Below are 42,077 nucleotides of genomic sequence, written 5' to 3'. Positions count from 1 at the left end.
CCGCAGGCCGAAGCTTGCTCGAGAACGGAAGATGGACCTGATCGATCGATCATAGACACGAGGCAAAACTCCGCGGGACCCTATGGTGCTCGACACCGCCTTCCTGTTTGGAACTCGTGCTGTGTACCCCATCTTGGCAGCGGTCATGTGCGACCGCATCAAAGACCGGACATATGGCCGCAATCGCTTCGATCACAACCAGCATTCCGCCTCTTGCCAGCAGGGGGCCGTCCACATATGGGTCCCGGCTCTGCGCGGCAGCGTAAGGACGCTGCAGCGCGTCCGGGACACATGAGGAACGATCGCAGCCGAATGAACTCACAAATAGCGCGACAGCTCGGTCTTGAACTGCCCATACACCGCGTCCTCGATCTGGCTGCGCGTGATGCCGATGTCGCGCAGGGCGCGGTCGTCGAGTTCGTTCAGCGTCTTGACGGCGGAGCGGCGCTCGAGGCGGTTGAACAGCGCCGAAGCGCCATGGGCGAGCGCGCTGAAAAATCCGCTCATTGAGGATGGGCGTGAACTCCGCCCGGCAGTTTGCGAGATCGTGGTCATTCTTCTTCTCCGGCCTGTCGTCCCGCGCGGCGAAGCAGATGCCGTTGGCGCGGACGCTTGTGGGCGCCTGCACCTCATTTGCCGTCGGATTGCTCTCGCTCCCCTCGGCTCAATCGCGGACCTTGATGGAACCTAAATGCTCCAGTACACTGCTCGGAGCAAGCAAAACATTGCTCTCGGTGCAATAATGTCCAAGTTCGAGTACGTGAAGCTTGCCGATGCCATTGCGGCCGATATCACTAACGGCACGTTAAGGCCCGGCGACCGGCTGCCGCCGCAGCGCAATTTTGCCTATGACCGCGGCATTGCGGTCTCGACCGCGAGCCGGGTTTATACGGAATTGCTCCGTCGCGGGCTCGTGGTCGGCGAGGTCGGGCGCGGCACCTTCATCTCCGGCGACGTCAGGCGTGACGTCGAGACGATCAGCGAGCCGGCCGACGCGCGCATCAATCTCGAGGTCAATTATCCGCTATTGCCGCAGCAATGGGCGATGATCGCCAAGAGCCTTGCGGGGCTCGAGCGCATCGACGCGCTCGAATCCGCGCTGCGCGTGTCGACCAGCACCGGCACCAAGAGTGCGCGCGTAGCGGCCGCCGGCTATCTCGCGCGCAAGGATTTTGCGCCTCAGGCCGAGCAGATCTTCTTCACCGCCAACGGCAAGCAATCGCTCGCGGCCGCGCTTGCGGCGCTCGTTCCGACTGGTGGTCGCTGCGGTGTCGAGGCGCTGACCTATCCTTACGTCAAGAGCATCGCCGCGCGGCTCGGTGTGACGCTGGTCCCGATTCCGATGGACGAATTCGGCGCGCGTCCCGACGCCATCCAGAAGGCGCATCGCGAGGCCCATTTGTCGGCGCTGTACCTGCAGCCCATCATCCAGAATCCGCTCGGCGTCACCATGAACGCGGCGCGGCGCGCCGACATCATGCGCGTTGCCGAGAAGCTGGATCTCACCATCATCGAGGACGCCGTCTACGGCTTCCTTGCCGACGACACGCCGCTGGCCGCACTCGGGCCCGACCGCTGTATCGTGATCGACAGCCTGTCCAAGAAGGTCGCGCCGGGCCTTGCGCTCGGCATCCTCGTCGCACCGCCCCACTTACGCGAAAGCGTGATGAGCGCGGTCCGCACCGGTGGCTGGATCGCCTCCGGCCACGCGCTGGCAGCCGGACAGCGGCTGATGGCCGACGGCACCGTCGCCGAGCTGACGCGCCTGAAGCGCATCGACGCGGCGCGCCGCCAGCAGACCGCCGCGAGGCTCTTGGCCGGCTACCAGCTCGCCGCCGATCCGCGCTCCTATCATCTCTGGCTGACGCTGCCGCCGCACTGGCGCTCGCAAACTTTCGTCGCCGCAGCCGCAAGGCGCGGCATCGCGCTGACGCCGTCCTCGACCTTCGCGATCGCGCATGGTCATGCACCGAACGCGGTGCGGCTCGCGCTCGCCCCGCCCTCGGCCGAGCAGCTCGATTCCGGCCTGCGCACGATCGTCTCGCTGCTCGGCACCAAGGAAGAGGATTTCGACTCGACGGAGTAGCGCTCGGTCTATGGCAGCAAGGACCGGGGCAATTGATCGAAGCTGTAGCTCCGCGGCTGGTTGCGCCGGACGAACCCACCGACCTGCCAGGCGAACAGCGCGGCAAAGCCGAGGATGAACAGCACGCCGGCGAATTCGCCGATCAGAAGCGCGCGGATCAACAGCCCCGCCATTGCCACCGTCAGCAGCGCGAGCAATGCCAGCACCGCCGCATAGGTCTTGCGGCCGAGGCCTGCGGTCAATTCGGCGCGGCTGCCCGCTTTCGCCATCCGCGCATGCAGTTCGATGAGAAAATCGCGAAAGCCGTTGTCCTGCGGCGCCATCAGAGCCGCGGTCTGCCAGCTCGTCGACAGGATCGCGATGCGGCCGCCGCCAGCGCGGCTGACATCGGCGCGAAAGCGGTGCTGCTGCATCGATACGGGGCGGAACGACAGCCGGATCGCCGAGATCTCGTCGTAGCGCCACAGCGAGGAGCGTCCGCCGATGTGCCAGGACAGTCCCTCCTCGGTCAGCTCGAAGCGATGCGCCGAGCCGATCAGCGAGGCCTTGTAGGCGTAGCTCGTGGCCGAACCAGCTTCAGCTCCCCGCATATCGATCATTGATCCCGTTCGCGATCGGCTTGCGCGATCGCCCTCGCCCATCCTACAAGCGAGGCATGGCTGAGACGACCTATTTTCCGCGCCGCCTGATTCTCGGCGCCGCAATGATCTCCGGCGTGCTGCTGGCGCTCGCGGTGCATATGCTGGGCGCGCGCTACGGTCTTGACCTCGGTGGCCTCTGGCGCTCCGACCCGCATGAGTTCATTCCGGCCGGCGCGGCGATTGCCTGGTGGCTGATTGCGACGGTCGGCTTCTCCGGCGGCTATTTCACGGCGAGCTTGATGCAGAGCGCCGTCTCCGGACAGATCCCGCAGCGGATGCGGCAGTTCCTGATCGCGGTCGGCGTGCTCCTGCTTGCCGGCGCGGGCCAAGCGGCCTCGGCGCCGAGCCCGATTCCGACCGTCTCGGGCGTGCTGGCCGGGCTCGCCGCCCTGTGCCTCGGCGCCGTGATGGCGTTCTGCGGCGCGCATTTCGCGCTGCGCCGCGGCTGAGCATGATCCGGAAAAGTGCGAAGCGGTTTTCCGATTAGACCATGCTCAAATAATAGCGTCCTTCAGGCCGACGCGCGCAGCCGCGGCCGGTCCAGCATCATCGCCACGTCGGACGCCGGCCGCGGCTTGCTGAACAGATAGCCCTGCGCCTGGGTGCAGCCCTCGCGCCGGAGCAGCTCGAGCTGCGCATCGTTCTCCACGCCTTCCGCAGTGGTGACGATGCCGAGGCTGCGACCGAGGCCGGTCACCGCACGGATAATCGCCATGGAATCCTCGCGCGTCGTCAGCTCCGACACGAACGAGCGGTCGATCTTGATCTTGTCGAAGGGGAAGCTGCGCAGATAGCTCAGCGACGAATAGCCGGTGCCGAAATCGTCGAGCGAGATCCGCACACCCATGGCACGCAACTCGTGGAGCGTGGTCAACGTCGCTTCGCTGTTCTGGAGCAGCACGGATTCGGTGATCTCGAGCTCGAGGCGGTGCGCCTCAAGTCCCGAGGCGGCCAACGCTTCGGTCACCGACGCGATCAGGATCGGACTCTTGAACTGCACCGGCGACAAATTGACGGCGACGTCGACGTCGTCGGGCCAGGTGGCTGCGTCGGTGCAGGCGGAGCGCAGCACAAACTCACCGAGCGGAACGATGAGCCCGGTCTCCTCGGCGAGCCGAATGAAGCTGATCGGTGCGATCAGCCCGCGCTGCGGATGGTTCCAGCGCAACAGCGCCTCGAAGGCAACGACGCGACCGCTGGCGACGTCACGAATCGGCTGATAGTAGACCTGAAACTCGTCACGCTGCAGCGCCGCGCGCAGATCCATTTCCAACAGGCGCCGTGCTTGAGCGCGCGCATCCATGCCGGTCTCGAAGAAGCGATACGTGCCGCGGCCGTCCGCCTTGGCGCGGTAGAGCGCAAGATCGGCGTTCTTCAACAGCTCGTCCGGATTGCTGCCGTCCTGCGGCGACAGTGAGATGCCGATCGAGACGCCGATCACGATCTGATGGTCATCGATCTCGTAAGGCGCCGAGATCACCTCGACGAGGCGTCCGGCAAGGGACCTCGCAGCGGTCTCATCGGAACGTCCGATCTGGACCACCGCGAACTCGTCGCCACCGAGCCGCGCCACGGTGTCGTTCTCGCCGACGGTCGCCTTCAACCTGCGGCCAACCTCCTTGAGCAGCGCATCGCCGATGGGATGGCCGAGCGAGTCGTTGATGTCCTTGAAGTGATCGAGATCGAGACAAAGCACAGCAAGCTGGTCGCCCGACTTGGTCCGACGCAGCCCCTGCTCCAGCTCTTCGTGGAACAGCACTCGGTTCGGCAGGCCGGTCAGCGCATCATGGCGGGCCATGTGCGAGATCTTGGCCTGCGCCTCCAGCCATTCGGTGATGTCCTCGAAGGTGGCCACCCAGCCGCCGCCCTGCATCGGCTGGTTGACGACCCGGATGGAGCGGCCGAACCGGTTGACGAGGTCGGTCGTGGTGCGGCCCTCGCCTGCGTCGGCGATGAGGCGCGCGAAGAATTCATCGGCGTCGCCCTGCCACTGGCCTTTGGCCTGCTCTTCCCTGAGCACGTCGACCAGTAGCCGGCCGGTGAGCAGGATGTCGGTACGACCGAGCATCGCGGCATAGCGCTCGTTGAACAGGATGATCTTGCCGTCCGCGTCGAACATGCAAAGCCCCTGCGACATATTCTCGAGCGCGCTGTCCAATACGATCTGCTGGCGGCCCAATTCGCCCTTGGCGCGACGGTCGAGCAGCGCGGCGATCAATGCGATCACGATGATCGCAACTGCAGCACTCGCGGTCAAAACCGACAGCGATGTGGGAGGGATCGAGAGTCCACTGATCGCCAATGTCGGATCTGGCGTCAACTGCACGGCGCCCATAGCGGTGAAATGATGCGAGACGATGGCTACCGTCAGCAGCACCGCGGCGCCGAGCGCGCCGGACAAGCTGTCGCGCCGTCCAGCGACATGGAGTGCGAGTGCACCGAAGACCAGCCCAAGCAGGATCGACACGGCCACGGTGCCGGCGGCCCAGCTGACGCGCGCAGGGATCTCGAGGGCCATCATGCCGGTATAGTGCATCGCCGCCACCCCGCCTCCGACAATCGCCCCGCCGAGGGCGACGAGGCTGGGTTGGATGGCCGAGACCGCAACACTCAAGCCGACAAACGTGACGGCGATGGCGAAGATCAGCGATAGCAGCGTCACCGGCACGTTATAGGCGCCGGCCGCGCCTGGCCCGTACGCCAGCATGGCGATGAAATGCGTCGCCCAAATGCCGCAGCCGGCAACGACTGCGTCGAGCGCTAACCATACTAGGCGGCCCGATCCTTGCGTTGCGCGCGCCCGGTGAAACAGGCTGATCGCGGCTGTGCTGGCGAGCAGGCACACCGCGCCGCCAAGCGCGACCAACCGCCAGTCATGTTCGTCAGTCAGACAGTAAAGGACCTGATACATGAGCATTCCCCAAGCCTGCCATCAGCAGTGCGGGGAAGTGGTGGATTTTGAGTAACGGAGGATGAGTGCCGTTCCGGATGGTGAACAGGAGCTTCCAAAATCAACCGATCGTTGCGGGTCAAAAAGCGTTCGCTCCCCTTTTTTCAACGCCGGAGGAGCCATGCCATTCCAATCAACCTTGCCGCGCGCGCATGTCAGCCGCGCCGGCTGCACAAGGAACGTGCATGGTTGCTTCGAGTTGGCTGCCGGGACCTACATCCAGGGGTTAGGTATGGCAACGAAGCACTACTCTACTGCCTCACACAGCAGGTCGGAGTTCGGCAAGCCGACGACTCTTGCAATCGTCGCCGGTCTGATCGGCGTGCTGTTCGCAGGCAGCACCGTGGTGACGCCGCTCTATGTGATCTACGAGCGACAGTTCGGCTTCTCGCAGATCACGCTGACGCTCATCTACGCGGCCTATGTGATCGGCAATCTGGCTGCGCTGCTGATATTCGGGCGCATCTCCGACCAGATCGGCCGCCGCCGGACAGCCCTAACCGCAATGGTCATCGCCATCATCGGCGCACTGGTGTTCCTGTTCGCGCACGGCATCGCCGCGCTCTATGTCGGCCGCGTGCTGAGCGGGCTAGCGATCGGCACCGGCGCCGCAACTGGCACGGCCTGGCTTTCGGAGCTGATCGCAGAGACTGACAAATCCCGCGCCACTGTCGTTGCGACGGCTGCAAATTTCGCGGGCCTCGGTATCGGCGCGCTGATCGCGGGGCTGCTCGCCGACTACGCGCCACATCCGCTGCGGATGCCCTTCATCGTCTATCTGGCGGCGCTCCTGCTCACTGCCATCCTTCTTGCCTTTGCCAGCGAGACGGTTCCGCGACCACTCGATGCGCTGATGCGGATTTCGGTCCGTCCGCGCGCGGCGGTACCTCCCGCCATTCGCGCCGCATTCGTCGCGCCGGCGGTGACGGGCTTCGGCGCGATGGCGCTGGTGGCGTTCTTTGCCGCGCTGGTGCCGAGCGTGCTCGCCAACGAGCTGCACGAGACCAGCCACGCCATCGCAGGGGCAGTTTTCCTTGAACTCGCCGCAGTGGTGGCCATCGTCATCGCGCTGACGCGCTCGCTCTCGAGCCGCACGGCCATGCTCTGCTCCCTCGGCCTCATGCTGCCGAGCTTGGCATTGATCGTCGCCGGACAATTTCAAGCCTCGATGGCGCTGATGATCGCGGCAACCGCGCTGTGCGGCGTCGCGGTGGGACTGGGTTATCGCGGCAGCCTGCAGGTGGTGAACCAGATCGCGCCGGAGGATCGTCGCGCGGAAGTCGTCTCGGCCTATTTCATCTGCGGCTTTCTCGGCAACGCCTGCGTGTGATCGGCATCGGCGTGATTCTCGACGCTGGCAAACCCGCGTCTTGCGAGCCTTGTCTTCGCCGTGATGATCGCGGCCTTTGCCGTGATCGCGCTCGGCTTCGGCCTCAAATATTCGGACCGCTGACCGTCGAACGCCGCGCTGACGGCGCGGCGTTCTCGATATCGCCCCGGTACATGCGCCTCAGCTCGCCGCGCGCAGATTCACCTTGCTCTCCGCAAGCGCCGTCAGCTTCTTGTCGGTCGCCTTTTCTTCCTCGAGCGTCTTGGCGAGCACCGCCGCGCAATCGTTGCGGCCGAGCTGCTTGGCCCAGGCGATCAGGCTGCCGTAGCGCACGATCTCGTAATGCTCGGCGGCCTGCGCCGCATTGATCAGGGCCGCATCGAGCACCGCCTTGTCGGCAACCTCGCCGGCGGTCTCGTCGGCTTCCTCGATGATGCCGTCGATGGCCGGGCAATCGACCGCCTTCACGGCGACGCCGTGCATCTTGAAGACTTCCTCGAGCCGCGTGATGTGCTGATTGGTTTCCTCAAGGTGCGTCAAAAAGCCCTGTTTCAGCTGCGGATCGGTGGCCCTGCTTGCCATCTTCGGCAGCGCCTTGGTGAGCTGCTGCTCCGCATAATAGATGTCCTGGAGCTGATGCACGAACAGGTCGTTCATGGTCTTGATGTCCTTTGTGAACAGTCCCATCGTTCCGGTCCTCTCGATTTTGGGAACACGGAGGCGCCGGCCTGCACGAAAAGCCGCATATTCCGCCATGTTCGATTGCTGATCGAGCCTAACGAGCACGCGGCATCGACGTTCCAAAAAGGCCGATGACCGCTTGCGCTGGAACAATGCGGACGGCGGCACACCAAGCGCGCGAGCGAAGCCGGTTTCACGACTCATATGCTTAACGTGCATCCGATGTGAACCGCGTATGACAAAGGTGGCCGGTCCAACGCAGAACCTATTGTTGTCAAGGGCTGCACAAGCCGCTGTTTTTGCCTTAAATGAGCTGGATCATGCCCTAGCGATCGACGCCTGCCCTTTGGCCGTCATCGTACCCGATTGGCCAATGCCTGGCTGGATCGGTCTTGCCCCCCGCCGGGAGGATGAATGCACGGACTGCTGCCCGCGCTGAAACGCGGCTTCAAGAGATGGATCGGCTGGCGACGGCTCGGAATTGCCGCGAGCGTCTTCATCATCGCCTTCGCGATCACAACGCTGGTGCGGACCCTCAAGGGCATCGATACCGGGGTCATCCTGACCGCATTGACCGAGATTCCCCGCGGCAGTATCGGGCTGGCGGCAATCTGCGTCTTCTTTGCGTTCTGTACGCTGACCTTCTACGACTTTTTTGCACTGCGAACGATCGGCAAGAAGCACGTTCCCTATCGCATCGCGGCGCTCTCCAGCTTCACGTCCTATTCGATCGGCCACAACATCGGCGCCACCGTCTTTACCGGCGGTGCGATCCGTTTCCGGATCTATTCGGACTACGGGCTGAACGCGATCGACGTCGCGAAGATCTGCTTCCTGTCGGGCCTGACCTTCTGGCTCGGTAACATCTTCGTGCTCTCGATCGGCATGGCCATCCACCCGGATGCCGCCTCCGCGATGGACCAGCTGCCCGCATCGCTCAACCGTCTGATCGCGCTCGGCGGCCTCGCCTCGATCGGCGCATATCTGGTCTGGCTCTGCATGGGCGAGAAGCGGCGCGAGCTCGGCCAGAAAGGCTGGAAGGTGGTGCTGCCATCGGCACCGCTGACATTGGTGCAGATCCTGATCGGCGTGGTCGATCTCGGCTTCTGCGCCACGGCCATGTACCTCCTGATGCCGGCCAACCCGCCGATCGACTTCATGTCGCTCGCCGTCGTGTTCATTCTGGCGACCTTGATCGGCTTTGCCAGCCACGCGCCCGGCTCGATTGGCGTGTTCGATGCCGCCATGCTGGTGGCGCTGCCGGAATTCGGCCGCGAACAGCTGCTGGCGACGCTGCTGGTGTTCCGTCTTCTCTATTTCGTGATCCCGTTCGCCCTTGCCATCTCCATCATGGGCGCGCGCGAGCTCTGGATGAACGTGGTCGAGCCCTGGCAGGAGCGGCGGCGGCTGGCGGAGGCTTGCGCGCAGGCCAACCTGCCCAAAGAGGTGACGCCGATGGAGCGCGAGCGGTTGCTGCGGCAGGCCAGTAAGCGCTAGGGCGGCTGGCCCAGACAAAGGTTTCGGGCGGCGGAGCAATGCTCTCTTATTTCCGCCTCAACTTTGCCGTTGAAGAGCCGGGCCATGTTCCGATCATCGCTTAAATCCTTCTCCGCAGGCACCCTGCTGCTTGTCGCGCTGTTGACGTCCTTTCCAGCCAAGCCCGCTGCCGCGCAGGACGGCGCCCTGCAGATTAGTTGGGAGGTGCGCAACCGCTTCCGGCTGTTCCGTGAGGAGCGCGACTTCCTGCTCCATGTCGAGAACGCGCGTAACCGCAGCATCCTTGCCGCCGAACAATCGCTGGAGCTCCAGAGCGAGGGCCGCGGCTGGGCCCGCAACATGGTCAACCGCCTGTGCATCGATCTCCAGGGCCGGGTCAACCAGCCCTGCACCCGCGACAACGTCAAAGAGAACTACATTACACCGATCGACCATCCGGTGACGGTACGCCTGACCGGCGCGGTGCCGGTCGGCGCCACCTGCGCCTGGTCGTTCGATGACGGCGACGGACCGCAAGCCTCGACCTTCGACTGCGCCGAGCCGATCAATTTGCGCGTCCGCTATGGCAAGCAGACGGTTGCGACCGTCGACGTCTCCGCCGGCGCCGATCCGACCCAGCGCGTTCAGACCGAGATCCAGGTGCGCGACATCTTCATCGCCGGACTCGGGGACAGCATCGCTTCCGGCGAAGGCAATCCGGACCGGCCGCTGGCACTGGCGGACGAAGGATTTTGCTTCCGCTCCTATCTCGGCACTGCCGGCGCGCAGTATTACCGGCCGAGCCGCCACGGCTTCAAGGGCGGCCGCGCCTGCGAGGCGCCGGATACACTCGCCAACTGGCAACGCTACAGCGCGCTCTGGTTCAACGCGCCCTGCCATCGCTCGCTGTACAGCTACCAGACGCGCACCGCGCTGGCGCTCGCGGTGCGCTACACCCATATCGCCGTGACCTACCTGCCGCTCGCCTGCACCGGCGCCAGCATCGGCGACGGGCTGCTCGGCTCACAGCGGGCCCGCGAATGCCCGCCCGGCAAGACCGGCGTCTGCAACACCAGCGTGACCGCCCAGGTCGGCGAGCTGCGCGAGGCGCTCACCGCGGCGAAGAAACGCCAGCCCGACCGCACGCTCGACCTCGTGCTGCTGTCAATCGGCGCCAACGACGTCTACTTCTCAGGCCTCGTCGCCGACGTCATCGTCGAGACCGCGACCGAGCGGACGCTGTTCCGCCGCTCCGGCGTGATGGCGAGCGTCGATGATTCCCGCGATGCGCTCCAGCGCGAGCTGCCGCAGAACTTCGTCAAGCTGCGCGAGGCGCTGAAGCCGCTCGTCGGCGGCGACCTCTCGCATGTGGTCTATGTCTCCTACGCCAATCCTGCGCTCGCCGACGGTGGCGTGCCCTGCCGCGGCGGCCGTGCCGGCTTCGATATCCATCCGTCCTTCAACGCCGATCCGCAACGCCTTGCCCGCGTCTCCACCTTCGTCGACACCGAATTCCTGCCGCAGCTGAAGGGGCTCGCCACCTGCACCCGCGGCGCGCTCTGCCGCGATCCCGAGGCCGACCGCATGACCTTCGTCGACGCGCACCAGGCCGCGTTCGCCGATCACGGCTTCTGCGCCCATTCGGGTAACGATCCCGAATTCGACCGCAGCTGCTTTGCCGAGAACGGCCAAAGCTTCAACCCTGATATCGTCAGCGCGGCGAGCCAGCCGATGCTGTGCGGACGCGGCGCCTCGGAATATCGCGCCTACCTGCCCCGCGCGCGCTGGATCCGCGATGCCAATGACAGCTATTTTGCTGCGATGACCTATCCGCAAGGCTTGCCGGCGGCGAGCCAGCCGACCGACATTCACGACGCGACCTGGGGCGTGCTCTCCGCCGTCTATGGCGGCGCGGTGCATCCAAGTGCCGAGGGGCATGCCGCGATGGCGGATGCGGCGCTGCCGGCCGCGAGCGCCGTGCTCGGGCTCGATGCGGTGCCGCCGAACGTGACGCGCGGATTTCTGCCGCAGCTGCTGCCGAGCGCGCAGCAGTAGGCCACGCGACGGCGCCGTAGCCCGGATGAGCGCAGCGACATCCGGAATCACTGTCCCCGCATATCGCTACGCTCATGCGGGCTACGCGCTGCCCGCCACACCGTCATTGCGAGCGCAGCGACGCAATCCAGAGTCCTTTACGGAAAGATTCTGGATTGCGTCGCTGCGCTCGCAATGACGAGCTTGGGGTTAGCGTCTCGCCCACCCTCACGATCGTTCCCTTCACCTGCCGTCCCATCAATCCAAAAACGGCATCGATCGATACTCCCTTCAACTTGGACACTTCGCCGCGCGCGCCTCTAGGAGTCGCCTTGAGGAAATGTTCGAGTTCTAAGGAGGCGCGTGATGAGCGCAGTGGTGTCCGCAGCGGACGTGAGGAGGTCTCGCGTCAGGCTGTTCATCGTGACCATGTTGTTCCTGGTCACCACCGTGAATTATGCCGACCGCGCCACGCTCTCGATCGCGGGTCCCGCGCTTTCCAAGGAGCTGCATCTCGATCCCGTCGCCATGGGCTGGATCTTCTCGGCCTTCGGCTGGTCCTATGTCGTGGCGCAGGTGCCGGGCGGCTGGCTGCTCGACCGCTACGGCTCGCGCCTCGTCTATGCCTTCAGCATCATCATCTGGTCGCTGTTCACGCTGATGCAGGGCTGGGTCGGCTTTCTCAGCGCCGGCGCTGCCGTCGTCGTGCTGTTCGCGCTTCGTCTCCTTGTCGGCATTGCGGAGGCGCCCTCCTTCCCAGCGAATGCCCGCATCGTCGCGGCCTGGTTTCCGGGCAACGAGCGCGGCACCGCATCGGCGTTCTTCAATTCGGGCCAGTATTTCGCCACCGTGATCTTCGCGCCGCTGATGGGCTGGATCGCGCACGCGTACGGCTGGCGCTTCGTGTTCTTCGTGATGGGTGCGCTCGGCATCGGCATGGGTCTCGTCTGGCTCAAGACCATCTACGGCCCGAAGGAGCATCCCTCGATCAACGAGGCGGAGTTCGACTACATCAAGAAAGGCGGCGCACTCGTCGATCTCGACGCGCCCAAGGACGATCTGCTGCGTGGGCGTGCGCCCGAGGCCGGCTCCGGCTGGGATCACATCCGCCAGCTGCTCTCCAATCGCATGATGCTCGGCGTCTATCTCGGCCAGTACTGCATCAACACGTTGACCTATTTCTTCCTGACCTCGTTTCCGGTCTATCTCGTCAAGGAGCGCGGACTGTCGATCCTGCAAGCCGGCTTCGTGGCGACGCTGCCCGCGCTGTGCGGCTTCATCGGCGGCGTGCTCGGCGGCATCATCTCCGATGCGATCCTGCGCCGGACCGGCTCGCTGACGACGGCGCGCAAGATCCCGATCGTCGGCGGCATGCTGCTGTCGATGTCGATCATCGCCTGCAACTATGTCGATGGACAGGCGATGGTGGTCGGCTTCATGGCGCTCGCCTTCTTCGGCAAGGGCATCGGCGCGCTCGGGTGGGCGGTGGTCTCCGACACCTCGCCGAAGGAAGCCGGCGGCGTCTTCGGCGGCCTGTTCAACACCTTCGGCAATCTCTCCTCGATCACCACCCCGATCGTGATCGGCTACATCCTGGCCGCGACCGGCTCGTTCAACGGCGCGCTGGTATTCGTCGGCCTTAACGCGCTGGTGGCCGCCTTCGCCTATCTCGTGATCGTCGGCAAGATCGAGCGGGTGACGCTGAAACGTTCCTCCTGAGGGCTCCCATGGGAGCTTGACCAGGCAACTCAACGGCGGCTTCACGGCCGCCGTCTTTGTTTTGGGGGTGATCGATGCTAGAAGTGCCGGGGAAACGCCTTATTCATCTAAGGCATGCATCGATGTTCGACCTCAACCAGCTCCGCTGTTTCGTCACGGTGGCGGAGGAATTGCATTTCGGGCGCGCCGCCGCGCGGCTCAACATGACCCAGCCGCCGCTGTCCCGGCAGATCCAGGTGCTCGAGCACATCATCGACGCGCCGCTCTTGGAGCGCACCAGCCGCTCGGTGCGCCTGACGCCAGCGGGACGCAGCTTCCTGCCGGAGGCGCGGCGCATTCTCAAGCTTGCCGAAAGTGCCTCGCAGGTCGCCCGCCGCATCGCGCTCGGCAAGACCGGCTCGCTCAAGATCGGCTTCACCGCGGCCGCCGCCTACGGCTTCCTGCCCGAGCTCGTCGCCGCCTGCCGCGCCAAGCTGCCGGAGGTGGACTTCTCGCTGAAGGAGATGGTGTCGGGCGACCAGTTCGAGGCGCTGACCTCCGGCCAGATCGACGCCGGCCTGCTCAGGCCGCCGATCGCGCGGCCCGAGCTGACCAGCCGCCGCGTGGTCGCCGAGCCCCTGCTCGCCGCGATCCCGAAGAAGCATCCGCTCGCCAATGCCGACAGCATCACCATCAAGGATTTCGACGACCAGCCCTTCGTGATGTATTCGCCCTATGAGAGCCGCTACTTCCACGATCTCTTGGTGGCCCTCTTTACCCGCGCCGACGTGCTGCCGCGCTACGTACAGCATCTCAGCCAGATCCACTCCATTCTCGCCATGGTGCGCGCCGGCCTCGGCCTTGCCATCGTGCCGGCGGCGGCCGCGAGCCTGAAGATCTCCGACGTGCGGCTGCGCCCGCTGAAGCTGCGCACCCGCGTTCCCGTCGAGCTGTTCATGGTGTGGCGGCGCGAGGACGAGAATCCGCTGCTGTCGGCGCTGGTCAAAATCGCCGGCGAATTGTCCTCCGCGGAGCTGACGGAGGATTGATGCTCAATCCGCATCGGTCGATATAGGCTTTGGCTTGGACGCGCATCGAACGGTCTCCTAAACCACGGCGCATGGACGCGCAGGCTTGCGTCCTCCACAACACGCACGAAGGGAGCAGTGCCCGTGAGCAAGATGACCCCGCAGGAGATGGCCCAGAAGATCGGATCGGGCCTCCTGTCCTTCCCCGTCACGCCGTTCAGGGCGGACTACTCCTTCGACGAGGCGACCTACCGCGCCAACATGGACTGGCTGTGCGGCTACGACGTCGCCGGCCTGTTCGCCGCCGGCGGCACCGGCGAGTTCTTCTCGTTGACCCCGACCGAGGTTCCGCAGGTCGTGAAGGTTGCCGTCGACGAGACCAAGGGCCGCGTGCCCGTGCTTGCCGGTACCGGTTATGGCACCGCAATCGCCCGCGAGATCGCGATCGGTGCGGAAAAGGCCGGCGCCGACGGCCTGCTGCTGCTGCCGCCCTACCTCACCCATTCCGAGCAGAAAGGCCTTGCCGCCCATGTCGAGGCGGTCTGCGCCTCCGTGAAGATCGGCGTCATCGTCTATAACCGCGACAACGCCATCCTGCAGCCCGACACGCTGGCGCGCCTTGCCGAGCGCTGCCCGAACCTCGTCGGCTACAAGGACGGCATCGGCGATATCGAGCTGATGACCCGAGTGTACACCAAGCTCGGCGATCGCCTGACCTATGTCGGCGGCCTGCCGACCGCGGAGACCTTCGCGCTGCCCTATCTCGACATGGGCGTGACGACCTATTCCTCGGCCGTGTTCAACTTCGTGCCGGAATTCGCCACCAACTTCTACGCCGCCGTGCGCAAGCGTGACCATGCGGCGATCCACGCCGGGTTGAAGGATTTCATCCTGCCGCTGATCGCGATCCGCAACCGCAGGAAAGGTTATGCGGTCTCGATCATCAAGGCCGGCATGAAGGTGATCGGCCGCGATTCCGGCCCGGTCCGTCCGCCGCTGACCGACCTCACCGAGCAGGAGATCGCCGAGCTGACCGCGCTGGTAAAGAAGCTGTCCGCCATCCGATCGTCACAACAGGCTGCAGAATAAGGACCGCCAACAGGGAGGAGCGTGCGATGGCCCCGACTGAGATTTCCGGCGCGTCAGTCGCTGGCGCACCTGTTATCACGGCAATGCAGGTGATCCCGGTTGCGGGCCGCGACAGCATGCTCCTCAACCTCAGCGGCGCGCATGCGCCGTTCTTCACCCGCAACATCGTCATCCTCACCGACAATGCCGGTCATACTGGCGTCGGCGAGGTGCCGGGCGGCCAGAAGATCTGGCAGACCCTGCAGGACGCGCGCGATCTCGTGATCGGCAAGACCGTCGGCGCGATGAACAACATCCTCGCCGATATCAGGACCGCCTTTGCCGACCGTGATGCTGGGGGCCGCGGCAAGCAGACCTTTGACCTGCGGGTGATGATCCACGCGGTCACCGCGATCGAATCCGCCCTCCTCGATCTGCTCGGCCAGCATCTCAAACTGCCGGTCGCCGCCCTGCTCGGCGAAGGCCAGCAGCGGGGCAGCGTCGAGACGCTCGGCTATCTCTTCTTCGTCGGCGACCGGCGCAAGAGCAAGCTCGACTACGTCACCGGCGAGACCGGCAAGGCGGAATGGTTCAATCTCCGCCACCAGGAGGCGATGACGCCGGAGACCGTGGTGCGGCTCGCGGAAGCCACCCACGACCATTACGGCTTTGCCGATTTCAAGCTCAAGGGCGGCGTGCTCCGCGGCGAGCAGGAGATCGAGGCCGTCACCGCCATCGCAAAGCGCTTCCCCAAGGCACGGGTCACGCTGGACCCGAACGGCGCCTGGTCGCTCGACGAGGCGATCAGCCTCTGCAAGGGCATGCACGGCATTCTCGCTTACGCCGAGGACCCCTGCGGCGCCGAGGCCGGCTTCTCCGGCCGCGAGATCATGGCCGAGTTCCGCCGCGCCACGGGCCTGCCGACCGCAACCAACATGATCGCGACCGACTGGCGCCAGCTCTCCCATGCGCTGCGCCTGGGGGCGGTGGACATTCCGCTGGCCGATCCCCATTTCTGGACCATGCAGGGATCGGTGCGCGTCGCCCAGACCTGCCGCGACAACGGCCTGACCTGGGGCTCGCACTCCAACAACCATTTCGACATTTCGCTGGCCATGTTCACCCATGTCGGAGCAGCCGCCCCCGGCAAGGTGACCGCGATCGACACCCACTGGATCTGGCAGGATGGCCAGGCCCTGACGAAAGAGCCGCTCGAGATCAGGGGCGGCAAGATCGCCGTCCCGGATCGTCCGGGCCTCGGCATCGAGATCGACCGCGCCGCCATCGAGGCCGCGCATGAACTCTACAAGAAGCATGGACTTGGCGCCCGGGATGACGCTATGGCCATGCAGGACCTGATCCCCGGCTGGACCTTTGACGACAAGCGTCCCTGCCTCGTTCGCTAAGAAACTAAGGCATGATCCGGAAAGTCGACACCGGTTTTCCGATCAGGATCATGCCCCTTGAACATGGAGGAATGAGATGACTGCGATCCTGAAGAACTTCATCGGCGGCGAATGGGTCGACGGCTCTGGCGTCACGAAGAACATCAATCCCTCCAACACCAATGACCTCGTTGGTGAATACGCCAAGGCCGACAAGGCGCAGACCGAGAAGGCAATCGCCGCCGCCAAGGCCGCATTCCCCGCCTGGGCGCGCTCGACGCCGCAGGAGCGCTATGACGCGCTCAACAAGATTTCGCTCGAAATCCTCTCCCGCAAGGAAGAGCTCGGCCGCCTGCTCGCCCGCGAGGAAGGCAAGACGCTCCCCGAAGGCATCGGCGAGGTCGCACGTGCCGGCCAGATCTTCGCGTTCTTCGCCGGCGAAGCGCTGCGCCTGATCGGCGAGAAGGGCGCCTCCGTCCGTCCCGGCCTCGACGTCGAGCTCACGCGCGAGCCGGTCGGCGTCGTCGGCATGATCACGCCCTGGAATTTCCCGATCGCGATCCCGGCCTGGAAAATCGCGCCCGCGCTCTGCTACGGCAACACCGTAGTGTTCAAGCCGGCCGAGCTGGTGCCGGGCTCCGGACATGCGCTCGCCGAGATCATCACCCGTTCCGGCATTCCCGCCGGCGTGTTCAACCTCGTGGTCGGCTCCGGCTCGGTGGTCGGCCAGACCCTGCTCGAGCACCCCGATGTGGCCGCGATCTCCTTCACCGGCTCGGTGCAGACGGGCCGCAAGATCGCGCAGGCTTGCGTGCTCTCGAACCCCATGAAGAAATTCCAGCTCGAGATGGGCGGCAAGAATCCGCTGGTCGTGCTCGACGACGCAGACCTGAAGACCGCGGTCGAGGTCGCCGTCAACGGCGCCTATTTCTCGACCGGCCAGCGCTGCACCGCCTCCTCCCGCCTCATCGTCACCGAAGGCATCCACGACCGCTTCGTCGCAGCGATGGCCGAGCGCCTGAAGGGCCTGTCGGTGGACGACGCGCTCAAGGCCGGCGTACATATCGGCCCGGTGGTCGACCAGAACCAGCTCGACCAGGACCTGCGCTACATCAAGATCGGTCAGGACGAGGGCGCCAAGCTCGCCTTCGGCGGCGAGTTGCTCAAGCGCGAGAACCCCGGCCACTACCTGCAACCGGCGCTGTTCACCGAGGCCAACAACAACATGCGCATCGCGCGCGAGGAGATTTTTGGCCCCGTCGCCGCGGTCATTCGTGCCAAGAACTACGAAGAAGCGCTGGCGATCTCCAACGACACCGAGTTCGGCCTCGCCTCCGGCATCTGCACCACCAGCCTGAAATACGCCTCGCACTACAAGCGCAACAGCGAGTCCGGCATGGTGATGGTCAATCTGCCGACCGCCGGCGTCGACTATCACGTGCCGTTCGGCGGCCGGAAGGGCTCGAGCTACGGCGCCCGCGAACAGGGCTCCTATGCCCGCGAGTTCTACACCACGGTGAAGACGGCTTATACCAATCCGGGTTGATAGGCCGATATCGTAGGGTGGGTTAGCGCAGCGTAACCCACCTCTTCTGCTTCCGCGGACACAGACGTTGGTGGGTTACGCTGCGCTAACCCACCCTACAAATCCCGGAGTCCACGATGGACCAGGACGTCGCCGCGAAAGAGCAGCCCCGCTACATCAAGCTCAACGACCGCGACAATGTCGCGATCGTGGTCAACGATTTCGGGCTTCCCGCCGGCTCCCGCTTCGCCAGCGGGCTGACGCTGCGCGCCTTCGTGCCGCAGGGGCACAAGACGGCGCTGGTCGACATCGCGGAAGGCGCACCGATCATCCGTTATGGCGAGATCATCGGCTACGCGCTCTCGCCGATCCTGGCCGGCGAATGGGTGGACGAAGCGCGCATCCGCATGCCGGAGGCCCCTGCCCTCGACAAGCTCGAGATCTCGACCGCCGTCCCCGCACCGCTGCCGCCGCTCGAAGGCTTCACCTTCGAGGGGTACCGTAATCCCGACGGCTCGGTCGGCACCAAGAACATCCTCGGCATCTCCTCCTCCGTGCAATGCGTCAAGGGCACGATGGAATATGCGGTCAAGCGCATCCGCGCCGAGCTGTTGCCAAAGTACCCGAACGTCGACGACGTCGTGCCGCTGACGCACGCCTATGGCTGCGGCGTCGCGATCACCGCGCCCGATGCAGTGGTGCCGATCCGCACGCTGCAGAACCTCGCGCTCAACCCGAATTTCGGCGGCGAGATCCTGGTCGTCGGCCTCGGCTGCGAGAAGCTCGCGCCCGAGCGGCTGGTGCCGGAAGGCGTGAACGACGCCATCGTCCGCATGCAGGACGAGGCCTTTGACGGCTTCGGCGCGATCGTCGATGCGATCATGACCCAGGCCGAAGCCCGGCTGAAGGTGCTCAACAATCGCAAGCGCGAGACCTGCCCGGCCTCCGACCTCGTGATCGGCCTGCAATGCGGCGGCAGCGACGCCTTCTCCGGCGTCACCGCGAACCCCGCCGTCGGCTTCGCTGCGGACCTGCTGGTGCGCGCCGGCGCCACCGTGATGTTCTCGGAAGTGACGGAGGTGCGCGACGCCATCCAGCTGCTGACGCGCCGCGCCATCAACGAGGATGTCGGCCGCGCGCTGGTGCGCGAGATGGCCTGGTACGATTCCTATCTCGCCCGCGGCGGCGCCGACCGCAGCGCCAACACCACGCCCGGCAACAAGAAGGGGGGCCTTGCCAACATCGTCGAGAAGTCCCTCGGCTCGATCGTGAAGTCCGGCTCCTCCGCCATTACCGGCGTGCTGTCGCCCGGCGAGAAGGCGACGCAGAAGGGCATGCTGTTCGCGGCAACGCCCGCGTCCGATTTCATCTGCGGCACGCTGCAGCTCGCCTCCGGCATGACGCTGCAGGTGTTCACCACCGGCCGCGGCACGCCCTATGGCCTCGCCGCAGCGCCCGTGATCAAGGTCGCGACCCGCAGCGAGCTCGCGCGGCGCTGGAAGGACCTGATCGACTTCGACGCCGGCAGCATCGCCAGCGGTGAGAAGACCATCGAGGAATGCGGCTGGGACCTGTTCCGCCTGATCCTCGACGTCGCCTCCGGCCGGACTAAGCCCTGGTCGGACCGCTGGGGCATCCACAACGATCTCACGCTGTTCAATCCGGCGCCTGTGACCTGAGGGGCGACAGGCCGGCCTGTCATTGGCCATCGATCAGATGCATGTCGCCCAGCGTGAGGGGCAGGCTGCGGATGATGAGGTCCGCTATCGCCGCACGCAGCCGTTCGCTCGAAGCCGAGCCCTCGAACGGCTCGTCGACCGGCCCGCTCGGGCCGGCGATTCTCACCGTCCCGGTGTTATCGAGCGGCGCGGCCGCCCGCTTCTCGATCACGTCGAACGACTTGCCGTCGATGACGCGGACTTCGTACAGCGCGTGGATCAGGCCATAATCTGCAAGCAGCGTCCGATATTCGGCGAGCCCGACGCCCTCGACGTTACGGCCGTTTCCAAGCTTCGATCTCGCGCGGGTAACGACGATGTACGCGTCCAGTCCCTGCGGGGCGACATCGCTGCGCACCAGCTCCTTGAACGGATCGCTGCGCAAGAGGTTGACGGGCGCAACCGCTGAATCCCTGATGGCGGCAAACGCTGCACGCCTGTAGGTCACCGGCTGCACCCGAAAGCGCGCGCCAAGAAGCCGCGTCGCCTGCTGGACGATCAGCTCGTCCAGCCCCCATGCGCTGATCGAGGCGCTTTGCGCGGCGTTGCCGAGCCCGGTCAGGCCGGCTCGCGTCAGGCTCATCTCCTCGCCGATCGCCGAGACGATGCCGACGGTCTTGATCGCCTGAAGCCGGCTCGCGCGCGTCTCGAACGCCGCGGCGGCGCCGAGGGCGATACAAGCGGCCGCGAGGCCAATCCATAGAAAAGCAATGCGGCGCATGACGGCTCATCGAATCCTGAAATCGAACGAATAGGACGCACCGACACCAACGGTGGTCTGGTTCGACGATCCGCGCTGCTTCACCAGCGGGCTGTCCGCGGCGTCACCGAGCAGCTTCTCGTACTCGACATAGGCGTGAACCTCCCACTGCGGATTGATCCGGTAGGAGATCTGGCTGCCGAAGCCGACCGAGTGCGCACCGCCCCTGGCATCGTATCTCGGCAACCCTGATGCCAGCGCCTGCGCGGCATCGACGCCGAAATACGGCGCGGTGGCCTTGGTGCTCTTCCAGGTGAAGCGCGGGCCGGCCGAGATCGTCAGCATTTGAATCAGCGGGACGATGACGTCGGCAGAGACATCGGCCACGGTGCCGGTATGGCCGCCCACACCTTGGCGCAACTCGCTGCGCAGGCGCAGCCAATCCACCGGATAATATTCGACGAAGCCGCCGAGCTCATAGGCGGCCTTGACGTCGCCGAGGCCGGTCAGCTCGGCATATTTGTCGCTCTTGCGCGACGAGACGTATTTGAACGCAGGGCCTGCGCGAAAATTGCCGACGTCGAGCAGCGCGATGCTGGCGCTGTCGCGGGGCCCGCGAAACTGGTCGATCGATCCGGCACGGCGGATGGAGAAGATCGGAATCGGACGAAACTTGCTGTTCTTCGACCCGACGAAATCAGGCGTGTATTCGCCGCCGATACCGACCATGACGGTCCAGTTTCCAGATGGCGAAGGCAGCATCGGCAGCTCGAATGGCGGCGCCGGCAGCGTGAACGCGGTCTGCGCCGATGCGCATTGTGCTGTCACCATGATCGTACCGAGCGTAAGACAGGCGGTCGTCCACCGCGCATTCACCGTGAGGCGGAGAGCGGCTTCTTCAATATGCTTCATTTCGGGGCCCCGGACCGGCCTTCCTGGCCGAGTCGACTGGTGTGGTTAGGAGCCCAGCATGTGGTCCGGCAAAATTGCCCCAAGATTGCAACGGGCGATGGCCCCTGCGACATTCCGCGCACCCGGTGCGCCGCCGGACCAACATTGCCCCAACATTGCAGGGCGGCGCTCGAGCTCCAAAACTTCGACGGCCAGCGCCGGTCAGCCCGCTCGTGCCTGCCTTTTATTCGCCCAGCTCGATGCCTTAAAGGGAACTCGCGCACGAACCGAAACGCCGGACTTCGGCAAGGAAGCGTCGAGATCGGGGCCCTATGGCCCCAAGAGAGTCAAGGACGACCCGCGTGCGCTCGCTCGTGATCGAAGACGAACCGCAGATCGGCGCTTACGTCAGCCGCCTGCTCGGACAATTGCACGGCATCGTCGACCTCGTCGGCTCGATTGCCGATGCCCGCCAGGCGCTGGACAATTTCAAATATGATCTCGCGATCGTCGACCGGATGCTGCCCGACGGTGATGCGCTCGAGGTGGTCACCACCCTGAGCCAGTCGCCGGAGCGTCCCGCGATCATCATGTTGACGTCGAAGGACGCCAAGGAGGATGTCGTCGACGGCCTCAACGGCGGCGCCGACGATTATCTCGGCAAGCCGTTCGAGCCGCAGGAACTGATCGCGCGGGTGCGCGCGGTGTTGCGCCGGCCCCGCCTGCTCGCGCCCTCGGTGCTGTCGCTCGGCAATGTCGAGCTGCATCTCGGCAGCAACGAGGCGGTGGTCGCCGACACCAAAATCCTGCTGCGGCGGCGCGAGGCGCTGATCCTGGGGGCTCTGCTGATGCGGCGCGACCGCGTCATCACCCGCGCCGCCCTGATCGAGGAGATCTACGGCTTCGACGACGAGATCGAATCCAATACGCTCGAAGCGCAGGTCTCGCGGCTGAGGAGGAAGCTGGCTGAGCTCGGCGGCGACGTCGAGATCCGCAGCATGCGCGGCATCGGGTACATCCTGCGGCTGGCAACGCCGCGATGAAATCGATCGCCCGAACCTTTGCACTGTCGCTCGGCATCGCCGCGACGACGATCTTCTTGATCATGGTCAGCATCTTCGTCTCGCGCTACCCGCTGGAGGAACGCGAGTTCAGGGCCTGCCGGGTTGTAGCGGCCGTTCTCGACCGTGCCACTGACATCAATGGGCCAAACCTGACGGTGCGTCCGACTCCAGCCCTCCAGGAATTGAAGGCGGACAGCCCGAACCTCTGGTACGTCGTGTCCGTGGGCGATCTCGTCAGCGAGTACGGCAGCGAGCACCGGCCACCGCTTCCCTTCGCATTCCCCTATCGCGGGCCCGTCGGCCTGTCGGTCTTCAGCACACCCGACCAGAACAGCACGTTCTGTCTCGCCGTTGCGCAACGGGGCTCCTTGCGGCTCACGATGATGGCCGGCGAGCCTCAGGTCCGCTTTGGCCGGATTGCAAGGAGCTTCCTCGTCCGCAACATATTTTCGATCCTCGTGGTGGCGCTGGCCTTTGCGGCGACCGTCGCGATCGGTTCGGCGCTTGCCGCCCGTTTCGTCTCACGCGGCATCGAGCGGGTCGCACGTCGCGCGCTCGCGATCGATCCGTCGGCCCCGCAAGGCCTGATCTCGTTGTCCGAGGTTCCGTACGAGTTGAAGCCGCTCGTCGAGGCGCTGAACCGCGCCTTCGGCGAGATCGACGCCTATATCAGGATGCAGCGCCGCTTCCTCGGCAATGCCGCCCATCAGCTCCGCACGCCGCTCACGCTGCTGCGCGCAAAGATCGAGGACGTGCCCGAGCCGGCCCTGAAAGCCGAGCTGGTGCGCGACGTCCGCCGTCTCACCTCGCTGGTCTCGGCCATGCTCGACCTGGCGCGTCTGCAAAATCACGCGATCGCGAAGCAGTCGATCGACCTCGCCGAAATCACGCTGGACCTACTGGCCGATTTCGGTCCGTCGGCGCTGGACGCCGGCATCGAGCTTGCGCTGGAGCGGGCCGACGATGGGCCGTTCCTGGTGCAAGGCGTCAACGCCGCCGTTCGCAGCGCGCTTGCCAATCTCGTCGGCAACGCGCTCATCCACGCCCGTGGTGCGCGACGCATCGTTGCCACGGTCGGCCGCGGCAGCATCTCGGTTGAAGATGACGGCGCCGGCCTGCCCGACGGCGCGGAACGCAAGCTGCTGGAACCGTTTCAGACCGGCAATAGTGCAGGCGGCGGCGCGGGCCTCGGTCTGTCGATTGTCCGCGAGATCATGGCCGCTCACGGCGGCGAGCTCGTCATTGCCTCCGAGCCCGGCTGCGGCACGACGATGCGCTTGTGCTTTCCCGAGGCCGCCACCGCGGTCAAATCTCCGCAGCTTGATCTGCAAGAGCGTTGAGCGGCCGCCGCATCGGCGCATCCGCGAAACCGTCCGGAAACATTGGCACGGAAAACTTCTTCCACGTTTCGTCCTTTCGCATCAAGCAATCAATATCTGCGCCCAAGGCGATGGGAATGTTCGCGCACGAGCGAACCTGTTTCGGCATCGACGCGACCAAACCTCCGATTGACATCTTCCACGGAGATTTTCCAATGCGTGTTCTTTCGATGATTTGCCGTTGCCGGCGCGATGATTGCGAGCTCGGCCGGTGCCTTCGCCACCGAGCTTCCCTCTTACGAGGTGACATCGTTTCCGATCTCGGCGACGCAGGTGCAGGTGCTCGGCGGCGCCGGCGTCGAGGAGCAGTCGGCAAGCCCTGCGATGATCGTCGCCGGCATGCCCGCCTCGCCCGCGCAGGTCTCTGTGCTATCGCCACGGATCAAGCAGCTCGCGAGCGCCAATACGCAGAGCGATGCGCGTTGAGCTGCTCATCGTCATCCTGGGACGCACGAAGTGCGAACCCGGAATTTCTCGCAGCAACCTCCGGATTCCGGGTTCGACGCTGCCGCGTCGCCCCGGAATGACATCGAAGTTTGATGGCGTCTACGTCATGCTGCCCGGCATGAAGCAGCGCACGCGCGGATGGCCGTCGATATAGTGCTTCCACACCATGGTGCGGCCGATCTTGTTGGGCACGGTGATCACCGCACCGTCCGGCACCGCGACCCATTCGTCGTCGATGCGCACGCGGTAGTGACCGCGATCGGACTCCCAATCGACGTCGGCAATGACATAGCCGTCGGCGTCGGAGCAGCACTGCCCGTATTCGCTATGCAGACTCTCGAACCAGGGTTTTAATGGCGAGTTGGCGTAGCGGCCGTCGTCGCGCGCCAACGCCGATGTGGCCAATAGCGCCATCAATCCCAGCAGCGTGGCGGCACACGATATTGCTTTCATGCTGTCTCCGCGGTCGAAGTGATCGCCGCGAGGCAAACGCTGCCGTCCGCCCTCCGCATGGCGCGCGGCAGGCGTGGGAGACGGCGATGCGCTCCCCCAGCGGCTTTGCCGACAGCTATGCAAATCCGGCGCCAGCCCGCATTCCGGGGAACTACTGGAGCGGGTCCGGAACGTATTCGCCTTTCGGCGAACGTGGCCGCACGGGCCGTGCGGGGGTACGGAAAGACTGATGCCTAGAGGCTGCCCCGTCGGAGCCGGTCATCGGGCTCGCCAAAGGCGAGACCCGTGGCGGGAAAGGACCACGCGCCGAAGCTACAGCTGTGGAGGCGGCCCAGCGTGCGACGCACGCTCCTACTGCTTTGCCGGTGCCGTCGTCGCCCCGCCCTTCTTCGCGGCGGGTGCCGGCGGCTTCGCGGCGGCAGCCTGCGCGGGCAGGTATTTCGCGATGATGGCAGGATCCACCTGGGCGATGTAGGCATCGGGTAAGCGCGTCCAGGTCTCGTCCTTGCCGAGCAGCGCGATGCCGAGATAGCCGCGCAGCGTCAGGGTCTGGCCGTCGGGGCTGACCCGCATGTTGGCCTTCCAGATCTGGCCGTCGCGCGGATTGAGCACGTTGCCGCCTTCGTACTTCAATCCTTCGCGCTTCATGTTGCGGACGAAGGAGATGCCAAGCACCGGCGCGTTCTTGCGATCGTCGGTGCACTTGGAGCAGACTTCGTTCGGATTGTCGGTTGGTCGCGGGAAGGTCTTGGCGATCACGCCTTCGAAGACGCCGTTGTGATCGACGAAGAGGAACCATCCGACCGTCTTGCCGTCTTCGACCTTCTGCCAGAGGCCCGCCGCCGTGGGCTCGGCGGTCTGCGCCGCACACGGCGTCACCGTCGCGAGCGACAATGCGAGCGCGAGGAAGAAGAGCAGCCGAGAGCTGGAAGAATTCCGCATTAGATCACCTTGCTATTCCACGACCGGAATGGCCGCAGACTACGGCGATTTCGCGAACGGTTCCAGCACCAGAAACATGGGGCATCGCCTCCCCGCTGCGTTCCGTCAGTTGACACCGAGCTTCTTTTGCAGGCTGGAGGACGAGGTCGTGTACTGGAACACGAGCCGCTTTTCCGGATAGACATAACGATGGGCTTTTTGCGACATCAGCGCGCCCTCGTGGAAGCCGCACAGGATCAGCTTGATCTTGCCGGGATAGGTGTTGATGTCGCCGATCGCGAAGATACCGGGCACGTTGGTTTCGAACGCGGATGTCTCGACCGGCACCAGATTGTTCTCCAGCGCAATGCCCCAGTTCGCCACCGGGCCGAGCTTCATGGTCAGCCCGAAGAACGGCAGCATGGTGTCGCAGGCAATCTCGCTCAAGCTGTTGTCGTTGCCCTTGATGGTCGCGCCGGTGAGCTTGCCCTCAGCGCCGGAGAGCGCGGTGACCTGGCCGAGCCGCAGATCCATCTTGCCGCCGGCGACCAGGGCGCGCATCTGCTCGACGCTGTGGGGCGCGGCGCGAAACTCGTCGCGCCGGTGCAGCAGCGTGATGCGCTTGGCCAGCGGATGCAGGTTGAGCGTCCAGTCGAGCGCGGAATCGCCGCCGCCGACGATCAGCACGTTCTTGTCGCGGAACGTCTCCATCTTGCGCACGGCGTAATGCACCGACGTGCCTTCATAGGCCTCGATACCCGGCACCGGCGGACGCTTGGGCTGGAATGAGCCGCCGCCGGCCGCGATCACCAACACCTTGCATTCGAACACCTTGCCGGCATCGGTGGTGCAGCGGAAAGCGGGATCGCCGATCTTCTCCACGGTCTCGATCATCTCGCCGAGATGGAAGGTTGGATGGAACGGCTTGATCTGCTGCATCAGCGCGTCGGTCAGCCCCTGGCCGGAGACCTGCGGAATGCCGGGAATGTCGTAGATCGGCTTTTCCGGATACAGCTCGGCACACTGGCCGCCGACCTTGTCGAGGATGTCGACGAAGTGCGCCTTCATGTCGAGAAGGCCGAGCTCGAAGGCGGCGAACAGACCGCAGGGGCCGGCGCCAATAATCAGCACATCGGTTTTGATCACGTCGCTCATGTCGTCTCTTTATCGGTCGTTATCGGTTGGACGGCGCCCGTTGGGCAGAGGTGACCCTGCCTGTCTAGCCAACGGGGATGGAACAGGGAAGGCATAAAAGCGGGATCGCCCCGCAGCCGCACCCACTTGCCGGGCCAAAATAACTGGGCTGTAACGAGGATGGATATGACGGAGTTCAATCGGTGAACGCACCAGCCCGCCTCGACACGACGCCGCGCCTTGAGGACTACCCCTACCGCCTCAGCGACAACGTCCGCTTCGGCGATCTCGATCCCAACCAGCACGTCAACAACGCGGTCTACGCCACCTATTTCGAGACGGGCCGTGTCACGCTGATGAAGCTTCCCGAATACGGGCTGACCCCGCCAGGCCTCGCCTGGATCATGGTGCGGCTGGACATGCATTTTCGTGCCGAGCTGCACTGGCCGAACACGATCGAGCTCGGCCTCGGGGTGGTGAAACTCGGACGAACGTCGGTGACTTTCGAGCAGGTCGTGTTCTCGCAAGGAAAGTGCATCGCGTCGGCGACGTCGGTCGGCGTCTTGCTCGATGAGGCGACGCGGCGCCCCGCGCCGCTGACTGCAGAGGTGATCGAGAAGCTCAGACCCTGGCACAAGCGCGGCATCGAGGTCGCGCCGCCGAGCATCTAGTTTAATTAGAGACGATCAGGCCTGGCGTTCCGGCGTCGCCACTATGAGACCGTCGAGCTCGTCGGAAACCTTGATCTGGCAAGACAGGCGCGAATTCGGGCGCACGTCGAAGCCGAAGTCGAGCATGTCCTCTTCCATCGGCGTCGGGCTGCCGACCTTCTCGCGCCAGGCTTCGTCGACATAGACATGGCAGGTGGCGCAGGCGCAAGCGCCGCCGCATTCGGCCTCGATGCCGGGAATGCTGTTGCGGATCGCGGCTTCCATCACGGTTGCGCCGTTCTCGATTTCCACCGTGCGGGTTTCGCCCTTGTGGTCGACAAAGTGAATCTTGGCCATATGTGCTCGTGCTGCCGCGGTGCTGGGAAGGAAGTAGGGTCCGCGCTGTCCTATAACGGGTCGGTCAGCCCGGCGCCATAGCGTTTTGATCCGAAATGAATCCCGGTTTGCGGGAAGAAAACGCGTCAAAACAAAAGACTAGAGCCCGGCTCCGACCGTATCGGCTCACGGCTTCAGGATCGCCTCGATGGCGGCGCGGGCCTCGGTCACCGCCTCTTTCAGCGCGGCGAAGGCATGGGGCCGGCCATGGCCGGTCCGCACCGCGGTCTCCAGGCTGGCTGCGGCATCGGCCACCGCAAAGGCGCCGATCCCTCGCGCCGAACCCTTGAGCTTGTGCGCGAGCGCGCCGGTCTCGGCCGGCATCGCAGCCATCGCCGCCAGCAGTCGGACCGCCTGCTCGGCGAACATCGCCAGCACTTGCTGCGCCAGCTCGGTGTCGCCGAGCGTCATCCGGGAGAGGTGATCGAGGTCGAGCGGGCAGTCGATGGGTGCAAGCGGGGGCGAAGGCATCCAGTCCATCCGTTGCAGTTCAGGCGTCATGGCGCAGGCCCCGGCATCGCGCGGCGGCCGCCGGTCCGGCGGTCAGGTTCCCCTCACCCAAGCATGAAAATGGTTAACGAAATATTTGGGCTGTCTGACGTAGATCTGCCCGTTTATTGACAATAAGTTGCCGCAATCTGCCGAGTCCGGTGGAGAATTGCATTTATTGCTAAGGCGTTACGCCGCGATCCTGTTAACGATGATTAAGAATGTCTTAATCGCGGGCATTTCATTCGCGACGCTCTGCCAATAGGATGTTGCAGAAATTGGCGGACAAGCCGTCCGGGTGGGGACGGCTCGGAGATCCGCACAAGCGGCATGATCCGGTCTGTGGGCTTGCGCCGCGCGCAGGGCTCGCGGGGGGACGCGTACAAGTAACGAGGGCTCGGACTGAACATGGCGAACACTCCGAAAAAGGTCAAAGACCCCACAGAAGTTGCGCTTTCTGCAATCCAGGAAGCCCTCAACATCAGCGACACGGCTGCGGACACCAGCCGCAACGCCTCCGTGCGCAACGAAGCGGCGCCGCCGGTGCCGCCGCCCGCGCCCCCGATCTTCGACGAGCCGAGCTTCGAGCCGCGCCCGGCCGCCAATGAGCGGGCGACCGTGTTCGACCCGGTCGAGGAGCCGCGCACCGCGCGCCGCGCCGCCAATGACGACCGCGAGACCATCGGCCAGCTGCTCCAGGCGCTGCAGAAGGGCCGCCCTGCCCGCAGCGTCTACACCTTCGCCACCGTCTTTGCCGGCATCTGGCTCGCCGCCTGCGCCGCGCTGACCGTCGGCTTCCTGCCCTCGATCCAGGCCGCCATGGGCCAGAGCGGCGGCGCGCTCGTCATCGCCGGTCTCGTCGCGATGTTCTTCGCGCCGATCATGCTGTTCTACTTCCTCGCCAGCCTCGTCTGGCGCGGCCAGGAAATGCGCATGATCGCCCAGGCGATGGCGCAGGTTGCGATCCGCTTCTCCGAGCCGGAAGGCTCGGCCTCCGATTCCATGGTCACCGTCGGCCAGGCCATCCGCCGCGAGGTCGCGGCGATGGGCGACGGCATCGAGCGCGCGATTGCGCGCGCCGGCGAGCTCGAGACGCTGGTCGCCAACGAGGTTGCCGCGCTCGAACGCGCCTATTCCGACAACGAGGTGCGCATCCGCGCCCTGCTCCAGGACATCGCGCATCAGCGCGACAATCTGGTCGGCCAGGCCGAGCAGGTCCGCAGCGCCATCTCCGGCGTGCAGATCGACCTGCGCCACGACATCGCGCTGATCTCGGACGCGATCGCCTCCCGCGTCGACGAGGTTGCCAAGTCCATCACCGGCGCGCTCGAAGAGCGCGGTGCCCACATCACCCAGGCGCTGAGCAATGCCGGCGACAACATGATCCTGGCGCTCGGCGAGCGCGGCGGCGACCTGCTCGACCGCCTCGAGGAAGCCAGCAGCGAGACCACGCGCGCCGTGCTCGACGCCAGCGAGCGGCTGACCACCAGCCTCAACTTCAAGACCGGCCACGTCCACGACGAGTTCGTCGACCTCGCCGACCGCGTCCACGAGATGCTGAACGAGCGCATCGACCGCATCACCGGCGAGTTCGAGCAACGTTCCGCCGCGATCGTCGACGGTATCTCCGAGCGCACCGAGCAGGTGCACGATTCCCTGAAGAACTCGTCGGACTCGCTGCTGCTCGAGCTCGAGCTGCGTTCCAACGATATCTCCGCCAAGATCGACGACGCCGGCAACCGCCTCGCCGGCCAGATCATGACGAGCGGCGACAAGGCGAGCGAGGCGCTCGACGCCACCGTCAACGCCCTGGTAGCCAAGGTCGTCAGCCAGACCGAGACCGCGCACGACTCGCTGTCGCTGCAGATGAGCGCCTTCGACGAGCTGGTGAGAAACCAGGGCACCGAGCTGGTCGAGAAGTTCGCCCGCGACTCCGGCACGCTGGGCGCGCTGATCACGCGCCACATCTCCGAGTTCGACCGCACCGTGAAGACCTTCGGCGGCGAGATCGTCGAGCGGATGGGTCAGCGCACGGAGGACATCGCCGAGACGCTGAAGACCTATGTCGACAATTTCGACACCCGCTTCACGGCGAACGGCGGCAAGATCACGGCGTTGCTCGACCAGCGCCTCGTGCAGTTCGAGACCACGATCGGCGAACGCGTCGCCAATCTCGACACGTCGCTGAACGGCAAGATCGCCAGCCTCGACGGCACGATCGAGGGCCACATCAGGACCTTCGACGACCAGCTCGTCGGCCGCGTCGCCGCACTCGAACAGTCGTTCGACACCCGCGCGAAGTCGATGACCGAAACCATCGACGGTCGCATCAACACGCTCGCGACATCGCTGACCGACGGTGCCGCGCAGGCGATCCAGTCGATCGACTCCCGCCTCACCTACCTCACGACGACGCTCACCGGCGGCGCATCGCAGGCCATCGAAACCATCGATGCACGCCTCAACCACCTCACGAGTTCGCTGACCGATGGTGCGTCGCAGACCATCCAGTCGATCGATACCCGCCTGACGCATCTCACCACAACGCTCACCGGCGGCGCGACGCAGGCGCTCGAATCCATCGACTCCCGCCTCACCTACCTGACCACCGCGGTCACGAACGGCGCCTCGCAGGCTGTGCAGTCGATCGATACGCGTCTGACCCTCCTCACCTCGACCCTCACGGACGGCACCGCGCAGGCGATCGAGGCGGTCGACCGCCGCATCACGGGGGTTACCGAGATCATCGACGGCCGCAGCACGCATCTGACCGACACGGTCACGGCGCGCTTCCAGGACATCCAGCAGGCCATCGAGACCAAGGTCGGCTCGGTCGCCAGCGACATCGACGTGCGCGTGGCGCAGTTCGAGGACCTGCTCGGCTCGCGCGTCGAGGCGGTCGCCGGCCGCATCGAGAGCAGCGGACGCCAGGCCAGCGAGGACATGATGTCCCGCGCCGAGATGATCTCGACCGCGATCCGTTCGCATGTCGAGGACGCCGAGCGCTCGCTCACCAACCTCGTCGTCAACACCAGCGAGACGATCCAGACCGGCGCGCGCACCGCTCAGCAGTCGCTGCTGACGGTCTCCTCCGACGTCAACGCCCAGCTCAAGATGACCTCGGCCGAGGTCGAGCAGGCGCTGACCGCGGTCGGCACCGGTGCGGCGAACTCGATCCTGACCAGCGCCCGCGAAGCGCAGTCGACGCTGGTCGCCGCATCGGGCGAGGCGTCCAGCCAGATCAAGGGGCTCGCGGCCGACGTCGAACGCACGCTGTCGGCGGCAGGTTCCGCCACCGCAGCCTCGATCCTGGCCGGCGCCCGCGAGGTGCAGACCACCCTCGTCACGGCGTCCTCGGATGCGGCCAGCCAGGTCAAGGCGCTCACCGCCGACGTGCAGCGCTCGCTGTCGATGGCCGGCACTACCACGGCGGAATCGATCACCGCCGGCGCCCGCGATGCGCAGAGTGCGCTGATCGCGGCCTCGACCGAGACCGCCAACCAGATCAAGGCGCTGTCCTCGGACGTGCAACGCTCGCTCACGATGGCGGGCACATCGACGGCCGAGACCATCATGAGCGGCGCCCGCGAGGCACAGAGCACGCTGGTCACGGCGTCCTCGGATGCGGCGAGCCAAGTCAAGTCGCTCGCGGCCGAAGTGCACCGTTCGCTCTCGCAGGTCGGCCAGACGACCGCCGAGACGATCACCACCAGCGCCCGCGACGCCCAGAGCACCCTGCTCGCGGTCTCGGCCGAACAGACCAGCCAGGTCCGTTCGCTCGCGGCCGAGATGCAGCGCGCGCTGGCGACCGCCGGCGGCGCCACCATCGAGGCGCTCACCAGCGGTGTTCGCGAGGCCCAGGGCTCACTGATCTCCGCCTCGACCGACGCGGCGAGCCAGATCAGGTCGCTGACGACGGACATCGAGCGCACGCTGACCGCGGTCGGCGCCGACACCGCCTCGACCATCCTCAACAGCGCGCGTGAGGCGCAGATCTCGCTGACCTCGACCTCGGCGGACGCCGCGAGCCAGATCCGCACGATCTCGACCGAGATCGAGCGTACGCTGAGCGCGGCCACCGCCAACGCGACCAACGACATCCAGACCAGCGCGCTCAACGCCCAGAACGCGCTGATCTCCGCCTCCAACGAGGCGAGCTCGCGCGTCAAGTCGAGCTCGGCCGACGTCGAGCGCTCGGTGCTCGCCGCCAGCTCCAGCTTCGGCCAGGCCATGACCGGCAAGACCGACGAGATCGTCACCTATGTGCAGCAACAGGCCGACCGTCTGTCGAACATGATCGACGCCAAGCGCGGCGCGCTGGTCGACGCGATCGGCACCAAGACCAGCCAGCTCACGCTCGACATCGACCGCGTCACCTCCGATGCGCTGAAGTCGATCGAGACGCGCGGCCAGGCCTTCTCGCAGACCATGATGGGCAACGGCTCGGAAGTCGCCCGCACCATCAACGCGGCGAGCGAGGTCGCCACGAGCGCGGTCGGCAAGTCGCTCAAGGACCTCGAGCAGGCCTCGCGTTCCGCGATCGACCAATCGCGCCAGGTCTCGATCGCGGCCGTCACGGAGATGCAGGAGACCAGCAAGATCCTGCGCACCGACACGGTCGCCCTGTTCGAGCGTCTGCGCGAAGGCAACATCCTGCTCCAGGAGGTGCTGACCGGTGCGCACGACAACCTCAACTCGCTCGAGCGGGCGCTGGTGACCCGCGTCGCCGACTTCGTCTCGGCGATGAACGACGTCACCTCGCGCAACGGGGCTGCGACACAGAATCTGGAAGAGCAGCTCAACGTCTTCAACAGCAAGACCACGAAGGCGCTCCAGGATCTCGGCGAGCTGTCGACCCAGTTCGACAAGCACGGCCAGGCGCTGGTCCAGGCCGCGCAGGTCGTCGAGCAGAGCAACAAGAACACCACCGCCTCGCTCGCCGAACGCAAGCAGGCGCTGGAATCGCTCGTCACCACGATCGACCTGCGCACGGCCGATCTCGATCAGCGGCTGTCGCGCTTCACCGGCCTGCTCGATGAATCGCTGGCCGCGGCCGAAGAGCGCGCCCGCGACATCGCCCGCGTCGTCGCCGAGACCGCCGGCGCAGGCTCGGCCGCGATCACCCGACAGTTCGAGGCGGTGCGCGCGGCGTCCGAGGAGGAGCACCGGCAGACCATCGAGGCGATGCACGACATCTACCGCCAGACCACCGACGAAGCGGATGCGATGTTCAAGCAGTCAACCGAGAAGTTCACCAACCTCGTCTCCAGCATGAAGCAGATGGCCTTCGAGATGCACAACGAGCTCGAAGCCACCCGCAACGAGCTGCGCCGCGGCGTGCTCGAGATGCCGCAGGAGGCCGCCGAGAGCACGGCGCAGATGCGCAAGGTGATCGTCGACCAGATCGAGGCCCTCGCCGAGCTCAACCGTATCGTCGCCCAGCATGGCCGCGGGCTCGACGTCACCACGGCGAGCCGTGCGTCCGTCGCTGTCCAGCGCCAGGAGGAGCCGCTCATGGCAAGTGCGGGCGGTCGTGGCACCGAGACCCGCATGCGCGACACCGGCAGCGCCTCCACGCTGCCGCCGCCGGACCTCGGCGTGCCAGCCGCGCGCCGCACCGATGCGCCGCCGGTTGCACCCGGCAGCAGCGACCAGGGCCGTGACGGCTGGCTGTCGGACCTGCTCAACCGCACGGACGCCAACCAGGGCGCTCCGGCCGGCCGTGAGGCTTCCCGTGGCCGCGCCGCCCCCGCGCCGCAGCCGCAGGCCCCGCAGAGCAGCAGCAATCCGCTGGAATCGCTGTCGCTCGACATCGGCCGACTGATGGACCGCAATCTCGCTGCCGAGATGTGGGACCGCTACCAGCGCGGCGAGAACAAGGCCTTCACCAAGCGCCTCTACACGCCCGCCGGTCAGAAGGCCTTCGACGAGGTCGCCCGCAAGTACCGCGCCGACCGCAACTTCAAGGGCACGGTCGACCGCTACGTCGCCGAGTTCGAGCGCCTGCTCGACGAAGTCGCCCGCGACGGCCGCGGCCCGCAGGAGCTGCGCAGCCACCTGATCTCGGAGACGGGTCTGGTGTACACGCTGCTGGCGCACGCGGCGGGCCGGTTGGGGTGAGCGGCGAGTAGCGATAGCGAATGACAAATGAAAATGGAGGCCTCACGGCCTCCGTTTTTGTTTGAGCCCGTCTTTGCGAGGCAATCGTAGCCCGCGTGGAGCGCAGCGGAATGCGGGGAGCCAGCAAATAGTCCCGGATGACGCTTGCGCTCCATCCAGGCTACGAGAGCGGCGCACACTCTCTCCACCTCGTCATTGCGAGGAGCTCTTGCGACGAAGCAATCCAGACTACCTCCGCAGAGACAGTCTGGATTGCTTCGCTGCGCTCGCAATGACGAGGAGAGATTGCTGTACTTAAACGCGATTACCGCCTGCCGCTCGGGGCGGACGCCGGCTTCGGCGGCTCGGGCGGCGGGGCTGCTTGCGATGAGTTGCTGGCGCCGAACAGCACGCGGGTCGGGTTGCGGTCAAAGTTGTTCACGGCGCGGCTGATGTCGCCGAGGGTGCGGCGGCCGTCGCTCATCAGCGCGCCGGAGCGCTTGTCGAAATCCTCGGCGAGCTCGCGGATCGACTTCACCGCCTGGAACAGCTCACCACCATCCTTGCCGCCGGCGAGCGTGTTGAGACCGAGCATGAGGTTGTCGGCCTTGAGCATGACGCCGTCGACCTTGGCCATCACGCCGTCGATCTTCTCGGAGTTGCGCGCGAGCGAGTTGGTGAAGGTCTCCAGATTCTTCAGCGAGTTCTTCACCGACTCCTGATTGTCGGCGACGATCTTGTTGATGTTCTGCAGCGTGGCGCGGATCGCCTCGGTGACGTCCTGAAGCTTGTTGGGATCGGCCGTGAGCGTCGGGATGCCGTCCTGGTCGAGCGGCGGCGGGGCCGCGGCCTCATCGCCGCCCTTGAGCGAGATCGCGGCGACGCCCGTGAGGCCCTGGAATTCGAGGCCGACCAGCGTGTCCTTGCGGATCGGCGCGTTGTTCTCGATCATGGCGAGTGCGACAACCCGCCGCGGGTTGTCCAGCTTCACCGAGACCACCTCGCCCACCCTGATACCGTTGAAGTTGACGCTGCCGCCGTTGCGCAGGCCCGCCGCAGGCCCCTCGAACACGACGCGCAAGGGACTGCGCTGCTTGGTGGTGTGCAGCGACTGAAACCACAGCACGAAACCGATCGCGGCGGCGATCACCGCCAGCGTGAACGAACCGATCAAGACGTAATTCGCCCGCGTTTCCATCAGGTGCTCCGGCTACAACCCAGCTCTCAACCCAGCCACTTAACCCATGACCGCGCGGGCGCGCTTGCCATGGAAATACTGCCTCAGCCAGGGATGCTGCGAGGCCTGCATGTCGGCGATCGACCCTGCCGCAATGATCTTACCGTTCCCTAAAACGGCGATGCGGTCACACGCGGTGTAAAGGCTGTCGAGATCGTGGGTTACCATGAAAACGGTCAGCCCCAAAGTGCGCTGGAGCGTCCGGACCAACTCGTCGAAATCGCCGGCGCCGATCGGGTCGAGGCCCGAGGTCGGCTCGTCCAGGAAGACGAGGTCCGGATCGAGCGACAGCGCGCGGGCGAGCGCGACACGCTTGATCATGCCGCCGGAGAGTTCGGACGGGAAGCGCTCGGCGACTTCGGGCTTGAGGCCGACCATGGTGAGCTTGGCCATGGTGATCTCGTCCATCAGCCGCTGCGAGACGCGTAAGTATTCGCGCATCGGAAACTGGATGTTCTGGCGCACGGTCAGCGAGGAGAACAGCGCGCCCTGCTGAAACAGCACGCCCCAGCGCCGCTCGACGTTGCGGCGCTGCGACGTGCTCGAGGAATCGAGATCGGCGCCGAAGACTTCAATGCTGCCCGCAACCTTCGGCACGAGGCCGATGATGGTGCGCGTCAGCACCGATTTGCCCGCGCCCGAGGGACCGACGAAGCCAAGGATCTCGCCGCGCTTGACGTCGAGGTTGAGCCCATCGAGCACGCGCGTTGCGCCGAACTGCACGGTGATGTCGCGCACGCGGATGATGGGATTTTGGATTTCGCCTGCCATCGTCACATCCCGATCGAGGCGAAGAAGATGGCGAACACGCCGTCCATGACGATGACGAAGAAGATGCCCTTCACCACCGACGCCGTGGTGTGCTGACCCAGCGATTCCGCGCTGCCCTGCACGGCGAGCCCCTCGACGCAGGCTACGATGCCAATCACGGCGGCCATCACGGGCGCTTTGACAATGCCGACGATGAAATGATCGATCGAGATGGCGTCGCGCAAGCGCAACAAGAAGGCCTCCGGCTGCACGCCGCCATAGAGCCAGGCAACCAGGCCGCCGCCATAGAGCGCGGCCATCGCGCCGAGGAAAGCAAGGATCGGCAACGCCAGCACGAGCGCCATCATGCGCGGCAGCACCAGGACCTCGATCGGGTCGAACCCCATGGTGCGCAGCGCGTCGATCTCCTCGCGCATCTTCATCGAGCCGAGCTCTGCGGTGTAGGCACTCCCGGATCGGCCTGCGACCATGATGGCGACCAGGAGCACGCCGATCTCGCGCAGCACCAAGACGCCGAGCATGTCGACGACGAAGATGTCGGCGCCGAAGCGACGGAAATGGAAAATACCTTGTTGCGCGATGATGCAGCCGATCAGGAAGGTGATCAGCACGATGATCGGCACCGCGCGCCAGCACACCTGCTCCATGTGATGCACGGTCGAGGTCAGGCGAAGCGAGCGCGGATGGATCAGGACGCGAAAGCCTGCCGCGAGCACGGCGCCGAGCATGTCGACGAGGCCTGCCACCGTGCCGGCGAGCCCGGCCACCGCCCGGCCGATCTGATCCAGCATGCCGGTGATAGTGATCGGGCTGCTGTCGACCACGGCCGTCGCCCTGACCCGCCGTACCTCGTCGACGAGGCTGGAATAATTGGCGGACAGCCCCGCGATCTGCGCCTCGACGGGTCCTTTGGTCAGGCTGCGGCGCAGCCGCTCGATCAGCCAGGCCCCGAACGTGTCGAGCTTGGCGACCTCGGACACGTCGATGAAGATGCTTTGCGGGGAGCCGGCGAGCTTCTCGGCGTCAGTCACCATCCGCTCCAGGACCGGCGCAAAGCTCGCGGTCCAGGTGCCGGTGGCGCAGAGTGCCAGCGCGTTGCCCTTGGCAATCCGCTCCAGCTTCGGATCGCCGTTCAAGATGTCCGCTCCCGTGCCGAGGCGCAGGAAACGGATAGAATCGGATGGTTGCGCACGCGCCCTTACCTAGAGAAGGTATCCCCAACTGCCCATTGTTAGTTGCTAGAGGTAACTAGCAGGTTCAGATTTCGCCAGAGTTCAAAATGACTTCCAGCAAACTTGTGTCTCTGGCGGCCCGAATCGAGCGCTTCCCGATCGCCGGCAGCTTTACCATCAGCCGGGGGGCCAAAACCGAGGCCGTGACGGTCGTGGCGGAGGTCAGCCGGGGCGGCCTGACCGGCCGCGGCGAGTGCGTGCCCTATCCCCGTTATGGCGAGACGCCCGAGGCGACGCTGGCCGCCATCCAGGCCATGCAGGAGGCCGTCGCGGGCGGGCTGACGCGGCAGGCCCTCCAGGCTGCCATGCCGCCGGGCGCGGCCCGCAACGCCCTGGACTGCGCCCTGATCGACCTCGAGGCCAAGGCGGCGGGCTTGCGCGCCTGGAACCTGCTGGACCGTCCGGCTCCGGGCGAGCGCACCACGGCCTACACGATCTCGTTAGGGACGCCCGAGGCCATGGCCGCGGCGACCGCCAAAGCCGCGCACCGGCCGCTGCTCAAGATCAAGCTTGGCGGCGACGGCGATCCGGAGCGGATCAAAGCAGTGCACAAGGCCGCCCCCGAATCCGAGCTGATCGTGGATGCCAACGAGGCCTGGACCGAAGCCAATCTGGAGCACAATCTCGCCGCCTGCGCCGCGGCCGGCGTCACCCTGGTGGAACAGCCGCTGCCGGCGGGCAAGGACGAGGCGCTGGCGCGGATCAGGCGGCCGCTCGCGGTCTGCGCCGACGAGAGCGTGCATGACCGCTCCTCGCTCGCGCCTTTGCGTGAACGCTACGATGCCGTGAACATCAAGCTCGACAAGACCGGCGGCCTCACCGAGGCGCTCGCCATGGCCGATGCCGCGCAGGCGCTCGGCTTCGAGATCATGATCGGCTGCATGGTCGCGACCTCGTTGTCGATGGCCCCCGCCATGCTGGTGACGCCGCAGGCGCGCTTCGTCGACCTCGACGGCCCCTTGCTGCTGGCGCGCGACCGCGATCACGGCCTGCGCTATGACGGCAGCCTGGTCTATCCGCCGGACGCTTCGCTCTGGGGATGAGCCTCGAACCGATGCCGCGCCGACCAGATCACCAGCGCGCCGGCCGCGGCCATCGCCGCCATGACGTAGTACAGGCCATCACCGATCCGGGCGTAGATCGCGCCTGACGCGATCGAGGTCGCTGCGCCCAAGAGCCCATTGCAGGCGGCATAATAGCCCTGCCCCCGCGCGATCTGATGCGAGGGCACGCGCTGCACCAGCAGATTCATGGTGCCGAGAATGGTCATGCCGAAGGTGAGGCCGTGGCCGAGCTGCACGATCGCGAGCAGCGCGAGCGGCGGCTCGCTCGCGGTGACGGTCCAGCGCAGCACGGCGCCCAGGCCCCCGATCGCCATCATCGTGGACGGATGCAGCGAGAAGCGCGGCGACAGCGCGAACACGACGATCTCGGCGATCACACCCAGCGTCCACAGTCCCGCGATCGTCAGCCCACTGATGCCATGGAGCTGCCAGTTGATGGCCGAGAACGTGTAATAGGCGACGTGGCTGCCCTGGATCAGCGCGGCGGAGGCGATGATGGCCCAGAAGCTGCCATCGCGCAGCAGCGCCGTATCGGCGCGCGCCTCGGCACTCCTACGTCTGATGTCGTCGAGCGGCTGAAGCAACAGGCTGGCGAGGATCGCAACGACCGCCCAGGCCACGATGACCCAGATCAGGTCGCGCGCCGCGATGACGTCGACGAGATAACCGCAGGCGAGCGAGCCCGCGGCAAAGGCCGCCGAGCCCCACAGCCGCAGGGGCCCGTAGTCGAGCCCGTAACGGGCAACACCACGCAGCGCATAGGCGTCGGTGAGCGGCATCGTCGGCGTCCACATCACGCAGGTCAGCGCATAGATCAGGAACAGCGCCAGCGGCTGCTGCTGCAGTCCAACCGCCGTGAAGCCGATCGCGGTCGCGAGCACCGACACCATCATGGCGGCGCGAATGGCCTGTCGCTTTTCGGCAATGGCCGTGACCTGCGGCAGCGTGGTGAAGCGCGTGATCGCCGGCAGCGCGTTGATGAGGCCGATCCAGGCCGCGTCCACGCCGATCGCCTTCAGCCAGAGCGGAAAGAACGGCAGATGCGTGCCCGAAACCGCGAAGACCGCCGAATAGAACAGCGCGAGGCTCACGGCGAATCGCCGCTTCTTCGCTGCCGCGATGGGGATTTGTGATTCGCCTGCCATCAAACCAATTGCGATTCGGTCGATATCGTGGTGATCGTTACAGTAACGCGCACTGATTTGCGCGACGAGATTGTCATGGCCAACGAAGCATTCGCCCTCTCGCCCATGTCTGCCCGCGCGGCCGAGCCGAACGAGCAGGATTACGACGCGATCCGCGAAGCCTTCATGGAGACCGCGCGCGGCCGCTGGTTCCTCGGCGAATACGCCAAGCGCAACCGCAATGCCGACACAAGCATGGTGCTCGACGCGGTCGCCAGAATCGAAGAAACCCTTGCGGCACAGCGACAACCCGTCGTCGAGGACCGCCTGCCCGAGGCGCTGGTCGAGATCCGCCGCGCCATTCGCGAGGCAGAGACGATCGCGATCGCGGCGTTCGATCCCGCCGCGATCGAGGCCAGCCTCGCGCCGATTCCGCGCGGGGTGCGCATCATCAAGGAGATCTCCTGGCGCTGGCGCGAGATCGGCGCAGACGGGCGAATCTGCGACCTCATTGATTCGCAGCTCGCCTCGATCGAGGCCGCTTGCGGTCAGATTTCGACCATCGACCCCCGCGTCGAGCTCAAGGCTGCGTTCGATCTGCTGAGGGATCGGGTCGAGCAGCTTGACGGCGGCGCATCGCCGCAGGCAGAACGTCCCTCGCCGACTCCGGTGCAGGAAACACCACCGCCCGTCACGAAGGCCGCCCCCTCCGAGATGGCGAGGGAAGCTCCCGTGGCTGTCACGGAGACGCCGCAGGACATCGCTGCGACTCCCGAGCCCGAAGCAGCCATTGAGGAGGCCGGCGCCGCCGAGGCATTCGCGATGGCTGAGCAGGCGACGGATGCGGCCACGCCGGAGACCGCTGCCGAGAGCGAGGTCGCGCCCGACAATGCCGCGCTCGAGAACGCCGCGCATGAAGACGTTGCTGTTGAAGAGCCGGTCGCCGAGCCCGGCGCCCTCGCGGAGGTGACCGAGGAGTTTGCGCTCAACGCCGCCGCGGAAGCCGAGGACGAAGCCATCCTCGAGGCGATCGCGCTGGAGATGGCCGCGCCCGATCCTGAGTTCGACGAGATCATCGAGCCGGTCGAGATGGCCGTCGCAACGCCGGAACCGATGCGCACGGAAGTCGCAGCGCCCATTGCCGCCGAGCTTCCGGAGCCGATCGCACCTCAGCCGGTCGTCGCAGCCGTTGCGGAAGACGCACCGATCGCGATGGACTCACTCGCGCGCCTCACCGACGCCATCGCGGAAGCCGCCGCCGAAGTGATGGAGCAGCAGGCCCCAGCCATGGCGGCGACGGCAACATTCGCCGCAGCGCCGAGCGCGGCACTGCCGATGCCCTCGCCTGTCCCCGAGCCCTCGCTCGGCGCCACCATCCTCGCCAGCGGCATCCTGCAAAAACCCCGCGCGCCCGCCAACGACCCCCTCGCACCGATCCGCCGCATGACTCAGGCCGAGAAGATCGCGTTCTTCTCGTAAAGCCGAGCACCGTGTCCCGGACAAGCTGCAACGCGCAAGCGTTGCAGCGCAGAGCCGGGACCCAGAGGCGACGAGCTCTTCGGCAATGGCCCCGGCTCGGCAGCGCACGGTCGAAGAGACGCTGCGCTGCGTCCGGGGCACGAGAGTTGGATTCGATGCGAGCTCCCTCCACACCGTCATTGCGAGCGGAGCGAAGCAATCCAGGCTGTCTCCGCGGAGGAAACTGGATTGCTTCGTTGCGCTCGCAATGACGTGATGAAACAGCGAGCGTCACTCCATCGCCGTCATCCTGAGGCGCGAGCCATGGGACGCAACGCGTCCTGTGGCGAGCCTCGAAGGATGAACGGCCCCGATGCAGCCGGGCCGTCGCCCTTCGAGGCTCGCCGAAGGGGCGAGCGAGTTCTGTGCGTCAAGTTCAGCAAAATTGATCATGGGGTCCGGCCAAGCCATCCCCTCGGAGCCGCCGCCGCTCGCTCGCCCCAAGCGCAGCGCTGGCGAGCGACGGCGGCGGAGAGGGGTGGCGTCCATCCCTTTGGTGGGCCTGAGCATCGTCAGGCCGCCTGACGCAGCATCTCCTTCTTGTGCTCCTTCAAGAGATCCATGTTCAGATAGCGATGGTCCTCGAGCCAGGCCTCGTGGCGCTCGACGGTGAGCGCCCGCACCAGCCGTAAACAGCTCTCGGCATTGGGGAAGATTCGCACCACGTAGGTGCGCCGCCGGATTTCCTCGTTGAGCCGTTCCAGCATGTTGGTAACCGGTATGAGATGTCTCGGTGCCAACGTTCCCGCTGCGGTGTTCTACATCGTGGCGTATGGTGCGACCATCGGGACAGAGGCACCGGGAGCACGAAGTGCGGGCAGGCCGATGTTATTCGATGAGCCGAGAGCTCGAGTTAGTAGCTGGCCGCCTCTGCGACTCGCCCGGTTG

At 65.7% G+C, this 42,077-nt stretch carries 33 protein-coding genes and 1 pseudogene; 18 read left to right on the top strand and 16 right to left on the bottom strand.

Going from position 1 to position 42,077, the window contains the following annotated elements; translation table 11 throughout:
• Positions 1-318: 318 nt before the first annotated feature.
• Positions 319-507, bottom strand: a complete 189-nt coding sequence (locus tag YU9_RS0131885; protein WP_245266603.1) for a DUF1127 domain-containing protein — start codon at positions 505-507, stop codon at positions 319-321.
• Positions 508-742: 235 nt separating this feature from the next.
• On the opposite strand from YU9_RS0131885, the gene YU9_RS0131880 reads away from it, so the two are divergent.
• Positions 743-2,086, top strand: coding sequence for a PLP-dependent aminotransferase family protein (locus YU9_RS0131880; protein ID WP_027576432.1), 1,344 nt, complete (start codon positions 743-745; stop codon positions 2,084-2,086).
• 8 nt (positions 2,087-2,094) lie between these two features.
• On the opposite strand, the gene YU9_RS0131875 is transcribed toward YU9_RS0131880, so the two are convergent.
• Complete coding sequence (locus YU9_RS0131875) at positions 2,095-2,685, bottom strand: hypothetical protein (RefSeq protein WP_371259228.1); 591 nt, start codon at positions 2,683-2,685, stop codon at positions 2,095-2,097.
• Positions 2,686-2,741: 56 nt separating this feature from the next.
• Between YU9_RS0131875 and YU9_RS0131870 the strand changes: the two genes are divergently transcribed.
• Complete coding sequence (locus YU9_RS0131870) at positions 2,742-3,176, top strand: hypothetical protein (RefSeq protein WP_027576430.1); 435 nt, start codon at positions 2,742-2,744, stop codon at positions 3,174-3,176.
• A 62-nt stretch (positions 3,177-3,238) separates the two neighbouring features.
• Here YU9_RS0131870 and YU9_RS0131865 read toward each other — a convergent pair whose 3' ends face one another.
• Positions 3,239-5,638 (bottom strand): EAL domain-containing protein, encoded by a 2,400-nt coding sequence (locus tag YU9_RS0131865; RefSeq protein WP_027576429.1) that lies wholly within the window; start codon positions 5,636-5,638, stop codon positions 3,239-3,241.
• Between the two features lie 160 nt (positions 5,639-5,798).
• On the opposite strand from YU9_RS0131865, the gene YU9_RS43060 reads away from it, so the two are divergent.
• Positions 5,799-7,007, top strand: coding sequence for an MFS transporter (locus YU9_RS43060; protein ID WP_245266602.1), 1,209 nt, complete (start codon positions 5,799-5,801; stop codon positions 7,005-7,007).
• 180 nt (positions 7,008-7,187) lie between these two features.
• Here YU9_RS43060 and YU9_RS0131855 read toward each other — a convergent pair whose 3' ends face one another.
• Positions 7,188-7,694: a ferritin-like domain-containing protein gene (locus tag YU9_RS0131855; RefSeq protein ID WP_027576428.1), complete on the bottom strand. Its 507-nt coding sequence runs from the start codon at positions 7,692-7,694 to the stop codon at positions 7,188-7,190.
• 408 nt (positions 7,695-8,102) lie between these two features.
• Between YU9_RS0131855 and YU9_RS0131850 the strand changes: the two genes are divergently transcribed.
• The 8 genes from YU9_RS0131850 to garD all read left to right on the top strand — a co-directional run bounded on the left by YU9_RS0131850 (position 8,103) and on the right by garD (position 19,581).
• Complete coding sequence (locus YU9_RS0131850) at positions 8,103-9,185, top strand: YbhN family protein (RefSeq protein ID WP_027576427.1); 1,083 nt, start codon at positions 8,103-8,105, stop codon at positions 9,183-9,185.
• 84 nt (positions 9,186-9,269) lie between these two features.
• On the top strand, positions 9,270-11,219 hold the full coding sequence (locus YU9_RS0131845; RefSeq protein ID WP_027576426.1) for a hypothetical protein: 1,950 nt from the start codon (positions 9,270-9,272) through the stop codon (positions 11,217-11,219).
• Between the two features lie 345 nt (positions 11,220-11,564).
• The gene (locus YU9_RS0131840; RefSeq protein WP_027576425.1) at positions 11,565-12,917 is read left to right on the top strand and encodes an MFS transporter; all 1,353 of its coding nucleotides are present in this window, start codon (positions 11,565-11,567) and stop codon (positions 12,915-12,917) included.
• Between the two features lie 122 nt (positions 12,918-13,039).
• Positions 13,040-13,945 carry a LysR substrate-binding domain-containing protein gene (locus tag YU9_RS0131835; protein WP_027576424.1) on the top strand — a complete coding sequence of 302 codons (906 nt, stop codon included), beginning with the start codon at positions 13,040-13,042 and terminating at the stop codon, positions 13,943-13,945.
• Positions 13,946-14,068: 123 nt separating this feature from the next.
• A complete protein-coding gene (gene kdgD, locus YU9_RS0131830; RefSeq protein ID WP_027576423.1) occupies positions 14,069-15,013 on the top strand; it encodes a 5-dehydro-4-deoxyglucarate dehydratase in 945 nt (314 codons plus the stop codon).
• Between the two features lie 26 nt (positions 15,014-15,039).
• Positions 15,040-16,398: a glucarate dehydratase gene (gene gudD / locus YU9_RS0131825; protein WP_027576422.1), complete on the top strand. Its 1,359-nt coding sequence runs from the start codon at positions 15,040-15,042 to the stop codon at positions 16,396-16,398.
• Between the two features lie 76 nt (positions 16,399-16,474).
• A complete protein-coding gene (locus YU9_RS0131820; RefSeq protein WP_027576421.1) occupies positions 16,475-17,923 on the top strand; it encodes an aldehyde dehydrogenase family protein in 1,449 nt (482 codons plus the stop codon).
• A 116-nt stretch (positions 17,924-18,039) separates the two neighbouring features.
• The gene (garD, locus tag YU9_RS0131815) at positions 18,040-19,581 is read left to right on the top strand and encodes a galactarate dehydratase (protein ID WP_027576420.1); all 1,542 of its coding nucleotides are present in this window, start codon (positions 18,040-18,042) and stop codon (positions 19,579-19,581) included.
• 19 nt (positions 19,582-19,600) lie between these two features.
• On the opposite strand, the gene YU9_RS0131810 is transcribed toward garD, so the two are convergent.
• Positions 19,601-20,341 (bottom strand): hypothetical protein, encoded by a 741-nt coding sequence (locus YU9_RS0131810; protein ID WP_027576419.1) that lies wholly within the window; start codon positions 20,339-20,341, stop codon positions 19,601-19,603.
• A 6-nt stretch (positions 20,342-20,347) separates the two neighbouring features.
• Complete coding sequence (locus YU9_RS0131805) at positions 20,348-21,232, bottom strand: MipA/OmpV family protein (RefSeq protein WP_027576418.1); 885 nt, start codon at positions 21,230-21,232, stop codon at positions 20,348-20,350.
• Between the two features lie 341 nt (positions 21,233-21,573).
• Between YU9_RS0131805 and YU9_RS0131800 the strand changes: the two genes are divergently transcribed.
• The 3 genes from YU9_RS0131800 (at position 21,574) to YU9_RS0131790 (ending at position 24,080) form a co-directional block, all read left to right on the top strand.
• Positions 21,574-22,254, top strand: coding sequence for a response regulator transcription factor (locus YU9_RS0131800; protein WP_027576417.1), 681 nt, complete (start codon positions 21,574-21,576; stop codon positions 22,252-22,254).
• Entirely contained in the window at positions 22,251-23,615 is a 1,365-nt protein-coding gene (locus tag YU9_RS0131795) for a HAMP domain-containing sensor histidine kinase (RefSeq protein WP_027576416.1), read from the top strand. The genes YU9_RS0131800 and YU9_RS0131795 overlap by 4 nt, the downstream gene beginning before the upstream one ends.
• A 231-nt stretch (positions 23,616-23,846) precedes the next feature.
• Complete coding sequence (locus tag YU9_RS0131790) at positions 23,847-24,080, top strand: hypothetical protein (protein ID WP_027576415.1); 234 nt, start codon at positions 23,847-23,849, stop codon at positions 24,078-24,080.
• Positions 24,081-24,200: 120 nt separating this feature from the next.
• On the opposite strand, the gene YU9_RS0131785 is transcribed toward YU9_RS0131790, so the two are convergent.
• The 3 genes from YU9_RS0131785 to YU9_RS0131775 form a co-directional block, all read right to left on the bottom strand.
• Positions 24,201-24,554, bottom strand: coding sequence for a hypothetical protein (locus tag YU9_RS0131785; protein ID WP_084299139.1), 354 nt, complete (start codon positions 24,552-24,554; stop codon positions 24,201-24,203).
• A 351-nt stretch (positions 24,555-24,905) separates the two neighbouring features.
• Complete coding sequence (locus tag YU9_RS0131780) at positions 24,906-25,496, bottom strand: DUF2147 domain-containing protein (RefSeq protein WP_027576413.1); 591 nt, start codon at positions 25,494-25,496, stop codon at positions 24,906-24,908.
• 105 nt (positions 25,497-25,601) lie between these two features.
• On the bottom strand, positions 25,602-26,630 hold the full coding sequence (locus tag YU9_RS0131775) for an NAD(P)/FAD-dependent oxidoreductase (protein ID WP_027576412.1): 1,029 nt from the start codon (positions 26,628-26,630) through the stop codon (positions 25,602-25,604).
• 182 nt (positions 26,631-26,812) lie between these two features.
• Here YU9_RS0131775 and YU9_RS0131770 point away from each other — a divergent pair, with 182 nt between their 5' ends.
• Positions 26,813-27,280: a thioesterase family protein gene (locus tag YU9_RS0131770; protein WP_027576411.1), complete on the top strand. Its 468-nt coding sequence runs from the start codon at positions 26,813-26,815 to the stop codon at positions 27,278-27,280.
• 15 nt (positions 27,281-27,295) lie between these two features.
• On the opposite strand, the gene YU9_RS0131765 is transcribed toward YU9_RS0131770, so the two are convergent.
• Positions 27,296-27,616, bottom strand: a complete 321-nt coding sequence (locus YU9_RS0131765; protein WP_027576410.1) for a 2Fe-2S iron-sulfur cluster-binding protein — start codon at positions 27,614-27,616, stop codon at positions 27,296-27,298.
• A gap of 165 nt (positions 27,617-27,781) precedes the next feature.
• Positions 27,782-28,156, bottom strand: coding sequence for an Hpt domain-containing protein (locus YU9_RS0131760; RefSeq protein WP_027576409.1), 375 nt, complete (start codon positions 28,154-28,156; stop codon positions 27,782-27,784).
• A gap of 396 nt (positions 28,157-28,552) precedes the next feature.
• On the opposite strand from YU9_RS0131760, the gene YU9_RS0131755 reads away from it, so the two are divergent.
• Positions 28,553-34,264 carry a negative regulator of septation ring formation gene (locus YU9_RS0131755; protein WP_027576408.1) on the top strand — a complete coding sequence of 1,904 codons (5,712 nt, stop codon included), beginning with the start codon at positions 28,553-28,555 and terminating at the stop codon, positions 34,262-34,264.
• A 304-nt stretch (positions 34,265-34,568) separates the two neighbouring features.
• Here YU9_RS0131755 and YU9_RS0131750 read toward each other — a convergent pair whose 3' ends face one another.
• Genes YU9_RS0131750 through YU9_RS0131740 form a run of 3 tightly spaced genes read right to left on the bottom strand, consistent with a single transcriptional unit; the run spans position 34,569 to position 37,387 of the window.
• On the bottom strand, positions 34,569-35,441 hold the full coding sequence (locus YU9_RS0131750; protein WP_027576407.1) for an MlaD family protein: 873 nt from the start codon (positions 35,439-35,441) through the stop codon (positions 34,569-34,571).
• 39 nt (positions 35,442-35,480) lie between these two features.
• Positions 35,481-36,251 (bottom strand): ABC transporter ATP-binding protein, encoded by a 771-nt coding sequence (locus YU9_RS0131745; protein ID WP_027576406.1) that lies wholly within the window; start codon positions 36,249-36,251, stop codon positions 35,481-35,483.
• Between the two features lie 2 nt (positions 36,252-36,253).
• Positions 36,254-37,387, bottom strand: coding sequence for an ABC transporter permease (locus YU9_RS0131740; RefSeq protein ID WP_027576405.1), 1,134 nt, complete (start codon positions 37,385-37,387; stop codon positions 36,254-36,256).
• A 143-nt stretch (positions 37,388-37,530) separates the two neighbouring features.
• On the opposite strand from YU9_RS0131740, the gene dgcA reads away from it, so the two are divergent.
• Positions 37,531-38,526 (top strand): N-acetyl-D-Glu racemase DgcA, encoded by a 996-nt coding sequence (dgcA, locus tag YU9_RS0131735; RefSeq protein ID WP_027576404.1) that lies wholly within the window; start codon positions 37,531-37,533, stop codon positions 38,524-38,526.
• Here the strand turns inward: dgcA and YU9_RS0131730 are convergent.
• Positions 38,496-39,692 carry a major facilitator superfamily domain-containing protein 6 gene (locus YU9_RS0131730; RefSeq protein ID WP_027576403.1) on the bottom strand — a complete coding sequence of 399 codons (1,197 nt, stop codon included), beginning with the start codon at positions 39,690-39,692 and terminating at the stop codon, positions 38,496-38,498. The genes dgcA and YU9_RS0131730 overlap by 31 nt on opposite strands.
• 75 nt (positions 39,693-39,767) lie before the next feature.
• On the opposite strand from YU9_RS0131730, the gene YU9_RS0131725 reads away from it, so the two are divergent.
• Positions 39,768-41,150, top strand: a complete 1,383-nt coding sequence (locus YU9_RS0131725; RefSeq protein WP_027576402.1) for a hypothetical protein — start codon at positions 39,768-39,770, stop codon at positions 41,148-41,150.
• Positions 41,151-41,701: 551 nt separating this feature from the next.
• On the opposite strand, the pseudogene YU9_RS0131720 reads toward YU9_RS0131725, so the two are convergent.
• Positions 41,702-41,902 (bottom strand): annotated as a pseudogene (locus YU9_RS0131720) (transposase); the annotation flags it as partial.
• Between the last annotated feature and the right edge of the window lie 175 nt (positions 41,903-42,077).

It is taken from the genome of Bradyrhizobium sp. WSM1743 (assembly GCF_000473065.1).
In the GTDB taxonomy this organism is placed as follows: Bacteria; Pseudomonadota; Alphaproteobacteria; order Rhizobiales; family Xanthobacteraceae; genus Bradyrhizobium.
This window is presented reverse-complemented; position numbering and strand designations above follow the sequence as displayed.

Excerpts from the sequence above, each read along its gene's own strand:
- YU9_RS0131805 (WP_027576418.1), bottom strand. The coding sequence starts at position 21,232 with ATGAAGCATATTGAAGAAGCCGCTCTCCGCCTCACGGTGAATGCGCGG.
- YU9_RS0131845 (WP_027576426.1), top strand. The coding sequence starts at position 9,270 with ATGTTCCGATCATCGCTTAAATCCTTCTCCGCAGGCACCCTGCTGCTT.
- YU9_RS0131875 (WP_371259228.1), bottom strand. The coding sequence starts at position 2,685 with ATGATCGATATGCGGGGAGCTGAAGCTGGTTCGGCCACGAGCTACGCC.
- YU9_RS0131820 (WP_027576421.1), top strand. The coding sequence starts at position 16,475 with ATGACTGCGATCCTGAAGAACTTCATCGGCGGCGAATGGGTCGACGGC.
- YU9_RS0131790 (WP_027576415.1), top strand. The coding sequence starts at position 23,847 with ATGATTGCGAGCTCGGCCGGTGCCTTCGCCACCGAGCTTCCCTCTTAC.
- YU9_RS0131725 (WP_027576402.1), top strand. The coding sequence starts at position 39,768 with ATGGCCAACGAAGCATTCGCCCTCTCGCCCATGTCTGCCCGCGCGGCC.
- YU9_RS0131840 (WP_027576425.1), top strand. The coding sequence starts at position 11,565 with ATGAGCGCAGTGGTGTCCGCAGCGGACGTGAGGAGGTCTCGCGTCAGG.
- YU9_RS0131765 (WP_027576410.1), bottom strand. The coding sequence starts at position 27,616 with ATGGCCAAGATTCACTTTGTCGACCACAAGGGCGAAACCCGCACGGTG.
- YU9_RS0131795 (WP_027576416.1), top strand. The coding sequence starts at position 22,251 with ATGAAATCGATCGCCCGAACCTTTGCACTGTCGCTCGGCATCGCCGCG.
- YU9_RS0131785 (WP_084299139.1), bottom strand. The coding sequence starts at position 24,554 with ATGAAAGCAATATCGTGTGCCGCCACGCTGCTGGGATTGATGGCGCTA.
- YU9_RS0131730 (WP_027576403.1), bottom strand. The coding sequence starts at position 39,692 with ATGGCAGGCGAATCACAAATCCCCATCGCGGCAGCGAAGAAGCGGCGA.
- YU9_RS0131835 (WP_027576424.1), top strand. The coding sequence starts at position 13,040 with ATGTTCGACCTCAACCAGCTCCGCTGTTTCGTCACGGTGGCGGAGGAA.
- YU9_RS43060 (WP_245266602.1), top strand. The coding sequence starts at position 5,799 with ATGCCATTCCAATCAACCTTGCCGCGCGCGCATGTCAGCCGCGCCGGC.
- YU9_RS0131855 (WP_027576428.1), bottom strand. The coding sequence starts at position 7,694 with ATGGGACTGTTCACAAAGGACATCAAGACCATGAACGACCTGTTCGTG.
- YU9_RS0131775 (WP_027576412.1), bottom strand. The coding sequence starts at position 26,630 with ATGAGCGACGTGATCAAAACCGATGTGCTGATTATTGGCGCCGGCCCC.
- YU9_RS0131810 (WP_027576419.1), bottom strand. The coding sequence starts at position 20,341 with ATGCGCCGCATTGCTTTTCTATGGATTGGCCTCGCGGCCGCTTGTATC.
- YU9_RS0131865 (WP_027576429.1), bottom strand. The coding sequence starts at position 5,638 with ATGTATCAGGTCCTTTACTGTCTGACTGACGAACATGACTGGCGGTTG.
- YU9_RS0131885 (WP_245266603.1), bottom strand. The coding sequence starts at position 507 with ATGAGCGGATTTTTCAGCGCGCTCGCCCATGGCGCTTCGGCGCTGTTC.
- YU9_RS0131760 (WP_027576409.1), bottom strand. The coding sequence starts at position 28,156 with ATGACGCCTGAACTGCAACGGATGGACTGGATGCCTTCGCCCCCGCTT.
- gudD (WP_027576422.1), top strand. The coding sequence starts at position 15,040 with ATGGCCCCGACTGAGATTTCCGGCGCGTCAGTCGCTGGCGCACCTGTT.
- YU9_RS0131880 (WP_027576432.1), top strand. The coding sequence starts at position 743 with ATGTCCAAGTTCGAGTACGTGAAGCTTGCCGATGCCATTGCGGCCGAT.
- YU9_RS0131750 (WP_027576407.1), bottom strand. The coding sequence starts at position 35,441 with ATGGAAACGCGGGCGAATTACGTCTTGATCGGTTCGTTCACGCTGGCG.
- garD (WP_027576420.1), top strand. The coding sequence starts at position 18,040 with ATGGACCAGGACGTCGCCGCGAAAGAGCAGCCCCGCTACATCAAGCTC.
- dgcA (WP_027576404.1), top strand. The coding sequence starts at position 37,531 with ATGACTTCCAGCAAACTTGTGTCTCTGGCGGCCCGAATCGAGCGCTTC.
- YU9_RS0131850 (WP_027576427.1), top strand. The coding sequence starts at position 8,103 with ATGCACGGACTGCTGCCCGCGCTGAAACGCGGCTTCAAGAGATGGATC.
- YU9_RS0131870 (WP_027576430.1), top strand. The coding sequence starts at position 2,742 with ATGGCTGAGACGACCTATTTTCCGCGCCGCCTGATTCTCGGCGCCGCA.
- YU9_RS0131745 (WP_027576406.1), bottom strand. The coding sequence starts at position 36,251 with ATGGCAGGCGAAATCCAAAATCCCATCATCCGCGTGCGCGACATCACC.
- YU9_RS0131780 (WP_027576413.1), bottom strand. The coding sequence starts at position 25,496 with ATGCGGAATTCTTCCAGCTCTCGGCTGCTCTTCTTCCTCGCGCTCGCA.
- YU9_RS0131755 (WP_027576408.1), top strand. The coding sequence starts at position 28,553 with ATGGCGAACACTCCGAAAAAGGTCAAAGACCCCACAGAAGTTGCGCTT.